49 protein-coding genes are annotated in these 47,036 nt (G+C 32.4%); 21 read left to right on the forward strand and 28 right to left on the reverse strand.

The features are described 5' to 3' along the window. Positions 1–561, forward strand: a 561-nt coding sequence (locus tag VGE71_RS13625) for an AsmA-like C-terminal region-containing protein (protein ID WP_331138826.1), incomplete at its 5' end; no start/stop codon positions are given. Between the two features lie 88 nt (positions 562–649). Here VGE71_RS13625 and VGE71_RS13630 read toward each other — a convergent pair. Beyond that, positions 650–1,696 (reverse strand): glycosyltransferase family 9 protein, encoded by a 1,047-nt coding sequence (locus VGE71_RS13630; protein ID WP_331138827.1) that lies wholly within the window; start codon positions 1,694–1,696, stop codon positions 650–652. A 165-nt stretch (positions 1,697–1,861) separates the two neighbouring features. Then, positions 1,862–2,656: a DUF2797 domain-containing protein gene (locus VGE71_RS13635; RefSeq protein ID WP_331138828.1), complete on the reverse strand. Its 795-nt coding sequence runs from the start codon at positions 2,654–2,656 to the stop codon at positions 1,862–1,864. A gap of 240 nt (positions 2,657–2,896) precedes the next feature. Here VGE71_RS13635 and VGE71_RS13640 point away from each other — a divergent pair, with 240 nt between their 5' ends. Both VGE71_RS13640 and VGE71_RS13645 read left to right on the forward strand, forming a co-directional pair. After that, positions 2,897–4,420, forward strand: a complete 1,524-nt coding sequence (locus VGE71_RS13640) for a GH3 auxin-responsive promoter family protein (RefSeq protein WP_331138829.1) — start codon at positions 2,897–2,899, stop codon at positions 4,418–4,420. Positions 4,421–4,446: 26 nt separating this feature from the next. Next, entirely contained in the window at positions 4,447–4,689 is a 243-nt protein-coding gene (locus VGE71_RS13645; protein ID WP_144215406.1) for a redox-active disulfide protein 2, read from the forward strand. 401 nt (positions 4,690–5,090) lie between these two features. Here VGE71_RS13645 and serB read toward each other — a convergent pair whose 3' ends face one another. From serB to VGE71_RS13675, 6 genes are all read right to left on the reverse strand, one after another. Next, positions 5,091–6,320: a phosphoserine phosphatase SerB gene (gene serB, locus VGE71_RS13650; RefSeq protein WP_331138830.1), complete on the reverse strand. Its 1,230-nt coding sequence runs from the start codon at positions 6,318–6,320 to the stop codon at positions 5,091–5,093. A gap of 156 nt (positions 6,321–6,476) precedes the next feature. Further along, positions 6,477–6,911, reverse strand: coding sequence for a VOC family protein (locus VGE71_RS13655; protein WP_144215409.1), 435 nt, complete (start codon positions 6,909–6,911; stop codon positions 6,477–6,479). Positions 6,912–7,006: 95 nt separating this feature from the next. Next, positions 7,007–7,444 carry an SRPBCC domain-containing protein gene (locus VGE71_RS13660; RefSeq protein WP_331138831.1) on the reverse strand — a complete coding sequence of 146 codons (438 nt, stop codon included), beginning with the start codon at positions 7,442–7,444 and terminating at the stop codon, positions 7,007–7,009. A 1-nt stretch (position 7,445) separates the two neighbouring features. After that, the gene (locus VGE71_RS13665) at positions 7,446–7,856 is read right to left on the reverse strand and encodes a VOC family protein (protein ID WP_331138832.1); all 411 of its coding nucleotides are present in this window, start codon (positions 7,854–7,856) and stop codon (positions 7,446–7,448) included. 227 nt (positions 7,857–8,083) lie between these two features. Beyond that, entirely contained in the window at positions 8,084–8,488 is a 405-nt protein-coding gene (locus tag VGE71_RS13670) for an SRPBCC family protein (RefSeq protein WP_331138833.1), read from the reverse strand. A gap of 33 nt (positions 8,489–8,521) precedes the next feature. Next, on the reverse strand, positions 8,522–8,944 hold the full coding sequence (locus VGE71_RS13675) for a VOC family protein (RefSeq protein ID WP_331138834.1): 423 nt from the start codon (positions 8,942–8,944) through the stop codon (positions 8,522–8,524). A 142-nt stretch (positions 8,945–9,086) separates the two neighbouring features. On the opposite strand from VGE71_RS13675, the gene VGE71_RS13680 reads away from it, so the two are divergent. Both VGE71_RS13680 and VGE71_RS13685 read left to right on the forward strand, forming a co-directional pair. Then, positions 9,087–10,052 (forward strand): GlxA family transcriptional regulator, encoded by a 966-nt coding sequence (locus VGE71_RS13680; protein ID WP_331138835.1) that lies wholly within the window; start codon positions 9,087–9,089, stop codon positions 10,050–10,052. Between the two features lie 57 nt (positions 10,053–10,109). After that, positions 10,110–10,583: a hypothetical protein gene (locus tag VGE71_RS13685; RefSeq protein ID WP_331138836.1), complete on the forward strand. Its 474-nt coding sequence runs from the start codon at positions 10,110–10,112 to the stop codon at positions 10,581–10,583. 26 nt (positions 10,584–10,609) lie between these two features. Here VGE71_RS13685 and VGE71_RS13690 read toward each other — a convergent pair whose 3' ends face one another. From VGE71_RS13690 to VGE71_RS13730, 9 genes are all read right to left on the reverse strand, one after another. After that, entirely contained in the window at positions 10,610–11,263 is a 654-nt protein-coding gene (locus VGE71_RS13690) for a murein L,D-transpeptidase catalytic domain-containing protein (protein WP_331138837.1), read from the reverse strand. Positions 11,264–11,841: 578 nt separating this feature from the next. Further along, positions 11,842–12,849, reverse strand: coding sequence for a hypothetical protein (locus tag VGE71_RS13695; protein WP_331138838.1), 1,008 nt, complete (start codon positions 12,847–12,849; stop codon positions 11,842–11,844). After that, entirely contained in the window at positions 12,821–13,099 is a 279-nt protein-coding gene (locus VGE71_RS13700) for a hypothetical protein (RefSeq protein WP_331138839.1), read from the reverse strand. Before VGE71_RS13700 ends, VGE71_RS13695 begins: the two co-directional genes overlap by 29 nt. 208 nt (positions 13,100–13,307) lie before the next feature. Next, the gene (gene clpX, locus VGE71_RS13705) at positions 13,308–14,540 is read right to left on the reverse strand and encodes an ATP-dependent Clp protease ATP-binding subunit ClpX (protein WP_331138840.1); all 1,233 of its coding nucleotides are present in this window, start codon (positions 14,538–14,540) and stop codon (positions 13,308–13,310) included. Between the two features lie 169 nt (positions 14,541–14,709). Beyond that, complete coding sequence (gene clpP / locus VGE71_RS13710; RefSeq protein ID WP_144215417.1) at positions 14,710–15,384, reverse strand: ATP-dependent Clp endopeptidase proteolytic subunit ClpP; 675 nt, start codon at positions 15,382–15,384, stop codon at positions 14,710–14,712. 319 nt (positions 15,385–15,703) lie between these two features. Beyond that, positions 15,704–17,026, reverse strand: a complete 1,323-nt coding sequence (locus VGE71_RS13715; protein ID WP_331138841.1) for a trigger factor — start codon at positions 17,024–17,026, stop codon at positions 15,704–15,706. Positions 17,027–17,139: 113 nt separating this feature from the next. Then, complete coding sequence (locus tag VGE71_RS13720) at positions 17,140–17,484, reverse strand: phage holin family protein (protein WP_144215419.1); 345 nt, start codon at positions 17,482–17,484, stop codon at positions 17,140–17,142. 129 nt (positions 17,485–17,613) lie between these two features. Next, positions 17,614–18,378 (reverse strand): alpha/beta fold hydrolase, encoded by a 765-nt coding sequence (locus VGE71_RS13725; protein ID WP_331138842.1) that lies wholly within the window; start codon positions 18,376–18,378, stop codon positions 17,614–17,616. A 25-nt stretch (positions 18,379–18,403) separates the two neighbouring features. Beyond that, on the reverse strand, positions 18,404–19,117 hold the full coding sequence (locus VGE71_RS13730) for a pyridoxine 5'-phosphate synthase (RefSeq protein WP_331138843.1): 714 nt from the start codon (positions 19,115–19,117) through the stop codon (positions 18,404–18,406). A 115-nt stretch (positions 19,118–19,232) separates the two neighbouring features. On the opposite strand from VGE71_RS13730, the gene VGE71_RS13735 reads away from it, so the two are divergent. The 8 genes from VGE71_RS13735 to murI all read left to right on the forward strand — a co-directional run bounded on the left by VGE71_RS13735 (position 19,233) and on the right by murI (position 27,654). After that, positions 19,233–19,892 (forward strand): CBS domain-containing protein, encoded by a 660-nt coding sequence (locus tag VGE71_RS13735; RefSeq protein ID WP_331138844.1) that lies wholly within the window; start codon positions 19,233–19,235, stop codon positions 19,890–19,892. A 99-nt stretch (positions 19,893–19,991) separates the two neighbouring features. Continuing rightward, entirely contained in the window at positions 19,992–20,876 is an 885-nt protein-coding gene (locus VGE71_RS13740; RefSeq protein WP_331138845.1) for an NAD kinase, read from the forward strand. A gap of 173 nt (positions 20,877–21,049) precedes the next feature. Continuing rightward, positions 21,050–21,739: a DUF6089 family protein gene (locus VGE71_RS13745; RefSeq protein WP_331138846.1), complete on the forward strand. Its 690-nt coding sequence runs from the start codon at positions 21,050–21,052 to the stop codon at positions 21,737–21,739. Between the two features lies 1 nt (position 21,740). Then, positions 21,741–22,481 (forward strand): isoprenyl transferase, encoded by a 741-nt coding sequence (locus tag VGE71_RS13750; protein WP_331138847.1) that lies wholly within the window; start codon positions 21,741–21,743, stop codon positions 22,479–22,481. Next, positions 22,414–25,134: an outer membrane protein assembly factor BamA gene (gene bamA / locus VGE71_RS13755; RefSeq protein ID WP_331138848.1), complete on the forward strand. Its 2,721-nt coding sequence runs from the start codon at positions 22,414–22,416 to the stop codon at positions 25,132–25,134. The genes VGE71_RS13750 and bamA overlap by 68 nt, the downstream gene beginning before the upstream one ends. A gap of 42 nt (positions 25,135–25,176) precedes the next feature. Further along, complete coding sequence (locus VGE71_RS13760; RefSeq protein WP_331138849.1) at positions 25,177–26,208, forward strand: OmpH family outer membrane protein; 1,032 nt, start codon at positions 25,177–25,179, stop codon at positions 26,206–26,208. A gap of 15 nt (positions 26,209–26,223) precedes the next feature. After that, on the forward strand, positions 26,224–26,727 hold the full coding sequence (locus VGE71_RS13765) for an OmpH family outer membrane protein (protein ID WP_331138850.1): 504 nt from the start codon (positions 26,224–26,226) through the stop codon (positions 26,725–26,727). A 150-nt stretch (positions 26,728–26,877) separates the two neighbouring features. Then, on the forward strand, positions 26,878–27,654 hold the full coding sequence (gene murI / locus VGE71_RS13770; RefSeq protein WP_331138851.1) for a glutamate racemase: 777 nt from the start codon (positions 26,878–26,880) through the stop codon (positions 27,652–27,654). 4 nt (positions 27,655–27,658) lie between these two features. On the opposite strand, the gene VGE71_RS13775 is transcribed toward murI, so the two are convergent. Together VGE71_RS13775 and VGE71_RS13780 are read right to left on the reverse strand one after the other, a co-directional pair. Next, on the reverse strand, positions 27,659–28,894 hold the full coding sequence (locus VGE71_RS13775; RefSeq protein WP_331138852.1) for an aromatic hydrocarbon degradation protein: 1,236 nt from the start codon (positions 28,892–28,894) through the stop codon (positions 27,659–27,661). Beyond that, positions 28,894–30,222 (reverse strand): DUF4270 family protein, encoded by a 1,329-nt coding sequence (locus VGE71_RS13780; protein WP_331138853.1) that lies wholly within the window; start codon positions 30,220–30,222, stop codon positions 28,894–28,896. Before VGE71_RS13780 ends, VGE71_RS13775 begins: the two co-directional genes overlap by 1 nt. Positions 30,223–30,454: 232 nt before the next feature. On the opposite strand from VGE71_RS13780, the gene VGE71_RS13785 reads away from it, so the two are divergent. From VGE71_RS13785 to VGE71_RS13805, 5 genes are all read left to right on the forward strand, one after another. Next, positions 30,455–31,285 carry a DUF6268 family outer membrane beta-barrel protein gene (locus tag VGE71_RS13785; RefSeq protein ID WP_331138854.1) on the forward strand — a complete coding sequence of 277 codons (831 nt, stop codon included), beginning with the start codon at positions 30,455–30,457 and terminating at the stop codon, positions 31,283–31,285. Positions 31,286–31,301: 16 nt separating this feature from the next. Beyond that, positions 31,302–32,306 (forward strand): Kelch repeat-containing protein, encoded by a 1,005-nt coding sequence (locus VGE71_RS13790; protein ID WP_331138855.1) that lies wholly within the window; start codon positions 31,302–31,304, stop codon positions 32,304–32,306. 91 nt (positions 32,307–32,397) lie between these two features. Beyond that, positions 32,398–32,625: a DUF4907 domain-containing protein gene (locus VGE71_RS13795; RefSeq protein ID WP_331138856.1), complete on the forward strand. Its 228-nt coding sequence runs from the start codon at positions 32,398–32,400 to the stop codon at positions 32,623–32,625. Then, entirely contained in the window at positions 32,626–33,744 is a 1,119-nt protein-coding gene (locus tag VGE71_RS13800; RefSeq protein ID WP_331138857.1) for a sensor histidine kinase, read from the forward strand. It begins immediately after the preceding gene. Positions 33,745–33,875: 131 nt separating this feature from the next. After that, on the forward strand, positions 33,876–34,592 hold the full coding sequence (locus VGE71_RS13805) for a LytTR family DNA-binding domain-containing protein (protein ID WP_331138858.1): 717 nt from the start codon (positions 33,876–33,878) through the stop codon (positions 34,590–34,592). A gap of 94 nt (positions 34,593–34,686) precedes the next feature. Here the strand turns inward: VGE71_RS13805 and VGE71_RS13810 are convergent, their stop codons facing one another. Together VGE71_RS13810 and VGE71_RS13815 are read right to left on the reverse strand one after the other, a co-directional pair. Further along, positions 34,687–35,205: a gamma carbonic anhydrase family protein gene (locus VGE71_RS13810; protein ID WP_331138859.1), complete on the reverse strand. Its 519-nt coding sequence runs from the start codon at positions 35,203–35,205 to the stop codon at positions 34,687–34,689. Between the two features lie 11 nt (positions 35,206–35,216). Further along, positions 35,217–36,206 (reverse strand): type IX secretion system membrane protein PorP/SprF, encoded by a 990-nt coding sequence (locus VGE71_RS13815; RefSeq protein ID WP_331138860.1) that lies wholly within the window; start codon positions 36,204–36,206, stop codon positions 35,217–35,219. 143 nt (positions 36,207–36,349) lie between these two features. Here VGE71_RS13815 and VGE71_RS13820 point away from each other — a divergent pair, with 143 nt between their 5' ends. The 3 genes from VGE71_RS13820 (at position 36,350) to VGE71_RS13830 (ending at position 38,662) form a co-directional block, all read left to right on the forward strand. Further along, positions 36,350–37,249 carry a NifU family protein gene (locus VGE71_RS13820; RefSeq protein ID WP_331138861.1) on the forward strand — a complete coding sequence of 300 codons (900 nt, stop codon included), beginning with the start codon at positions 36,350–36,352 and terminating at the stop codon, positions 37,247–37,249. A 145-nt stretch (positions 37,250–37,394) separates the two neighbouring features. Then, on the forward strand, positions 37,395–37,757 hold the full coding sequence (locus VGE71_RS13825) for a YtxH domain-containing protein (protein WP_331138862.1): 363 nt from the start codon (positions 37,395–37,397) through the stop codon (positions 37,755–37,757). Between the two features lie 98 nt (positions 37,758–37,855). Continuing rightward, complete coding sequence (locus VGE71_RS13830) at positions 37,856–38,662, forward strand: mechanosensitive ion channel family protein (RefSeq protein WP_331138863.1); 807 nt, start codon at positions 37,856–37,858, stop codon at positions 38,660–38,662. A 1-nt stretch (position 38,663) separates the two neighbouring features. Here the strand turns inward: VGE71_RS13830 and tsaB are convergent, their stop codons facing one another. From tsaB to VGE71_RS13865, 7 genes are all read right to left on the reverse strand, one after another. Beyond that, positions 38,664–39,338: a tRNA (adenosine(37)-N6)-threonylcarbamoyltransferase complex dimerization subunit type 1 TsaB gene (gene tsaB / locus VGE71_RS13835; protein WP_331138864.1), complete on the reverse strand. Its 675-nt coding sequence runs from the start codon at positions 39,336–39,338 to the stop codon at positions 38,664–38,666. A gap of 296 nt (positions 39,339–39,634) precedes the next feature. Continuing rightward, positions 39,635–40,927, reverse strand: coding sequence for an efflux RND transporter periplasmic adaptor subunit (locus VGE71_RS13840; RefSeq protein ID WP_331138865.1), 1,293 nt, complete (start codon positions 40,925–40,927; stop codon positions 39,635–39,637). 6 nt (positions 40,928–40,933) lie between these two features. Then, entirely contained in the window at positions 40,934–42,385 is a 1,452-nt protein-coding gene (locus tag VGE71_RS13845) for a TolC family protein (RefSeq protein WP_331138866.1), read from the reverse strand. An 86-nt stretch (positions 42,386–42,471) separates the two neighbouring features. Further along, positions 42,472–43,587 (reverse strand): efflux RND transporter periplasmic adaptor subunit, encoded by a 1,116-nt coding sequence (locus VGE71_RS13850; protein WP_331138867.1) that lies wholly within the window; start codon positions 43,585–43,587, stop codon positions 42,472–42,474. Between the two features lie 37 nt (positions 43,588–43,624). Further along, on the reverse strand, positions 43,625–44,890 hold the full coding sequence (locus tag VGE71_RS13855; protein WP_331138868.1) for an ABC transporter permease: 1,266 nt from the start codon (positions 44,888–44,890) through the stop codon (positions 43,625–43,627). 2 nt (positions 44,891–44,892) lie between these two features. Beyond that, positions 44,893–46,137, reverse strand: a complete 1,245-nt coding sequence (locus tag VGE71_RS13860; RefSeq protein ID WP_331138869.1) for an ABC transporter permease — start codon at positions 46,135–46,137, stop codon at positions 44,893–44,895. Beyond that, positions 46,130–46,831 (reverse strand): ABC transporter ATP-binding protein, encoded by a 702-nt coding sequence (locus VGE71_RS13865; RefSeq protein WP_095953361.1) that lies wholly within the window; start codon positions 46,829–46,831, stop codon positions 46,130–46,132. The genes VGE71_RS13860 and VGE71_RS13865 overlap by 8 nt, the downstream gene beginning before the upstream one ends. Positions 46,832–47,036: the final 205 nt, after the last annotated feature.

The following is a 47,036-nucleotide window of genomic DNA, read 5'->3' on the forward strand; positions in this document are numbered from 1 at the left end:
ACTTTGCTTAGCGCTTTGAGTTCAAATGTGAAATTTATCGATTTGAATAAAGTAAACCTGAACGATATTAAAGCAGCCTTAACTTTTGATAATGGAAAAGTAAACATTAAACCTTTTGATATTAAATACCAAGATATTAAAGTGACAGTTGGCGGAACTCATGGTTTTGATCAGACTATGAATTACAACTTGAAATTTGATGTTCCTGCTAAATATTTAGGAACTGAAGCCAACAATTTAATTGCGAAATTGTCTCCTGCTGATGCTGCAAAACTGGATAATATTCCGATTAACGCTGTGTTGACTGGTAATTTTTCGAATCCAAAAATCAGTACTGATATGAAGACTGCTGTAACGAATCTGACTACGCAATTGGTAAATCAGCAGAAAGAAAAATTGACACAAAAAGGAACTGCTGCGTTAACAGATTTAATCAATAAAAACACAAAAGCTAAAGACACAACGCAGGCTGCAAAAACAGAAAAAGAACAAAAAACACAAGAAGTTACTAAAAAAGCAAGTGACTTATTGAATGGGCTTTTCAAAAAGAAGAATCCGTAATAAAAGATGCTTAGATGCTAAGGCTCTAAGATTTTTATAAAAAAACCTGTTCTTTCGAACAGGTTTTTTTTATATCTCTTTTTAAATTTTATTTGTTTAGAATCTTATTGATTGCTTTTATAAAATCTGGAACACCTAAAACATTGGTATCCAAACCAACGCTTCCGTTTCCGTATGGTTCGTATTTTTTTAAGTTAGAAACCGAAAACAGACCAACTGTTGGCGCTTTTGAAGCACTTGACAAATGCATAATTCCACTGTCTGCACCGACAAAAACATCTACATTTGCCAGAACAGAACCAATTTCACGAACATCTTTACTGTAAAAAGTCGGAGCTTCAAAATTGATCTGAGAAACATTTTCTACTGGCAATACTTCAAAAATATTCTCGTTCGGATATTCTTTTTTCAATGCAGTATAAAATTCTTCCCACCAAGTAGGACTGTAACATTTCTCACCAGTTGCATAGGTGAAAATCGCAATAGATCTTTTGTTTGGATCAATAATTTTATTTAAAATCTCTTTACCGTTTGCAATTTCGGTTTCGGATAATTTTAAATCTATAAGTGCTACAGGTTCGTTTTTATCTTTTGTTCCAACTTGATTTAAAAAATATCTGAAATTATATACCGGATATTTTGCAATATGATCGTAATCTGTATGTTCAAGGGTAACATTTTCTGGAAGATTCCCAAAAAATTTATATTTAGCATTTGAAAATTTGACACCAAGTCTTCCTGAAGAAGAATTTTGATCGACGTTTATCGCAACGTCATAATTTTGTTTTTTAATTAGAGTCCAAACTTTAAAGTATTTTACTAATTCTTTAAAAGGCTTTTTGGGTAGGTGAATTATTTTATCGATATTATCATAATTCTCAAACACAATTGGTGCAAGCATTCCTTTCACAAATAAATCGATTTTACAATTTGGGAAAGTTTTAGTTACTTCTTCAACCAAAGGTGTGATTAAAAGCATGTTTCCTAATCGGCCGTTTGGTCTACAAATTAATACTTTCTTGATTTTCGTCACATCAATTGTTTCGGTATTACTGACATCTGAATTGCCGATATTCTTAGTCAGATTACGCATTAATGAACGCCTAAAAGTATTAACTTTTTTTAAGTTACTCATGTGGTATTTGTTTGAGGTATTTGTTTTTGAAATATTAAATTTGCTTCAACACGTCAAAGCTATAATTATTCATCAACTAATTAACACAAAACCACAAAATAAATTGTAAATTTTAAATTAAAATAACTTAATCATAAAAAAAGATAACAATTTGCTAATAAAACCCTACACGTTTATTGTCACAACATATCCTTCAGAACCACGTACATTAAATACAGTTCCGTTTTCAAACAGCAAATATTGTCCTTTAATTCCAGTTAATTTGCCGGTAAATGAAGGAGTTTTATCCAAATTTAAACTATTCACTTTAGCTGGATAACTCAAAACCGGATATTGCAAATCAAACAAATCATTTTTTTGCGAATAAAAGAATTCTTTAACCTCATCTGGAATTAAACTTTCAATTTTCACTTTTTCTGCAACCAAATCAAAAACCTCAACAGAATTTTGCAGCATTTTTCGCCAATTGGTTTTATCAGTGTAATGATCTTTTAAAGCAACTTCGGTAATTCCCGCCAAATATCTATTTGGCACTTCAACAACAGCAATGGCCTGAGAAGCCCCTTGATCTATCCAACGAGTTGGAACTTGTGTTTTACGGGTTACCCCTACTTTTATTTCGCAAGCTGCTGCTAAATAAACAATATGAGGCTGCAACTGAACTTTCGATTCATAATCTAAATCTCTGTCTGCAATTCCTAAATGCGCTGTACTCAATTCAGGTCTCATAATCCAGTCACCAACAGCAGGACTCGAATAAAAACAGTCGTAACAAAAACCCTGACGGTATATTTTTTTCTTTTTACCGCAATTCAAACACTGAAATCCAACAAAATTAATTTCGATTTCTTTATCCAATAACTGATTTACATTCAGAAAACTATCTTCAAAAACCAAATAATATTGAATTGGACTTCCTAATTCGGTTTGCATTTTTGTCAGGACACCTTGATATTGCATTCGTTGTTTATTTATATTGCTGATTTAGATTAATCAAAAAGAATTACACTTTTTAGTGTTAAAATTCGACTTATAAAAGAGAATCTTTACTTCAAATCGAATTGTTTTTTACAAAAAAATACTATTTTTGATATGACGGCAAAGTTACTATTTGTCGGCCGATATTCAAATTTTATGTTTTTAGTTTTACATGGATTGTGAGATTTAAAACCTAAAATCCGTAATCTAAAAAACAAATTCATGCCTTTATCCATTATCAATTCGTTTGCCTCTTGGGTTCTTAAACAAAGGATTCATCAAATAGAACTTTTTTTAAAATATCCAAATGAAGTTCAGGAAGAATTATTGCACAACTTATTGACGGCATCAGAAAATACGGTTATTGGAAAACAATATGAATTTTCGTCTATTAACTCTTATCAAACTTTTGCAGAAAGAGTTCCTATTGCTACTTATGAAGAATTACAACCTCTAATTGAGCGTACGCGTTTAGGAGAACAAAATGTTTTCTGGGAAACTCCAATTAAATGGTTTGCCAAATCGAGCGGTACTACAAATGCAAAAAGTAAATTTATTCCGGTTAGTAATGAAGCTCTGGAAGATTGTCATTACAAAGGCAGTAAAGATTTACTTTGTCTTTATTTAAATAATAATGAAGACTCTGAATTATTTTTAGGAAAAAGTCTTCGTTTAGGTGGAAGTTCTCAGATTTACGAAAACAACAATACTTTCTTCGGAGATTTGTCGGCAATTTTGATTGAAAACATGCCAATTTGGGCCGAATTTAGCAGTACACCAAGCAGTAAAACTTCGTTGATGAGCGAATGGGAAACCAAAATTGCAGCCATTATCAACGAAACCAAAAACGAAAACGTAACCAGTTTTGCCGGAGTTCCATCCTGGATGCTGGTTTTGATGAATAAGGTTTTGGAAAATACAGGAAAACAAAACTTATTGGAACTTTGGCCTAATTTGGAAGTTTACTTTCATGGTGGCGTGAGTTTTTCTCCATATAAAGACCAATATAAAAATATACTCCCAAGTAAAGATTTCAGATATTACGAAATTTACAATGCTTCTGAAGGTTTCTTTGCTATTCAGGATTTAAATAATTCTAGCGATTTGCTTTTAATGCTGGATTATGGAATTTTTTACGAATTTATTCCGATGGACACTTTTGGAACTCCAAACCAAAAAGTTATTCGTTTGGCAGATGTTGAATTGAATAAAAATTATGCGATTGTAATTACAACCAATTCTGGTTTATGGCGCTATTTAATTGGCGATACGGTTCGTTTTACATCATTAAATCCGTATAGAATTAGAGTAACGGGAAGAACCAAACATCATATTAATGTTTTTGGCGAAGAATTAATGGTTGAAAATACCGATCAGGCCATCGCAAAAGCTTGTAAGATTACACAAACAGAAGTTATTGATTATACGGTTGCTCCTATTTTTATGCAAGACAAAGAAAAAGGTGCACACGAATGGATGATCGAATTCAAGAAAAACCCAGCTGATGTTGGTCTTTTTCAGAAAGTTTTGGATGAAACACTTCAAACTCTAAATTCAGATTACGAAGCGAAACGTTATAACAATATGACTTTAAATCCGCTGGTGATTAATGTTGCTCGTGAGAATTTATTTTATGATTGGTTGAAAGAAAGAGACAAACTGGGCGGTCAGCATAAGATTCCGAGACTTTCGAATCAGAGGGATTATTTGGAGCAATTGAAGGAAATGCAAGCCATTAAAATATAAATTAACCCAACATAAAAACAACCAAAATGAAAAAGAAGAAATTCAGCGAAATGACTGTTGAAGAATTAATCAAAACCCAAAAATCATTCAAAACAGTTACCTATTTGTTTGGAGTGGTTTTACTTCTTTTGTTTGGTCTTAATATTTTTCTTGTTGCCAATAAAGGGTTTAGCGCTTCAAATGTCATTCCGATTGCTTTGCTTCCTATTTTTATTTTGAATATGAATACTTTAAAGGAGATTAAGAGGGAATTGGAATCTCGCGAATAAAAAACCAATACAATTTTATTGATACAATTTTAGTTGCCACTAGCTTTAGCTAGTGGTTATAAAAAGCTATTTAAGGCTTTAGCCAAATACACAAGAAATTTGGCTAAAGCCTTTTTCTAATTTTACCAAACCTCCAGCTTTAGCTGGAGGCAATGCATTTCTCAATTTTAAACTATTCTTAAGAGACATGCCCATATAAAAAACCTCAGCTCTTTATTGAAAAGGACTGAGGTTTTCTATTTTATTCCATCTAGTGTGTCATTTCGACGAAGGAGAAATCTCTGCGAGAAACTCTACAAAGATTGGTTTACGTTGCGGAGCTACTTGAGGAGATTTCTCCTTCGTCGAAATTACAAAAATGAGCTGAAAAATCTTCGCTTTTGCTCAGAGCAAGACGTATTTTACATCATATCGATATATCTATCATGATATCCTAAAAGATATAAAACACCATCAAGACCTAAACTTGATATTGATGTTGAAGCACTTTCTTTCACCTTTGGCTTGGCGTGGAAAGCAATTCCAAGACCTGCTAAGTTTAGCATTGGTAAATCGTTTGCCCCGTCTCCAACGGCGATAGTTTGGTTGATGTGGATTCCTTCTTTTTCGGCAATTGCTTTTAAGAATTCGGCTTTTTTCTGACCATCTACAATATCACCAATATATTTACCAGTTAATTTTCCGTCTTTAATTTCTAACTGATTCGCATGAACATAATCTATTCCGAGTTCTTTTTGAAGGTATTCTCCAAAATAAGTAAATCCTCCAGATAGAATTGCAGTTTTGTATCCGTAATATTTTAAGGCTTTCATTAAGCGGTGCGCTCCTTGTGTAATTGGCAAATTAATGGCAACATTTTGTAAAACTTCTTCGCTTAAGCCTTCAAGCAAAGCCATACGCTTTTTGAAACTTTCGTTAAAATCGATTTCACCATTCATCGCAGATTCTGTAATGGCACGAACCTGATCTCCCACTCCATTTAATTCTGCCAATTCGTCGATTACTTCGGTTTGAATTAAAGTTGAATCCATATCGAAGCAAACCAAACGGCGGTTTCTTCTATAAATATTATCTTCTTGGAAAGAAATATCAACGTTAAGTGTTCTGGAAATTTCCATAAAACTTGCTGTCATGATAATCTTGTTTACAATTTCACCAGTTACAGACAATTGGATACAAGAACGCGGATATTCTTCTTTTTCAACGATAGAAGTTCTTCCTGTTAATCTAATAATAGAATCAATATTTAAATTTTGATCTGACATTATTTGGGTAACAGCAGACAATTGAGATGCTGCCAGTTTCTCTCCCAAAATATTAATAATGTAACGTTGCTTAGATTGTGATTTTACCCATTTTTCGTAATCTTCAATAGAAATTGGGATAAATTTTACTTTGATTTCCAGTTCGTACGCTTTAAATAACAAGTCTTTTAAAACTGGTGCTGATGAAGAACCTGCAGCAATTTCGAACAAAATTCCCAAAGAAAGTGTATCATGAATATCGGCCTGACCAATATCTAAAATATTAGCATCATATGCTGCCAAAACAGCTGTTAAACCTGCTGTAACTCCAATTTTATCGTGTCCTGAAACTTTTAATAAAATTATTTCTTTATCTTCTGCTGCCATTTTTCTTTCTTGATTTTGAAGCGACAAAAATCGGCAATCTCTCGTTGATAAAAAAGAATAATCCTTGTTTTTTTGAAAAGAAAAAGCACATATACATGTGCTTTTTCGAGTAATTTAACATTTCTGTTTTATTATTAAAATAACGTAACTTTTTGGTTATGGGTTTGGTATATTTTTATCAAAACTTACCATCCAGTTTATACCAAACTTATCTTTGAACATTCCAAAGTAAGACCCCCAGAAAGTATTATTCATTGGCATTTCAACTTTTCCTCCTGCTGAAAGTCCGTTAAAAATTCTATCAGCTTCTTCTGTGCTTTCTGTATTCACAGAAACAGAAAAATTATCTCCAAAACTTACATCGCCATATCTCGGATGACTGTCACTTCCCATTAAAATGGAATTTCCAATTGGAAGCGAAACGTGCATGATACGATTTAATGCTTCTTCAGAAAGCACTTCTCCTTCTTCTGCCGGAGCATCTTTAAATTTTCCGATATAAGGAAAATCTCCCCCAAAAACGGATTTGTAAAATAGGAACGCTTCTTCGCAAGTTCCGTTAAACATTAAATATGGATTTATTGCTGCCATTTTTTCTAATTATTAATTGTTAGTTATAAATTGTTAATTCCTCTAAAGCAGAGTATTAAATCTTCCTCTTGCTTCTTTCCTCTATATTCTAATCTCTACTTCTCAGACAATTCTTTAATTACTTCCATTCCCTTCGGAAAAGCTTCTTTAAAATACTCTATATGTTTTTCTATTACATCAACTTCTACATGAAGATCGACTACGTCTCCTTTCTGATCTAAACGATAGGTTTCCATTGCTCCGACCCATTTTTCTGTTTCTTCATTTGGTGGAACTTCTTTAAAATCTTTGATTTCGCCCATATGTCTAAAAGCCATGTATTCGTTCGGAATTTTAGCTTCAATCAAACTATTCATTCCTTCTCCGCCTGGTCCTAAAAAATAAATTTTATCACCTTCGTTCCAATTCGTTTCAACGTAACTTCCTTCACAAAAAGCACTCGTCCACTTTCTGTAAGTTTCGTCATCCCACAAAACCTTCCAAATCTTTTCTTTAGAAGCTTTTATATCAATATTAAAAATTAGTTTTTCCATCTTAATTAGGTAATTTACTAAAGTCCATATATAAAACATTCCAACGATGACCATCCAAATCGGCAAAACCACAGCCATACATCCATCCCTGACTTTCGGCTGGAGGAGCAAAAACAGTTCCGCCCGCTTCTTTGACTTTTTCAGCCAATTCGTCCACTTCTTCTTTACTTTCAGCATCAATCGAAATCAAAACTTCAGAGCTAGATTTCGTATCTGTAATACTATTTTGAGAAAAACTCGAAAACAGCATCTCTTCAAAAAGCATTACCACAAAATGTCCTTCACCTACAACCATGCACGTCGAGCTTGGCGTATCATGCTGTTCATTAAACGAAAAACCTATTTTCCAGAAAAAATCTTTCGCTTTTGCTACATCCTTTACAGGAAGATTCAACCATATTTGTTTTGTCATTTTTTGTTTTTTTGTTGGGTTAGATATTTAGTTTTTCTTTTTTTTTAAACCATATAAGTGATATAAGTTAATTAAGATACACCTTTGTTACTTTGTTACTTTGTTACTTTGTTACTTTGTTACTTTGTTACTTTGTTACTTTGTTACTTTGTTACTTTGTTACTTTGTTACTTTGTTACTTTGTTACTTTGTTACTTTGTTACTTTGTTACTTTGTTACTTTGAACCTTAATTAGACTCAACATAACTTTTAAAATTATCCAAAATAGCCTGCCAGCCTGCTTTTTGCATTTCTTCTGGATTTTGAGTTTCAGGATCAAAACTTTCAACAATTTCAACTCCGTCTGCGGTTTCTGTAAAAGTAATTTCAACCTTTCTTCCGTCTCCTAAAACATACGAAAGCGCTTCGTTTGGTTTTACTAAAGTAAATTCGCCTCCAAAATCAAAACTCATGCTTCCGTCTTTTGCCGCCATAGTAGATTTGAATTTTCCTCCTTCTCTTAAATCGGCTTCTGCATAAGGTGTATGCCAGTCTGGCGAAGCAAAACTCCATTTTGTAATATGTTCTGGAGTGTTCCAAAAATTCCAAACTTTGTCTAAAGATGCATTTACTGTGTTCTTTATTGTTATCATTTTATATATTTTAATACATTATCATTTGTTTAATTACATTTCTATTGGCATTTCACTCGGAATCTGACTTTCATCCATATAAAACACCTCCCAATGATGTCCATCTAAATCTAAAAATGTTCTTTGGTACATCCATCCATAATCTTTAGCTTCCTGATAATCTGTTCCACCAGCTTTTACCGCTGTCTCAATTATTTCGTCTACTTTCTCACGCGATTCCATAGAAAGAGAAATAAGAACTTCACTTGTCGTTTTAGAATCACAAATCTGTTTTGGAGTAAAGGTTTGATAAAACGCTTCAACCAAAATCATTACATAAATATTTTTGTCGATAACGATACAAGCTCCTTGTTCATTTGTAAATTTCGGGTTTGTCGGAAAACCCAATTCATTAAAAAAGGATATTGCTCGCTTTAAATCTTTTACTGCAAGATTTAAGAAAATTTTTGTTTCCATAATATATAAAGTTACAATTATTTAGAAACAAATTTAAAATTTCACAATTTGCTTTTAGATACATTAAAAGTCAATTTTAGGGGCATTTGAGACAAATTATGTATTTTTGTTTAGAACTGATTTTCTAAAAACCACAAACCTCATGAGCACGAAACTAGCTTTAATTGTACCTCACGACTTTAAATTACTAAGTATTGCAGCCATTCTGGAGGTATTTGAAACAACAAATAAACTTTCTCCTTCAACAGAAAAACCATTCGAAATCATGATTTTTCAATCGAAAGAGCAAACCGATCAGGGTAGTTTATTCGGTTATAAAAGTCATTCTATAGAAACCTCCGATATAAATCCAGACCTTATTTTGATTCCAGCGTTTACGACTGACAATATGAGCGAAATGATAAAGAAGAACAAAAACTTTATTCCTTGGCTTCAAAAACAACATAAAGCGGGAGCCGAATTAGCAAGTTTTTGCACTGGAGCTTTCTTGTTTGCCGCTTCTGGTTTATTAAACGAAAAATTAGCTACCACACATGTCGACGCTTGTAGTGCTTTTACCAAAGCTTTTCCGATGGTAAAATTGAAAGCCGAAGAAACCCTAACTGCCGATGGAAGTTTATACACCAGTGGAGGTTCTACCTCAACTTTTCATTTACTGATTCTTTTGGTTCAGAAATTCTGTGGTAATGAGATGGCAGTCAAAATTGCTAAAATCTTTTCTATTGACCTAAATCGTTACAAGCAAAGTTACTTCAGTACTTTCAGACCGAACCATTTACACAATGATTCTTTGGTTGCCCTATTACAGCAAAAAATTGAAAATCAGTATCATTCCATCGAAAAACTGGAAGAAATCACCAAAGATATTCCAACAAGCGCCAGAAATATGACACGTCGTTTTAAACAAGTAACCGGAATTCCGCCAATCGAATATCTTCAGAATATAAGAGTCGAAAGTTCAAAGAAATACTTAGAACAAACTCAACTTTCTATTTCAGAGATTATTGAAAAAACAGGTTATAATGACCCAAAAGCTTTTAGAAAAGTATTTTATAAAATGGTTGGCATGAAACCAATTGAATATCGAGAGAAATTTAGAGTACAGTAAATGTTTTTTTTATTAATTATTTTCTTATTTTTAGCATGAATTTCTAAATACTTAAACATGAAAAGATTTTTTTGGATTTTATTAATTGTTTTATTTTCAACGAGCTGCGATTCAAATCCTTTTAAAGAAGAGGCACTTGAAGGATATGTTCTTGATGCTTCTATAGACTTTAGCGTTGTTAATTCTAAAAATGAAGATTTATTAAACCCAAACAATCCGAACAGTTATGACCAAAATAAAATAAAAATACTCTTCTTATTGAACGGTAAATTGGTTCCGCAATATCAAGGGAATTTAGATTCTCCTAATTTCTTTATGATTTACCAAAATAAAGATCGATACGCAATAAGAGTATTTTTAAACCATGATAAAGGAGAAAAATTCCCTGAAACTTATATTCAATGGAATGAAAACGACAAAGACATTGTAAAAGTTGAATATTCGCGAACAAAAAATTCTACTGTCAAAAAAAATGTTTGGCTTAATGATCAAGTAATTACCAATCCCACTTATCTGACTATTACAAAATAATCTATTCTAGCAGCTGGTAATACTGCTTAAGTTTTTATAATCCACATCAGAACTTTTTTATTTGTTTTCAAAAGTTCGTCGATTTCTTTCATGCTTTCGTTTGAAACTGCGGGACAACCCCAGCCTTCTGGTGTTCCTTCAGGGTAAACTTCATTATCTGAAATAGCTTCCCAAGAATGCAGCACAATGGCACGGCTTCTTGCATTCGAATTGGTTTTATCTTTTCCTTGCAAGATGTAATTTACTTTTATTCCCCACTGACTTACACCTCGATCTAAAATTACGTATTTACCTATCGAAGAACAATGTGAATCAAATTCGTTACTAATTTGTGGTTTCTCTCTAGAAGAAGTCCTTCCCCATTGATTATCACCACAGCCGTGACTTACCATATAGGCTTTTGAGATTTCTTTCTTTTTGAAATCGTAAATAAAAAATCTTTTATAACCAGAATGAACACCAAGATCAATCAACATAAATTTGTTTTGATTGAGTTTATTTGCTTTGCAGTATTCTTCGGCTTCTTTATAATAATCGTTATAATTGATTTCAACTCGAGGTTTTTCTGTTGAAACTACTTCACTTTTAGGTTTGTTTTCAGAAACAGTCGTTGGTTTGTTTTCTTTATTACAAGAAAATCCAAAAACACAAAGTAGAATTAAATAGTTCTTAATTACCATGCCCGTCTCGATGAATTATTTGATTACGAAAAAAGATGAAGCATCAAATATATTCTTTTAAAAACAAGAAAGAAAAATATTACTTAACTATTTCTGACATAAAAAAAACCTGTTCAAAAATGAACAGGTTTATAATGAACATTGTCAAAGTTGTTTTAGATATCCAAAAAGCAATCTCCATGCTTTTGAATAACCATAAAAATTAAAATTTCACCTCTGTTTCTTTTTTACTAATACAATCACACAAATTGAAGATATTATAAAAGTCAAAAAAAGAAATAAAAACAAAAAATCGATTCCTTTATAATTAATTATTAAACTAGGTATCTGTGTTATAAACAAAACTAAAAAGCAAAAAAACAAAATTCTATAGCTTTTGCTAATAAGAAAAACAATTAAAGTTGCCAATATAGGCAAAACAAGAAATCCCTGCCAAAATATCGAATCTGAATTACCAGATAGACTAGTAATAAATTGACGCAAACAGTATAATAAAAAGGCAAAATATGGAATTCCAACTTCACTAAGCCCAGGTAGCATTAAAAATGAAATTATTGCTACTATTTTTAGAATTTTTATTAAAGACATGTTCTTTTCGTTTTAGGTGCATAACTTGGACTAGAAGTGTGATTTGGTATTTTTTCTAATGTTTTTGCAACTGTACCAGGTGTCTCAAACGAATTATTACTCGCAACTCCCACAATATTCAATACATCAGCTGCGAAATCAGAACAATTATTAGCATCTAAATCGTACCAACTACTTTGATATTTTACTGACAAAGAAATAATTTGCTGTAATTGCTTTGGTGTAATTTGTCCTATATTTCCTGACACATCATAGATATGACCTCCATTTTCTCCCATTATTCCTTGTCCAACAAATGCTTTATCATATCCGTTTTCTGGATAAAATCCATATGTCATTACATTATTACCTTGCGAAATAGATATAAATGCATGACCTACATTTACACTAGATAAATTAGTTTTTTCTGCATAAACAGTTAAATTTGCACTTGCTGCTGTATTTAAGCAACTTAAGAATTTTTTAATATCACTTATGGGTAATTTTGGAGGAGGAGGAGGCATGATCGAATTTCCACTTCCACCACTACTTCCACCACCATAACTAGATGTATAATCCACAATACTAAAACCAGAATTATCGCTACCTGAAGGGAAGTAGACAGAAACAAAAGGATCCTTATAGGAGTTATTAATAATGACTTCTTTTAATTGAGTTGGTGCGGGACTACTACCGTTCATCGTACCATCTTCACTATCCAGAGCTCTAGCATCCGATTTGTTAGTGGCAGTTCTTAGCTTTAATTGCTCCTCACTTAAGACCTTTACTACACCATTTTCTACTATACTATTATTTACAAATTTTGCTGACTTAACAAAGCCTGTTTTTAAATCCCATGCAGCAATATATCCACTAAACTTTTTGGAATCGACACTATCATTTTCCAAATTTTCAGGATAAAATTCATACAAAAGTGCTTTATAATCTTTATTACTTACTTGATAAATATAAAGTTTTTGCTCCCAGTTTTCATCTTGATCTTTTTTTTTTCTCGTCAATTGGAACAACAATTAATTGTGTGCCATCTTTATTAATTTTAAGCTCGGCATTGACCCAATCATAATTAAGATTTTGAAACAAAGTGTAATTATCGGTTGTTGATTCATATTTTTTGAACCATTCTTTTGCACTTGAAACTTTCGCAACTTCGGGATTTACTAAATCATCATCTTTTTGACACCTCAAAAAAACAGTAGAAATCAAAGTAATTACACTTAAAACAATGATTTTTTTAATTTTTTGTTTCATAATTTTATTTTTTAATTAATAATTATTACAAAACAAACCTAACAAATAAAATCTTACAAATAACAAAATAGGTAAGATTTTACTTAAAAAATATCGTTTTAGCACTAAACTTAAAAAAAGACCATAAAAAAACCTGCTCAAATAAATGAACAGGTTTATAATTGAACTTTGTCAAAGTTTGAAGCTTTGACAAAGTTATCTTATTACTTTAAGAAGCAATTTCCATACGCTTCAATAAGTTTTTACTCAAAGTATGTTCTGCATATTCTTTGTCAATTGTCAAACTAGTATCGTCTGAAGTTGGCAGTTCGTACATCGCATCTGTCAAGATCGCTTCGCATAACGAACGTAATCCACGAGCACCTAATTTGTATTCTAAAGCTTTATCTACAATAAAATCTAAAGCTTCGTCTGTAATTGAAAATTCAACATCATCCATTAAGAATAATTTCTGATATTGTTTAATCAATGCATTTTTAGGCTGTGTTAAAATCGCGCGAAGTGTTTCTTTATCTAAAGGATCCATGTGCGTTAAAACCGGTAAACGACCAATAATCTCTGGAATTAATCCAAAATCTTTAATGTCTTTTGGAATAATATATTGCAACAAATTGTCTTTGTCGATATTGTCTACATTTTTAGATGTTGAGTAACCAACTGCCTGGCGGTTTAAACGTTTAGAAATAATACGCTCTACTCCATCAAAGGCTCCTCCTGCAATAAACAAGATGTTTTGAGTATTTACCTCAACAAATTTTTGGTCTGGATGTTTACGTCCTCCTTTTGGTGGTACGTTTACAACCGTTCCTTCTAATAATTTCAATAATGCCTGTTGAACACCTTCTCCAGAAACATCACGTGTAATTGAAGGGTTATCGCTCTTACGAGCAATTTTATCAATTTCGTCAATAAATACGATTCCTCTTTCTGCTTTTGCTACATCGTAATCTGCAGCTTGAAGCAAACGAGTTAAAATACTTTCAACGTCTTCTCCTACGTAACCTGCTTCTGTTAAAACTGTTGCATCAACAATTGCCAATGGAACGTCTAACATTTTAGCAATCGTTTTTGCTACTAATGTTTTTCCTGTTCCGGTTTGACCAACCATGATGATGTTACTTTTCTCAATCTCAACTTCATCATCCAATTGCTGTTGCATTAAACGCTTGTAGTGATTGTAAACCGCAACCGACATTACTTTTTTAGTCTGATCCTGACCAATAACATATTGATCTAAGAAAGCTCTGATTTCTTTTGGTTTCTTTAAAATTAAGTCCCCAACTAGTTTTGCGCTTCCGCTAGATTTTAATTCTTCTAATACAATTCCGTGTGCCTGCTCAATACATTTATCACAAATGTGCGCATTGATTCCAGCAATCAATAAATTAGTTTCTGGCTTTTTTCTTCCACAAAACGAACATTCTAATACTACTTTTGCCATTCTTTATTTAAGTTACTAAGCTGCAAAGATACTAAGTTTCTAAGCTTTTTAACCTAAAACTTAAAAACTTAACTTCTTTACAGCTTAATATTTTGTTTTATTTATGAATTTTAAATTACAAAGAATACTTAGAAACTTAGTATCTCTGTAACTTAGAAGCTTAAGAAAATTATCCTCTTCTTAATACCTCGTCGATCATTCCGTACTCTTTTGCTTCGTCAGCTTTCATCCAGTAATCGCGCTCACTGTCTTTGTGAACTCTTTCGAAAGATTGACCAGAGTGGTGTGAAATGATGTTGTATAATTCATCTTTTAATTTCAACATCTCACGTAAGTTGATTTCCATATCTGTTGCAACACCTTGTGCTCCTCCAGATGGCTGGTGAATCATTACTCTTGAGTGAGGTAATGCAGAACGTTTCCCTGCTGCACCTGCGCATAATAAAACTGCTCCCATAGAAGCTGCCATTCCGGTACAGATTGTTGCTACGTCTGGTTTAATGTACTGCATCGTGTCATAAATTCCTAAACCTGCATAAACACTTCCTCCAGGAGAGTTTAAGTAAATTTGAATATCTTTTGAAGCATCAGCGCTTTCTAAAAACAATAACTGAGCTTGAACAATATTTGCGATTTGATCATCGATACCTGTTCCTAAAAAGATAATTCTGTCCATCATTAATCTAGAGAAAACATCTAATTGAGAAATATTCAACTGACGTTCTTCGATAATATATGGAGTCATGTTTGTTGGTGTCATCGCAGCAACGATTTTATCGTAATACATTGCGTTTACTCCTTGGTGCTTTGTAGCAAATTTTTTGAATTCTTTACCGTAGTTCATATGTATCTGTTCTAAGTTTACTTTATTTAATGTATATATTCTCCATCAAAGGTTGTACCTCTTTCTAAAGAATGTCAATTTGTCTTATTTCTAGCCCAGATAGCAGTGAAAAGCTTTTTGAAATGACAACTATTTTTTGTTGGTAGAAAAAAGCGACCAACGGAAGCTCTTTTTATACCTTACAAAAAAAGGCAGGAATGAAAAAACTTGTAACGAATAGCTGGATTAGCTCCTGAAAAGTAGTCAAAAAATAAATTAAAACAAAAGAGCGTCAGGAAAAAAATCCTGACGCTCCAATATAGTTTGTTTCTGTAGAAATTTATTCTCCGTAAGATGCAGCGATAAATTCTTCGTAAGTAACCTCTTTAGTTGTTGGGTTAGCTTTTTCTTTGAAGATATCTAACATTTTAGCTGCTACAACTTGCTCAGAAAGTCTTTTTACTTCTTCTTGGTTAGATAAAACTCTAGCCACGATTCCTTGAACTTCTTCGTCAGTTGGGTTTGTTTGACCAAATTGAGCCATTTGTTGTCTGATAGCGTTTGATGTAAACTCTTTTAAGTCTTCAAATGTGATTTGGATATTGCTTTGAGCTAATGCTTTTCCTTCGATTAATTGGAAACGTAAACCTTTTTCAGATCTTGCGTATTCAACTTCAGCTTCTTCAGCAGTTAATTTTTTCTCTCCAACAGTTTGCAACCATTTTTTCAAGAATTCAGCTGGTAAATCAAATTTTGTGTTTTCGATCAAGAAATCTTGAACATCTAATAATAATTTTTGGTCAGCTTGTTGAGCGAATTGAGCTTCAGCATCTTCTTTAATTTTTGATTTTAAATCTTCTAAAGAAGCAACTTTTCCTTCACCAAAAAGTTTGTCGAATAATTCTTGGTTTAATTCAGCTGGCTCAGAACCGTTGATAGCTTCGATTGTGAAGTTTACTTCAACATCTAAACCGTGAACACCTTCGTGACCTACTTTTAAGTAATCCATTAATTGGTGATCGTCATCAAATAAACCTTTTGTGCTTACTGTAACAACATCTCCAACTTTTTTACCTACGAATTGTTTTCCAGCTTTTTTGCTGAATGCACTAACTGCAATTGTAGTTGTATTGTTGATTCCGTTTGCTTCGCTTTCAAAAGTTCCAGTTAAATCTGAATCAGCTTCAACTTTATCTTGAGGGATAGCTTTTCCAAATTGTTTTTGGATACGCTCTACTTGTCCGTCAATTAATTTATCGTCAGCAGTTACAATATATTTTACGATATTATTTTTAGCTTCTAAATCAATTTCGAAGTTTGGTACTAAACCAATTTCATATTCGAAAGTCAATTCTTCTGCATCCCAGTTAAAGTTTTCGTTTACTTTAGCTAGAGGAGTTCCTAAAAGATTTAATCTTTCAGATTGAATATAACGCTCCAAAGCCAAATCAACTACTTTTTTGATCTCTTCTTGCTTAATAGCTTTTCCGTATTGTTTTTCAACAAGATCTTTAGGCACAGCCCCTTTTCTAAATCCTTTTACTTGCGCTAAAGGCATTTTTTCGTTAATTCTTTTTGCTACTTGACCTTTATAATCCATATGAACAACGTTCATAACAATTGTCTCGTTTACAGCGTCTATTGCTACTCTTTTAATATCCATCTTCTTCTTTAATTTACATAATAAAATTGGGTTGCAAAATTATAAAATTTTTGCAACCCAACCAAGTTTTTAATCTATTGTATTTGAAGCAGTTTTAATCTGCTCAATTTGTTTTATTTATCGTCTCCCAGTATTTTATAAGTGATTGATTGTAGAACAGACAAAATAACACTAAAAATTAATGCCGTCAAGAAAGAGTCGACTGCAAAACCACCAACAATTTTAGTACAAGCTAAAATCATTAAAGCATTTATAACTAACAAAAATAAGCCTAGAGTAACAATGGTTACTGGTAGGGTCAACAATACCAGAATTGGTTTTATAAAAATATTCAACAATCCTAAAACTATTGCAACAATAACAGCTGTACCAAAACTAGCAACATGAACCCCAGTTAAAAGATTAGACAATAATAAAACTAAGGCAGCTGTAACAAGAAGTCTAAGTAATAATTTCATGGTTTTTCAGGTTTTAAATTTATTTAAAAGTACTGTTTTTTGCCACAGATTAAAAGATTAACACTAATTAAAATTTAAAAATTCAAAAAAAACTAACAATCCTTTAATCTGTTACTACTAAAACGTGCATTACTCTTTTAAAAACGTAGTGGTTATTTCAAAAAACATTTTCGGATTTTCTGCATGAAGCCAATGTCCTGCATTTGGAATGGTTTCTAACTGTAAATTTGGAAAATGTTTTCGAATTTCATCCATATCAGCATCTTGAATATATCCTGAATTTCCTCCGCGAATAAATAAGGTTGATTTATCAAAAACCAAACCTTCTGCCAAAGGTTTTCCAATCGCATCAAGATTATTATTAAAAGCTTGCAAATTAAATCGGAATGCCAATTGTCCTGGTTCCTTCCAATATAAATTCTTTAATAAAAATTGGCGTGTTCCAAAATCAGAAACATATTGCGAAACTATTTCTTCAACATCATTTCGGCTTGGTTTTACTGAAAAATCAACAGCATTTAATCCTGCCAAAATATCTTGATGGTGTTGTTTATAGAATTTCGGACCAATATCTGCCACAATTAATTTGTCTACAATTTCTGGATATGTCGTAGCAAAAAGCATCGCCACTTTTCCTCCCATTGAATGTCCGAGAATATCAATTCTGGTCAAATTATTAGCTTGGCAATATTCGTACACATCTTGAACCATCGCTTCATAACTCCATTCGTCTGAATGGAAACTGCGTCCGTGGTTTCTTAAATCTAAAATATGAACCTGAAATCCGGCTTCTACATATTGTCCAGCTAAAGTTTTCCAGTTATCAGACATTCCGAGAAATCCATGCATGATGACAAATGGTTTTCCTTCGCCTTCTATTTTTGAATAAAGCATATTTTTATTTTTTTCTTTTAAAGAATTATTTCAATTTATTCAGATACATATTCACAGTATTATCTAAACCAAGATAAAGTGCTTCTGAAATTAAAGCGTGCCCAATAGAGACTTCTAATAAGCCTGGAATATTTTCTTTAAAAAATTTAATATTATCTAAGCTCAAATCATGACCAGCATTGATTCCTAAACCTAATTCGTTTGCTAAAATAGCCGCTTTAGTGTAAGGCTCAATTCCTTTTTCATTACCCAATTCATATTGATGTGCAAAAGCTTCAGTATACAATTCAATTCTGTCAGTTCCTGTCTTTTTTGCCCCTTCAATCATTTCTAGAATCGGATCAACAAAAATTGACGTTCTAATTCCGTTTCTTTGAAATTCCTGAATGACTTCTGTCAAATATTCCTGATTTTTAATCGTATCCCAGCCAGCAGACGAAGTTATCGCCCCAATTGCATCTGGAACCAATGTTACCTGATCTGGTTTACATTCTAAAACCAAATCAATAAAATTATGCTGCGGATTTCCTTCAATATTATATTCTGTAGTAACAATTGCTTTTAAATCACGTGCGTCCTGATAACGAATATGGCGTTCATCTGGACGCGGATGAATTGTAATTCCTTGTCCACCAAAACGCTGAATATCTACAGCTACTTTTAATAAATCGGGAACATTTCCGCCTCGAGCATTTCGAAGCGTTGCTATTTTATTGATATTTACACTTAACTTTGTCATATAAATAGATAATTAATTCTAGTAACACTATATTTGTAATGACAAAAATACAAAGTAAAACGCAGCAGTTTTCGGTATTTTTTGATTATTTTGCATCAAATATCTTCAATGATTTATGACAGAAATTACAAACTATATCACAAATGATTTCAGAGCGATTGATAGTCAGGAAACGATAGCATCGATTCAGGACTTTTTTATCGATGTAAATTTTTCTCATTTCCCGATTCTTGAAGACGGGATTTTTATTGGAAGCATTTCTTCTGATGATGTAGAAACATTTGACACTGATAAAAAAGCAATTGACTACAAATATACTTTAGAACGCTTTTTTGCCAGAAAATCGATGATCTGGCTAGATGTTCTAGAAGTCTTCGCTAAAAATCACACCAACATAATTCCAATTCTTGACGAAAATAACGCTTACATCGGTTATTACGAAATGGAAGATATCATGAAATTTTTTCAGGAAACTCCATTTTTGAAAGAGCCAGGAGCAATTATTATTGTTCAAAAAGGACTTTTAGATTACTCAATGAGCGAGGTGACTCAGATTGTAGAAAGTAATAATGGTAAAGTTTTAGGATGTTTTGTTTCTGAAGCCGATACAGAAAATGTTCAAATCACTGTGAAAATTGGTTTAGGAGCTATCAATGAAATTATTCAGACATATAGAAGATATGGTTATGAAATTATTTCAGAACATCAGGAAGATACTTACATCAACAGCTTAAAAGAACGATCAGATTACCTAGACAAATACCTTAATATATAAGTTATAAATGTGCCAATGAGAAAATTAGTTAATTAGACAATTTTCGCATTTTCCAATTATCTAATTGACACATTGACAAATTCTCTAATTAAAAAAAGAATGAAAATAGCCATTTACGGACAATATTATCAAAATAGTACTGAACCAATCATAAAAGACATTTTCAAGTTTTTCAATTCCAATAATATCGAAATGGTAATTGAAGAAAACTTTCTTAAAATGCTTTACGAAAAACAGTTGGTTAAGAAAGAATACAAAACTTTTCCTTCGAACAGTGCTTTGGATAATAGTTTTGAAATGCTAATAAGCATTGGCGGCGACGGAACCATTTTGAGGGCAGCCGCTTTTGTTCGTAATTCTGGTGTTCCATTATTAGGTATAAATGCAGGAAGATTAGGTTTTCTTGCCAAAGTGCAAAAAGAGAATATTGAAAGTTTGTTACAATATGTTATTGACCAAAATTACACTACTTCTGAACGTACTTTATTAGGATTAACCGCAGATCCTAAAAATGATGCTTTTGAAGAACTTAATTTTGCCATGAACGAAGTAACTGTCAGCAGAAAAGACACTACTTCGATGATTACGGTAGAAACTTACTTGAATAATGAATATTTGAACTCTTACTGGGCAGACGGATTAATCATTTCTACTCCAACTGGTTCTACAGGATATTCTTTAAGCTGCGGGGGACCAATATTAACCCCAGATGTAAAAAGCTTAGTAATTACACCTATAGCACCTCATAATTTAACAGCCAGACCACTTGTCATTCCAGACGACACCGAAATTACGTTACGCGTTACTGGTAGAGAAGATCAATATTTGGTTTCTTTAGACTCAAGGATTTCTTCAGTGAAAAATGAGTCTATTTTAAAAATTAAAAAAACAGACTATAAAATAAAAATGGTCGAAATTCCAGGCGAAACTTTCTTGAAAACCTTGAGAAACAAATTGCTTTGGGGAGAAGACAAAAGAAATTAAACTCTTTTATAATTCTTCTCTATACGATATTACCACATTTTCTCGTTCTGCATATAGTGAATCATCATTAAATGGCTCAAAATCATAACGTAAATTGAAAAAAAAGCACATTTAACCAAAGGAACTTTGATTCGTATTGATAATTATTATATTTGCACGCAATTTTGAATTAAATGAAGAAAATTTTTAATTTATTGTTATGTTTTTTCCCCTTTATTACGCTAAATGCTCAGATCAATGAGCTTGGTGTTTTTCTTGGTGGAAGCAACTTTGTTGGTGATGTTGGTAAAACAACTTATATCGCCCCAGAAAAACTAGCTTTTGGAGTTCTTTATAAATGGAACAGAAGCCCAAGACACTCCTGGAGATTCTCTTATACACAATCAGAAGTTTCTGGAAATGATTATAAATCGGACGAAACAGGAAGAAACCAAAGAGGATATCGTTTTGACAACAATATCAAAGAACTTTCTGCAGGATTAGAATTCAACTTTTTCGATTTCAATCTTCATGATTATCACACAAAAATTACTCCTTATGTATATTCGGGATTAAATTTCTTTATCTTCGACAATTTATATAGATATACTACAAGCCCAAACGTCATTTATTCTGAAAATTCAAGCTCTTTTGCTATACCTTTTATATTAGGTATAAAATCAAACATAACACCACGTTTTGTTTTAGGACTTGAAACAGGAGTACGTTATACCTTTTCAGATAATATTGACGGAAGTCACCCTAATACAAGCAATTCAAACATTTTAAAGTTTGGAAATTTAAATAATAATGACTGGTATGTTTTTTCAGGCGTGACCTTGACATACACATTTGGAAAAAAACCTTGCTATTGCGCAGAATAAAATGAATTTAATAGAATCAATAGATCACACAAACTTACCAAAACACCTTGCCATTATTATGGACGGTAATGGACGCTGGGCAAAACAACAAGGCTATTTGCGTGCATTTGGACATGAAAATGGAACAAAATCTGTAAAAGAAATAATCAAAACTTCGGCTAAGCTGGGTATTGAATATTTAACCTTATACGCCTTCTCAACAGAAAACTGGAACCGTCCAAAACTTGAGGTACAAGCTTTGATGAAAATATTGATCAATTCATTAAAAAAAGAACTCATTACGCTTCAGGAAAACAATATTCGTCTCAACGCAATTGGAAATCTTGACAAATTACCAAAAACAGCCCAAAAAGAGCTTTTGGATGTGATGGAAAAAACTAAAGACAATTCCAGATTAACACTAACTCTTGCTTTAAGTTATGGATCTAGAGAGGAGCTGGTAAATGCTGTAAAAGCAATTAGTGATAAAGTTAAAAATAATATAATTTCAATCGACACTATTGACGATTCAATTATAAATGAGCATCTTTACACGCAAAATTTACCAGACGTAGATTTATTAATACGAACCAGTGGAGAACATAGAATAAGTAATTTTTTGCTGTGGCAGATCGCTTATGCAGAATTATATTTTACTAATGTCTTGTGGCCAGACTTTAAAGACCAGGATTTATATGAGGCTATTATTAGTTATCAAAAAAGAGAACGTAGATTTGGAAAGACCAGTGAACAAATTAAATAATTTTTTAGTGTTGCAAAAAAAAATACAAATAGTCCTTACCCTTTTACTTTTGGGTAGTTTTTCACAAATTAAAGCACAAGAAAGAGTTCCTTTTGATCAGGGAAAAAAATATATTCTAGCCAAAGTTTCCGTAGTTGGTAAAATAAGCTTCAATGAGCAAACCGTTGTAACCTTTTCAGGACTTCAAAAAGGTCAGGAAATCACTGTTCCGGGAGAAGAAATTAGTAGTGCAATTAAAAAATTAGGTAAACTAGGTTTATTTGATGAGATTGCATTCTATGTTAATAAGGTAGAAAACGATAGTATTTATCTGGATTTAGATATTATTGAACTTCCTAAACTAAACGAAGTTAAATTCGTTGGTATTAAGAAAAGTAAAGTTGAGGGATTAATTAAGGACAACAATTTGACTAAAAACAAGATAGTCAACGAAAACTTAATTACGACTACTAAAAATTATATTGAAAACAAATATAAAAAAGACGGTTTTTATAACACCAAAGTTACTATTACGACTACTCCTGACACCATAGCAGGAAATCAGGTAAACATGCTTGTCAGGGTCGATAAAGGTGACAAAGTAAAAATCAGCAATATTGATTTCACAGGAAACAAACAACTTACAGACAGTCAGTTACGATCTGCAATGAAAGACACTAAACAGAAAAACTTTATTCGTGTTTTTAAAGCTTCTAAGTTTATTCCAGAGAAATATAAAACCGATTTAGAGAAAGTAATTGCGGCCTATAAAGAAAAAGGATATCGTGATGCTCGTATTATTTACGATTCTGTACAATACAACAAAAAGAAAAACACACTTGCTATTAAGATTAATGTAGAAGAAGGAAACAAATACTACTTTGGTAACATTAAATTCTTAGGTAACACTGTTTATTCTGATCGTCTTTTAAACAGTTATTTAGGAATTAAAAAAGGGGAAACTTATAATGGAGTTTTACTAGAAAAAAGAATTGCCGATAAGTCTAAACCAGATGCCGAAGACATCACCAATTTATATCAAAATAATGGTTATTTATTCTCAAACATTAATGCTGTAGAGGTAAAAACTGTAAACGATACAATTGATTTTGAAATTAGAGTTACAGAGGGGCCAATTGCATACTTCAACAAGATTACTGTAGTTGGAAATGACAAAACAAACGATCATGTTATTTATCGTGAATTAAGAACCAAACCAGGTGAAAAATATAGTAAAGAACAATTAGTAAGAACCATTCGTGAGATTGGACAATTAGGTTTCTTTGATCCTGAAGCAATTGATCCGAAATTTAAAAACGTTGATGCTGGAGCAGGAACTGTTGATATTGAATACAATGTTGTAGAAAAAGGATCTAGCCAGGTCGAACTTCAAGGAGGTTATGGCGGTGGAGGTTTCATCGGAACATTAGGACTTTCGTTTAACAATTTCTCTGCAAGGAAATTATTTGACAAAGAAGCTTACAAACCATTACCAATGGGAGACGGACAAAAAGTAGCACTTCGTTTACAAGGAAGTACCTATTTCCAAACGTATAGTGTATCTTTTTCAGAACCTTGGTTTGGAGGAAAAAAACCAGTCCAATTTAGTTCATCTATTTCATACAGTAAGCAATTTCTTAACAATTACATCACCAGAACTGTTGATAGAAGCAAAAGTTTTAATATTTTTACAGTCCAAGTTGGTCTAGCGAAAAGGTTAACTGTTCCTGATGATTACTTTGTATTATCACAGTCTGTAAGTTATCAGCATTATGACTTGAACAATTACAATACTGGTTTATTTACATTTGGTAATGGTGCATCAAGAAACTTAGCATATACTATCGGAATTTCAAGAAGTAATAAAGGGGTTAACCCAATATTCCCAACTTATGGTTCTGAATTTAGTATTTCGGCAAAAGTTACACCTCCATACTCATTATTTAATGGTATAAAATATGGTGATCTAGGAAATCAGGAGGAATATAAATTAAAAGCAACATCTAGTTATACAGACGGAAATCAGGTAGTTGTAAATGCGGGTGATTATTTAGATTCAAACGGAAACAAAGTGAGTACTTATCAGGAAGCTGCGGCGGATCCTGCAAAAGTCGATCAGAAAAAATACAATTGGTTAGAATATTATAAAGTTAAATTTAAAGGAGACTGGTACACTAAAGTTTATGGAAAACTAGTATTGAGAACCCTTACAGAATTTGGTTTCTTAGGAGCTTACAATCAGGAAAGAGGTGTAATTCCGTTTGAGCGTTTTTATTTAGGAGGAGATGGTATGGCTAACTACTCTATGGATGGTAGAGAGACTATTCAGTTAAGAGGTTATCCAAACAATTCATTAACTCCAGTAAATACAAATAACGATCCAATCGGAGCAACTATTTATAACAAATTCTCTATGGAATTACGTTATCCGATTACCTTAAAAGCATCAGCTTCTATTTATGCTTTAACATTCTTAGAGGCAGGATCATCATATCCAACGTTCAAAGATTACAATCCGTTTGATTTGAACCGTTCTGCTGGTGCTGGTTTACGTGTATTCATGCCTGCATTTGGATTGTTAGGTATTGACTTTGGTTACGGATTTGATGCTCTTCCAGGACAATCAAAACCTAATGGTTGGGAAACACACTTTATTATTGGACAACAATTTTAGAGAAATAACGTTTGGTTAAAAATCATCAAATAAAGTTATGTTATGAGAAAACAATTTTTATTTATATTTTTAGCCTTGATTGTAGCAAGTACAAGTCAGGCACAAGGTAAGACGACTAGAATTGGCTACATCGACATGGAATATATTTTAGAAAATGTTTCCGATTATAAAGAAGCTAAATCACAATTAGAGCAAAAAGCTCAAAAGTGGAAACAAGAAGTTGAGGCTAAAAAATTAAATATAAATGCGCTTAAGGAAAGCTTAAAAACAGAAAAAGCTTTACTTACGAAAGAATTAATTGAGGAAAGAGAAACTGAAATCAAGTTTCTTGAGCAGGAAATGATGGATTATCAGCAGAAACAATTTGGAGCTGATGGTAATTTAATGAGACAAAAAGCTGCTTTAGCAAAACCAATCCAAGATCAGGTTTTTACAGCGGTTCAGGATATTGCTCAAGCCAAAAATTATGATTTTATCTTTGACAAGTCATCAGATTTGACAATGCTTTTTAGTAACACAAGATTTGACATAAGCGATCAGGTTTTAAGAATCTTAAATCGTACTGAAAAACGCGAACAGTTGACAAAGAAACAACTGAAAGAACAAGAAGCTAAAGAAAATCTTGAAAATGCAATAGACGAAAATCCGGCTATGGCAGAGCGTCAAAAAGCGCTTGATGAGAAAAAAGCAGCCAGAGAAAAATTAATTGAAGACAGAAAACTGGAGCAGGAAGCCAAGAAAAAGGAATACGACGACAGAAGAAAAGCGCTTCAGGCTGAAAGAGAAGCCAAAAAAAATGGCACGGTTTCTGGAACAGCTAAGACAGCAACAGACACTCAGACGACGACCGAAGCTGCAAAAACAAGCACCACAACTGCTAAACCTGCGGCAACTAACACACAACAAACGTCGACTACTGAGCCTGCAATGACAAAAGCTGAAGAAAGACAATTGCTCTACGAACAGCGTAAAAAAGAATTAGAAGAAAAGAGAAAGAAAATTTTAGAAGAAAGAGAAGCGGCCAAAAAAGCAAAAGAGGCCGAAACACAAAAAGCAAATACGACCAATAATTAATTAATATTTTTAAAAATGATGAAACAAATCAAAACTTTACTAATTGCTGCAATTCTTATTTTGGGAGCAAGTAACACAATGAACGCGCAAGCGAAGGTAGCTCATGTTGATGTAAGCGAGATCATGTCGAAAATGCCTGCTATGCTAGATGCTCAAAATCAACTGCAAAAGTTAAGTGGTACATATGATGCTGAATACAAAAAAATGGTTGAAGAATACCAAGCTAAAATGAAAAAGTATGAAGCAGAAGTTACTTCAGTAACTGAAGCAGTTAACAATGACCGTTCTAAAGAAGCACAAGACATGCAAAAAAGAATTGTTGACTACAGAGACAATGCTCAAAAAGAATTACAACAAAAAGAAAATGATATCGTAAAACCATTAATGGAAAAAGTAAGAGCTTCTATCCAAAAAGTTGGAAAAGCTAAAGGTTTCCAATACATCTTAGATGGTTCTACATTATTATTAGCTGATGGTCCAAACATCACAGCTGACGTTAAAAAAGATTTAGGATTCTAAGAATTTCAAAACTTAAAAAAACTAACTGTTCAATTCTATAAATTGAGCAGTTTTTTTTTACAAAAAATTAAACCCAATCTGTAACATAATTTTAGGAATTGAATTAACTTAGAGTTACAGATTTTATACAAAAAATAGTAATTTTGCTTTATGACAAACAATAATCCTATAGGCGTTTTTGATTCTGGTATTGGCGGAACATCCATCTGGAGCGCCATTCATGATCTTCTTCCGAATGAAAAAACCATTTATCTGGCTGACAGTAAAAATGCTCCATACGGTCAAAAAACGAAGGATGAAATTGTTGCTTTAAGTAAAAAAAATGTAGAGTTTTTACTTGAAAATAATTGCAAACTTATTGTGGTGGCCTGCAATACTGCCACAACAAATGCAATACGCGAACTACGTGCAGATTATGATATTCCATTTGTTGGAATCGAACCTGCAATTAAGCCTGCAGCAAATAATTCACAGACACAGGTAATCGGAATTCTTGCTACAAAAGGAACTTTAAATAGTGAATTGTTTAACAAAACTGCAGAGATGTTTCAAAACACCAAAATAGTAGAACAAGTTGGTTATGGACTTGTACAACTTATTGAAGATGGAAATCTTTATTCACCAGAAATGACACAGTTATTGGAATCTTATCTAAAACCAATGATTGAAGCCAATATTGATTATCTTGTTTTAGGATGTAGTCATTATCCTTATTTGATTCCTCAAATAAAAAAAATTCTCCCGGATCATATAAAAATTATAGATTCAGGAGAAGCTGTTGCACGACAAACTAAAAACTTACTACAGGACAAAGTGGGCTTTTCAGATGCTACACAAAATGATCCTGTTTTTTATGTCAATTCAGATCCAAAAGTATTGGAGGCTATTTTAGAATATAAATATCCCGTAATTAAAAAAGACTTCTAAAAGTTTATTCAAATTTTCGTTTGACAAACCAAATTCCATCCAATGATAAATTGAGAGATATCTTATGATAATTTTCTTTTATCAGATCGTTTGCAATTCTTCCTTTTTGTCCATAAGAATATGAAATATTCAAAGACGAAAATGTATTGTCAACTGGGAGATTTAATCCAATTGAAAATGATGCATTATTAACACGATGCGAATCAACTTCAAGATATCCGGTATCATAACTGATTCCCGCAGCATAACCTACTCTATCCCAATATTTTCGCGGATTTTTTTTGGAGCTGTACGTTAATCCAAATGCAACCCGATCCTGATTTACAAAATTACCATACAGATCTGATTGCTTGGTATCATTCCACAAACTTCTTTCATAATCCAAAGTCAAATTCAGGTTATTCTTAAATCGTTTACTTACTCCAACTCCAAATTCAAGAGGCATATAATAATCGTCTGTATCCGAAGAGGCCTCAGATTCAATAGAAGTTTGAACCTCATCAGCAATTGCTGTTACCGATTGTACTTTTGATGCATTAATTCTTGAAGGAACCTTAAATGTTGTTCCAATAGTAAAAGTAGAATCTATTTTGTATTGTGCCCCCAAAGTAGCTCGTATTCCGTTGTAATCTGTTTTTTTATGAATTGTTGTAATAGAATTTCCAATTAAAAAAGAACGATCATCAACTGTATTTCCAAAAAGCACCGTTCCAGTAGCTCCCACTGTCAGTTTTTTTCCTATTAGGTAACCGTATGAAAAATCCAGACTATTTAACCCTCCCGATCCTTCAGCTGTAAGATAATAATATTCTTGTCCGTCTTGTATCGGCAGTTTTAAATTTGAAATTTTAAATGTTGAACTGGAATATGGACGAAGAGAAAGGCTAAAACCTGATTTTTTTGTGACTGGAAATGCAAATGCTAAATGCGAGAATTGAAAATTATTTCGACTCTCTTTACGTGTACCACTCTGATAGGTTGTAGATAATGCTTTTCCTCCTATATCAAACAAAAAGTGGTTTTGATACATAAATCCCAATGATGCCGGATTTAAATTATTTATAAATGTATCCGAAGGCAAAGCAATTCCAGAAGAACTTATTGATGGCAAATATCCAAAATCTGAATCATACAAACTCCCAACTCCATACAATGAATACGGAGAACTTGAAATACTTTGAGAAAAGGAAGTCAACGACATCAAAATGAAGCAGCTCCACAAAACAATTTTATTTTTCATTAATATGAGATGTAATAAATTTTAAGCTGAATTTTATTGTTTAAATGCTTTTGATCACCTAAAACCAGTCTGTTTACAGATTGAGCAATTCCTGGTAAAGTCAATATAAGCGCTGACCTAGAATCAGATTGTTTGAGCATTTCTTTTTGAAGAAAATTGCCAATTGAAATAGAATAGCCAACATTTTCATTAAACTCATCACTTTTCTGACTCAGTTTTCCATAAACCGATGTTCCTGCTGAGTTTACCAATGTTCCGCTTATTCTGTTTAAATTATCTCCAACATAAACCGTTAAGGAATCTGCTAAAGGATATTTTTCTGAATATGAATTATTGACAGGTTTCAGAATTAATTCTGCGTCTACAATGGCTCCATTTGTTGAAATATTTTTAAACTGTTTTATATTAGGAAAATCTATTCGACAGGCAACTCCAGTTCCAGACTGAATAAATCCTTGATTATTGGTCTGCAAGCTGGACAATCTGCCAGTCGAAGCCGGAAGATTTTGTATAATAGTTCCCGTTTTATCTAGAGAAATAGAATTAAATTGCTTAGTAGCATCTAAAATCGAAAAATCTACAATGAGCGATGCTGCTTCATTATCTGACTGATATTTCGAATAATATAAGCGGACTTTACTTGTTGAAACACTAAAACCAATAATATTGGAAGAATTGGAATTTTCAGGAACTAAAACAAGACCTTTTAAATATTCTGTAAAGCTGTCAAAATCTGTAACCTCCCTTTTTTTGATTTTTTGAAAAAGAGCTTCGCCAAACTCCTTACTCATTTTAATGTTTATAGAATCTTTTTCTTTCGGTCTTGGTTTATACGATATAGTTCCAAGACTTTCCGAACTATAGGCCAAAGTAGAATTGTTGTAGAAATTACTATCATTTGTGTTAGGCTTAACTTTTTGAGTTAATCTATGAATATTAAACGTCTGAACTTTTGTAGTATCTCCGTAATAATATCTATCATATTTAAGAATCATAGAGATTGAATCAAAAACATAATTGGTAGATTCTGTATCTGAACCAACACTATTTAAAGCATAAGTATCGGCAGAAAGCTGAAAATAACTATCCGATTTAACTTTCCCGAAAACAGGATCATCATAATTCCCGATTAGAATTCTTCCACGGTTTGACGTTGCAAGTGAGTCAAAATTAATGGTTGACATGTTAACAGTAACCGTATCAATCAAAACAACCTTATTACTTAAAGCCAGATAATCTGAGCCTACAGTAAACTCTCCTGTATCGGTATCTGTACCACATGAAAACAAGCTTAGTACAAAAAGCAAGATCAATATAAACTTGTGCATAATTTATTTTTTGAACAAATATAAAATGCAAGCTTTCGCGCTACACTATAACATATACTATCAAGCTTTTTTAAGCTACAAATCAATCGAAATGATCTATAACAGCAATTATCTCATTAAAACTTAATTCAACCTTAAAAATGACAATTTAGTCTATCAAAACAGGTCATACATATATCTTCTTTTTTTTAAGAGAGCCTTCCGTTTAATTTTGAAACCAATAAAATAAATAATGATAGTACGGTTTTTAATTTGTTCTCTTTTTTCGATTTCGTTTTTAAGCATAAAAGCACAGGGAAATTTTGCTGCTTACGCGAATATTAAAACAGAGTCAACAAATAAGATAAATTTCAATCAAACTGATATTGCTGTTTCCTATGAAAAGGATTTGGGAGTTAATTACAAAATAAAAAACACATTAGAATATTCGAATTTGAAAGTGAATTACGAATTGAATCCCTTAGATTTTTATCAGGATCAGGATAAATTCAATCAGATTCAAAACAAATTTGAATTTTCACACAAGATATCAGAAAAAACAAATTGGGCGTTTTCGGTTGTTCCAACAGTCAATTTCCAACAAAATTTAGATATATCAGATTTGACTGTTTTAGGAAATATAACGATTAATCAACAACTGAATCCAAAATTAAATATTGTGATTGGAGCTGGAAGAACATCGATTTTTGGTGCACCAAAATTTACTCCGATTGCGGCTTTGGATTATAAATTCAATGAAAAAACTAATTTAAGAATTGGATTCCCTGATTCTAAAATTACCTATTCGAATAACGAAAGAAATGAATTTAAATTAACAAACAGCTTTAACGGAAGTTTTTATCATCTCGACGCATCGAATGATAAAGAAAAAGCAGTTTTATCACAAATTACATCTGCATTTGAATACGAACGTAATGTGAGCAGCAATTGGTTCTTAAATTTTAAAGCAGGTTATGATTTTGACAAAAAATACAAATTATTAGATAATAGTGACCATCAACTATATGATTACAATACAGGAAATGGTTACGTTTTAGGAATAGGGATCAAATACAAACAATAAATAAATTAAATACACTATGATTAATCTAAAAAAAGGAATTTTATTCACAGCGCTTTTTTCGAGCCTTTTTTTTCTAAGCTGCAGTAATGATGAAGATGAAGAATTAATGGGTAACTGGATTAAAAAATCAGCCTTTGACGGCCCAGCAAGATCTAGTGCTACAAGTTTTGTTATTGGAGATTTCGCTTATGTAGTGGGCGGTTATACTGGTGACGAATATTTGAAAGATTTATGGATTTACAATTCAAACGGAGATTACTGGGAACAAAAAGCAGATTTTATTGGTGTAGGCAGAAGCTCGGCTTCTAGTTTTTCATTAAATGAAAAAGGATATGTTGGTCTGGGGTATGACGGAACTAACAAATTGAAAGATTTTTATCAGTACGATCCTTCCAGCAATAGTTGGACTCAAAAAACAGATTTTGCGGGAACAGCGCGTTATGCAGCAGTAGGATTTCAGGCAGGTGGAAAAGCTTATTTTGGTACAGGTTACGATGGAAATTACCTAAAAGATTTTTATCAATACGACGATCAGGCTAATTCATGGACACTTGTAAATGGTTTCAGCGGAAACAAAAGACGTAATGCGACAGTTTTTGTAATTGCAGACAAAGCTTATCTCGTAACTGGTGTTAATAATGGTACTTATCAGGAAGATTTCTGGGAGTTTGACCCTTCAACAGATACTTGGACAAGAAAAAGAGATATCGATAAAGATACTGATGATGATTATTCATATAACGATGATTATGCTCTTGTACGCTCTAACGCTTCTAGCTTTTCTATGAATGGATTAGGATATCTTGTAGGTGGTGAAAACATCAAAACGATTTGGGAATATAACCCAACAACTGATTTATGGGTAGAAAGAACAGCAATGGAAGGTGCTACAAGAACTGATGCAGTTGCTTTTGCAATCAACAATAGAGGTTATTATATGTTAGGAAGAATTGGTTCTACTTATTTTGACGATGCTTGGGAATTTAGACCTTTAGAAGAACAAAATGATAATGATAACTAATATAACAAAACACTTTCAGAATACAATCTGGAAGTGTTTCCTAGTTTTTGTATTTCTTTTATTTTTTATTTCCTGCGTTAAAAAAGAAGTATTGACATCTACTACTTTCAAAACAAATTCAGGATGGGGATATACAATAGCTTACAAAGAAAAAATTTTAATTAAACAAACTATTATTCCGGTAATAAGCGAAAGCAAAAGCTTTGCAACAGAAAGCGATGCTCTAAAAGTAGCCGACCTTGTAAAAGAGAAACTCAAAAATAACTTATCTCCGACGGTAACCAAAAATGAATTAATTTTATTAAAAATAAAATTATAAATGCAGTTAGACACCTTAAAAAATACCGGATACAACAAAATTCTATTTCATTGTGCAATATGGGTTTTCTTTATTTTAACTTCTTTAATTCAGTTTTACGAAAGTCCTTTTAAGATGGGAAATGACTTTTATGCACAGTGGATTACAGGAATAGTCTTGTTTTATCTGAATTATTTTTATTTGGTTCCATCCTATCTTTTACAAAAGAAATATTGGTTGTATTTTTTATTTGCTTTTGGTCTTATTGCCATTTTTATGGTTATCAGAATAAACTTTTTTATTCCTGAATTCAGACACTTAAGACCCGAAAACATAATGCCGCCGCGAATGATACCTCAAGGTCCGCATTTTTTTCCAAGAGAAGGAATGCATATGCCTCAAAGAATTGAAATGAGACAGCCGATTTTCTTTAAACTCGGACCTTCATTTTTCTATATTCTGATTATAACCATAAGCGCGATTATTAGAACATTAACCGAATTCTATAATAACCAACAAAACAAATTAATTGCCGAAACGCACAGAACAAATACCGAATTAATATATCTGCGTAAACAAACCAACCCGCATTTTTTATTCAATTCGCTAAACAGTATTTATTCTTTGGCACACAAAAAATCTGATTTGGTCCCTGATGCCATCGTGACGTTATCTGAGCTCATGCGCTATATGCTATATGAGACCGATAACAAAACGGTGGCTTTAGAAAAAGAAGTAAACTATATTCAGAATTACATTGAACTCCAAAAACTGAGATTAAACAACATCGAGGACATTGTAATTAACGTTCATGGCGATACCAGAAACAAATTTATTGAGCCTTTATTATTGATTTCTTTTGTTGAAAACGCCTTTAAGTATGGAACTGATTATAAAGGTGCAGCTCACGTAAAAATTAAAATACTTATTACAGATCATAATCTTGATTTCTGGATTGAAAACACTATCGAAAATTATGTGAAAGATCCTGAAAATTCAGGAATCGGACTTGTAAATATTCAAAACCGCCTTGATTTGCTTTATCCGAATGCGCATGAATTAGTTATTACTCAGGATAATGACTATTATAGAGTTCATTTAAATTTAAAATTAGACGAAATCAAAACCGGAATACATTAATAGAAATTAGTATTGTTTGGGTATAATTTTGATTATTAATCAGTATTTTATGAAAATTTTAAAACTTAATTTACTGGTTTAAAATTACTTTTGAATGCCAAAACAAATTATTAAAACTTAATTCTGAAAAAATGAAATGTGTAATTATAGATGACGAACCTTTAGCAGTAGAATTATTGCAGGATTTTGTCAAGAAAGTAGATTCGCTAGAATTAGTCAATTCTTTTAACAATGCGATTGATGCTGTTTCGTTTATTAATCAGAATAATGTTGATTTGATTTTTTTGGATATTGAAATGCCTCATTTTTCCGGAATTGATTTTATTAATACAATCGAGAAAAAACCTTTAGTTATTTTTACCACAGCGTATTCCGATTATGCTGTAGAAGGTTTTAATCTTGGAGCTGTCGATTATTTGGTAAAACCAATCCCTTTTCACCGTTTTTTAAAAGCAGTTGTAAGAGCTCAACAGGTTTTACAGCCAGTAACAAACAATCAGGCTGTTTCTGAAAACACAAATGCTCCTGAAATTGAACAGGATTTTATGTTTGTAAGAGCCGAATATGAAAATGTAAAACTGAATTTTGCTGATATTCTTTTCATTGAAGGCCTAAAAGATTATGTCAAAATTTACACTACAGATAACAAATTTACTTTGACATTGATTAGTTTAATTAAATTAGAAAATCTGCTTTCAAGTAAAGGTTTTGCACGAATTCACAGATCGTATATTATCAACATCAAACATGTAAAATCTATTCAGAAAAATAAGGTTTTAATAAGTGATAAAAGAATTCCAATCAGTGAAAGCTATAAAAATACTTTCTTCGAAAAAATCAACCTATAGTTTTTTAAATTTTCAATAAAAAAATTCCAAATTCCAATGCTTTTAGAACAACACATTGGAATTTGGAATTTCTTTTTTATTGGAATTATTAAATCTATTTTTCTTCTTTAAACCAACTGGAATACATGACATAATTATTTGAAATGCGTTCTATTTCACCTGCAAAATCAGATTGATCGATATCTTTTACTTTTTTCGCAGGAACACCCGCATAAATAGTTCCTGATTTCACAATTGTATTTTGAGTTACAACAGCTCCGGCGGCTACTATAGCGTTGCTTTCTACAACACAATTATCCATTACAATGGCTCCCATTCCGATTAATACATTATCCTGAATAGTACAACCGTGTACAATAGCATTATGACCTATTGAAACGTTGTTTCCAATTATAGTGGGATGTTTTTGATAAGTGCAGTGAATAATTGCTCCATCCTGGATATTTACTTTATTTCCAATTTTAATGTAATGCACATCTCCTCTCACAACAGCATTAAACCATACGCTGCAGGAATCGCCAAAAGTAACATCTCCTACAATTGTAGCGTTTTCAGCAACATAACAATCCTCTGGAATCAAAGGTGATTTTCCGTTTACAGATTTAATCAGCATAAAAATAAAATTTAGTTAATCGCAGGACAGTTACAGTCGTAACGTTCTTTTCTACAGAACAAATTAATTCCTAAAGTAATTTGATGATAACCTCCTGTATCAAATTTTACATCTCCCATTACTTGAGAATACGTATAAGCAAACATAAAGTTCTTAAAATTAACCCCAACTATAGGTGTAAAAAATTGTAATTTTTGAGAAGCAACTCCGCTTCCTGCAAGATACTGTGCGCCATCAAAACCTCTTCTATAAGATAGGGCCGCCCAAAGACTTCCGAAATCCATATTTTTGTAGGCTTTTATATTCAGATCGATCGTTTTTTCTTTTGTCTTATCAAAGTACTGGAAAAGTATAGAAGGTTCCCAGGTAACATTATTTCTTTTACCAAAAACATATCCGACGCTCAATAAAAATTTTCTCAAATTATCGCTTTCGTATTCGGTATATAATTCTCGTCTTGTTTCTAACAATCCTTGAACTGTTGCATGTGCATAAAAATCCAGAAAGTTGTAAGAAGCTCCAATATCCATATTAAAATAAGAGTCTTTCTGAATAGAACCGAATACAATAGGATCAAAAGTTCCTCCAAATTTCGTTTCATCCAATTGACTTTGTATCAAACCACCACTAATACCAAAAGAAAGCTGATTTAAATCAATCTCATCTCTTGAAAACATGATATGATGTGCATAAGTAAGTTTCACACCTTTTTGAGAATGGTAACCGTTTTTATCATTAAAAATAATAATACCAGCTCCAGAACGCTCTCCTACTCTTCCATTAAAGCTTAATGTTTGTAATGATGGTGCATCTTCTTGTCCAAACCATTGTTTTCTTGCCGTTAATCTAATCTTTGCACAGTTGGCTGCACCAGCCATTGAAGGGTGAATCAGGTAATAATTATCCGACAAATAGTCAGAATATACAGGTATTCCTTCCTGTGAATAAGAGAAAAAGGAAGAAATAAGAAAAATTAATAAAACCCTGATTTTAAATTCCATAAAGACAATTTTGTATCTATATAATTTTTACTCCTGCAATTTAATACGATTTCTTTGAAAAGAGTCTTAATTATTTCATTAAAAAATCAAATATAGCTATTAGTAGAAAATAACTTTAGTAAATTTGCAAAAAATATACTACCATGACAAAAATCACTATAAAAGAAACTCAAAACCCAACGATTTTGAAGTTCGAGTTTGAAGATTTCATTACTCAAAATCAAAACTTTGAGTTCAAAAATATAGACGAAGCACAAGCTTCTCCGCTGGCTCAGCAATTGTTTTATTTACCGTTTGTTAAGACTGTTTATATCTCCGGAAATTTTATCGCTATTGAAAGATATAGTATTGTAGACTGGGATGATGTTAAGGATGCTGTTGCAGAACAAATCAGCGCTTTTGTTGATAAAGGAGGCGTTATTATTAAAGTTGACGAAACTAAGGCAAAAAAACAACCTATTACAGTTTATGGAGAAACAACTCCAAATCCTTCTGCCCTGAAATTTGTAGTAAGCAGAATGCTGACTCGTAATGCTGTAGAATACAAAAACATTGATCAGACTGCTTCTTCTCCATTAGCGCAGGAATTATTTAAATTTCCTTATGTAAAAGAAATCTTTATTGATGAAAATTATATTTCTGTAACAAAATATGAAATTAATGATTGGTCTGAAATCACTTTAGAATTAAGAACTTTCATCAAACAATTTATCGAAAATGGAGGAACTGTTTTGGACGAAAGTTTAATTCAGACAGCTACAAAAAATGAAGCTACAAAAGACGAAGCTTTTGACAAATTAGATGTTACTTCACAACAAATCATCAACATCTTGGAAGAATATGTAAAACCAGCTGTAGCTGCAGATGGTGGAAATATTGCTTTTGAATCTTATAATGAAGATGATAAAACAGTAAAAGTACTTTTACAAGGAGCTTGCAGCGGTTGCCCTTCTTCAACATTTACATTAAAAAGTGGTATCGAAAATATGCTTAAAAGTATGTTGAATGATGAAGCCATAAAAGTGGAAGCTGTAAATGCTTAATTCATAAATAAAATAAGCAAAAGCGTCTCAATCGAGGCGCTTTTTTTTATTATTAATCACTCGTTGTCAATTATTTATCATTAAAAAAAAGACTAATTCTATAAAAATAATTAATATTGTACTTATAACCAATTAATTAAAAACCATGGGATTAACTACATTTTTTAAGAGTTTATTTGGCTCGACCAAAGAATCGGTTACTGAACCGGCAAATAATACCGAAACTACTCTTGAACACGCAACAGAAACCGCTGAAACTTACATTGAAAAAGCAGAAACTTTTGCCGAAGAAGCTATTGACAAAGTAATAGAAGTTTCGGAACCCATTATTGAAAAAGTAAAAGAAACGGCAAGCGAATATGCAGAAAAAGCTACTGAAGCAATAAACGACGTTATTGAAAGTATAAAAGAAGCTACTGCTGAAACTACAGACGAAACAAAAAAACTGGTTTATGAAACTGTTGTTGACACAAGCGAACCAGCAATTGAAGAAGCTGACAAGGAATAAACAGCTTTCTTTTCTTATAAAAACAAATATTATTTATATTTGCAAAATAATACACCTTCTCGCTTTGAGAAGGTTTTTTTTATTCTTAAAATACAAACATGAGCCCAGAACAAATAGCAAGTTACACTTCTACATTTATTACAATATTAGCTGATTATTCACTAACATTAATCTCTGCATTGATAATCCTTTTCGTTGGTTTATATGCCATTCGACTAATAAACAGACTGATTAGAAAAATAATGGTGAAACGAAATTTAGATCCTACTTTGACTAAGTTTCTTGCCGATATTTTACTTTGGGCACTCCGAATTTTATTATTCATAACTGTCATTTCAAAATTAGGAATTCCAACTACTTCATTTGTTGCCATTTTAGGAGCTATGGGACTTGCAGTTGGTTTGTCACTTCAAGGTTCTCTTTCTAATTTTGCTGGCGGAATGTTGATTATTGTTTTCAAACCTTTCAAAGTAGGCGATACAATTGAAGCCCAAGGAGTTATTGCAACCGTAGAAGAGATTCAGATTTTTGTTACCAAGATGGTAACTGGAAATAATCAGACTGTTTTTGTTCCAAATGGCACTTTATCAAACGGAACAATCATCAATTATTCGATGCTCGGAGAAAGAAGAGCCGATTTGACTTTTTCAATTTCTTATGATTCTGATATTAAAAAAGCAAAAGATGTTTTATTAGATGTTTTAAATAAAAACCCAAAAGTTTTACAAACGCCAGCACCAGAAGTTTTTGTAAAAAATCTATCAGCGAGTTCTGTAGATTTTGCTGTTCGCCCATGGGCAAAAAATGCCAATTACGGAGCTGTTTTTACTGAAACCTTAGAAGATTGTAAAGCTGCACTTGATGAAGCAGGAATTGCCGTGCAGCCGTATACTATACAAAAATAATTTACTCTTTTTTAGAAGGAGCAGTAATCATAAAATCTTTTAAATAATAAGGTTCAAAATAAGCGACATCTACAGTGTCGCTTATTTGATACTTATCAAAACTGATTTTACTCATCGCTTGTGCTGAAGGATATTTTATGTTTTCTAAAAACACGAAATTATCTTTAGTCAAAACAGCTTTACATTTATCAGCGCAATCGCCTACAAAATAAAGCTTGTCTGTATATTGCTGAAATGAATTCTCGTCAATTATTTCCGCTTTTATTCCTCTTTCTATTGTCAGGTCAGCATTAAAGATTTCGCTGTACACTTCCATACGGCGAGCGTCCAGCATCGGAATAATCTTTCCGTCTGTAACTCCTGCCTGAGAAGCTAATGATTGAAGTGTATCAACCGCTATTAACGGAATATTCAAAGCATAACACAACCCTTTTGCTGCCGATACACCAATTCTTAAACCCGTATAAGATCCTGGCCCCTGACTTACTGCAATTGCATTTAAATCCTGAACAGAAATACCAGCCTTAGCAATTACTTCTTCAATAAAAACATGAAGTTTTTCGGCATGTGAATACCCTTCATCTGCAAGTTCACTGCAAACAATGGTTTTTCCATCTTTTGCGACAGATACTGAACAATTTTTAGTAGCCGTTTCGATATTGAGAATAAGAGACAATGTTGTTTAATTTTAATTATTAAATATTTTACTTAAGAATTCCTTTGTAAAGAAAAATCGCCATTACAAGCAATAAAGGCAACACACATATATTTATAGCTAAAAACAATAAATAAAGGACAAACTTCTTACTTGCAGAAAAATAGACATATTCTTCATTATAATAGTCCGTTTTGTAAACCTTATAATGGGTAAAACTAAGAAATACTACTGTTAGAATTAAGCTTAACCCAATAAATTGAAAAAATCCTTCTGGCGGGCTTCCACATAATGAAATCATAATTATAACAATTAAATTATTTCTTAGGGGTTTCCGCTTTTTTAAGCTTTACTTTATCTCCAGAATTAAGTTCTTTAGAAACTGTTGTATAAGGCCCTGTAATAACAACATCACCTGGCTTTAGACCTTCCATCACTTCGATATTGGTATCGTCCTGAATTCCAGTTTTTATGATTCTAATTTTAGCCTTATCTCCTACTTTTACAAAAACACATTCGAATTTTTTATCACTTTTCGGAGCTGCTTTTTTATCTTCATTAGGATCTTCAACTTTAAAATCTTTTACAGCCGTAGTATCCGATTTTACTACAACAGAACTAATTGGCACTGCCAAAACATTTGTTTTAGTAGTGGTAATAATATCAACCGTAGCTGTCATTCCTGGTCTAAAAGGAGAATATGTACTTGGTTTTCCTTCCAATAAATCCTGATAAGAATCTTTTAAAATTCGAACTTTAACTTTAAAATTTGTTACCTGATCTGATGTTAAAGTTGTACTGGCAGAGTTTGAAATACTGGTTACAATTCCTTTGAATTTCTTTTTTAAATAAGCATCAACTTCAACGTTTGCTTCGTCACCAATTTTAATTTTAACAATATCATTTTCGTTTACATCAACTTCAACTTCCATATTGTTTAAATTGGCAACACGCAAAAGCTCAGTACCTGCCATTTGCTGTGTTCCTAGAACTCTTTCTCCTAATTCTACATTCAGAACAGAAATGGTTCCGTCTGCAGGAGAATAAATCGTTGTACGTCCTAAATTATCTCTGGCTTCTGTAACGGATGCAGAAGCACTTTGAACATTGTAATAAGCGCTTTGTTTTGTCGCTTTTGCAACTTCGTATGTCGAAATAGCTTTATCCCAATCCGATTTTGAGATAACTCCTTTATCGTATAAGGTTTTATTACGCTCATAATTTGCTTTTGCTTCTTTAAAACTAGCATCAGATTGTGTTAAACTTGCTTTTGTTCCAGCCAGATTGGCAACAGATCTTTCTAAACCAGAAGTATATAAATCGGGGTTTATTTTTACTAATAAATCTCCTTTTTTAACAACCTGACCTTCTTTTACATTCAATGAAATAATCTCGCCTGAAACCATTGAAGCAATTTTAACTTCGATTTCTGGCTGAATTTTTCCTGTTGCCGAAACTGTTTCAACAATTGTTGAAGCCGTAACTTTTGCGATTTCTACTTCTTTTCCTTCATCCTTATTCCCTATTACTCCAGCCTTTGAAAGACCAACTAAAGCTGCAATAAGAACTATTGCGCCTCCTACTAAGAAATAAATTGTTTTTTTTGACATAATAAATTATTTTGTAATAACTGGAACGATTGGAATTCCGAAATAAAATTCAAGTATTTTAATTTTAAACATGTAATCGTATTTTGTTCTGATAACATCAGACTGTGCATTAGTCAATAAGGTTTGAGCTTGTGTAAAATCAAATGAATTCATTAAACCCACATCATATTTTTCTTTTGCGTAGTTGTAAGCCTGTTGTCTTGCTTCTAAAGTTACTGTAGATGCTTCATATGTATTTAAAGCGGCTTTAGCATCTGTAAAAGCAGTATAAACGTTACGTTGCAAATCTAAACTTTTTTGTTCTAAATCTATTTTTGATTTTTCTAAATTTACTTTGCTTCTTTCAACATTGTTTCTAGTAGCGAAACCATTGAAAATTGGAACATTTAGTGACAATCCAAATGATTGTCCTTTATTATCATTAAACTGATCAAAAATAGGTTGTGCATTTCCTAAAACCGACATTGAATTATCACGCAAAACAGCCTGATTTGTTCCTTGAACATAACCAATTTGAGATGTCGGGTTTAATGTGTTTGGAACTGATCCGACAATAATATCAGAATAACTTGCTCTTGTATTAAAATTGTAAAAAGCACTCAAAGTTGGCTGATAAGCTCCTTTTGCTATTGCAACATTTTTCTCTGCAATTTCAAGATTAGTCTGTGCTAATTTTAAGTCGGTTCTTATATCCTTTGCTTTGTTGTAAATTTCAACTGGCGTCTGCGCAAGAATATTATTGGTATCTTCAAGATTATTGTTATCTACAACATCAAAATCTGCAAATTCTTTTAATTGTAAAAGTTGTGCTAAACTTAATTTTGAGATCAATAAATTATTTTCAGAAACTGCAATGTTTTGTTTATCTGTTGCAACGGTTGCTTTTAAATCGTACAAATCACCACGAGGAATTGTTCCCGCATTGACCATTTCCTGAGAACGTGCAAAACGTTTTTCATCAATTGTCAATTGTTCTTTTTTGACTTTTAAATCTTCTTTATTAGATAAAATTTGCAAAAAAGCACTGGCAACATTTAAAGAAATATCTTCCTGCATTTTTAACAATTGATATTTTGATGCAATAATAGAAAGATTGGCTTTTCTTAAATTATGCTGATTTTGAAGTCCTTTGTAAATATCAACTCCTACAGAAGCTCCAACAGAAGAATATTGTGTGGTTTGGTTTTCAAGTAAACCTGTTGTAATATTTTGGTTCAAACCAATATTCCAAGAGTGTGATGCATTTGCATTTACAGTTGGCAGGTAATTACCAATAGCTCCTTTTTTATCAATTGCAGCAGATTTTAAATCTAATTCTGTGAGCTTTATTGTAATATTATTTTCTAATGCGTATCTCACACATTCTTCCAGCGTCCATTGTTTTGATTGTGCTTGTCCAGTTATCCCAAAACCGAATAACATTGCAAAAACCAGACTATTATATTTATTTATTTTCATATATTTTTGATGAAAGCGCAGTAAACCGAACTACGCAAATTTAACATTTTTTAAACCCAAAAAAATCCCTTAAACCTTCAAATTAATTATTTTTTTACTCCTTCATTAATCAAGCCCTGATTCCAGATTTTGATCTTATCTGTAGCCGTAATTCCGCTTTTAATTTGAACGTAGATTCCGTCACTCACTCCAAGAACTAAATCTCTTCTTTGGAATTTCTGTGGAGCCGTTTCTATCTCAACATAAGGTTTTTGTGTTTTTTTGTCAAATTGCACTAATGACTCTTTTATAGCCAAAACTTTTTCTGCTTTTTCTAAAATAATCGAAGCATTTGCGCTTAATCCTGCCCTAATAAAAGTGTCGTCTCTGTTTACCATTTGAGCTTTAATTTCAAACTGAATCGCTCCATTTTCTGTAACTCCTTTTGGCGCAATATAATTTAAAACAGCATCAAATTTTTTATTTTCGATTGCTCCAATTGTAATCTCAATAGGCATTTTTTCTTTGATTTTCCCTACTTCTGATTCATCAATTTTTCCAATAAAAATCATTCTTCCAACATCTGCAACACTTGCAATTGTAGTTCCTTCATTAAAATTATTACTTTCAATAACCTGGTTTCCAACTTTAACTGGAACGTCTAAAACCATTCCGTTAACTGTAGAACGAATTAAAGTATTGGCATAACTTCCTAAAGAAGATGTTGTTCCAGTTTTAACGATATCTAAACTTTGTTTCGCAGCCAAATAAGTTTGTTTTGCCTGATTATACGCTACTTGAGCTGCATCAAAATCATTTGCAGAAATAACTTCTTTTTCAAATAATGTTTTTTGTCTTTTATACAATCTCTCCTGATTATCTAAAGCAATTTTAGCTGACTGAACCTGGTTCTGTGTACTACTCACATTTGAAACGTTTGCTACCACACGAATTTTAGCAATCATATCTCCTGCTTTGATTTTTTCACCTGCTTTGATATATACTTCTTCAATAATACCCGAAATATTTGGTTTGATTAAAACCTCTTCATCAGGCTGAATATTACCTGTCGCAATCGTATTTTTTACAATTGTTTTCGTTTCTGCTTTTTCCGTTTTAAATACAACTGGTGATTCCTGATTCTTAGCATACAAATAATATAGTGCGCCAAAAAAAACGATTGCAATAAATATTAAAATGGTAACGGTTACTCCTTTTTTCATTTGTTTTTGGTTTAATCGATTTATTTTGATTGATAATTTATTCTGTTCTTAAAGCATCTACCGGTTTTACATTGATTGCTGTTTGCGCTGGAATAAATCCTGCCAGCAAACCAGACCCAACTAGTATTAATAATGCTACAAATACAACACGTAAATCTACACTTGGATTAGCAAACATAGTATTACCTCCAGGCGGCATCGAATCGAGCGCCATGTTTAAGAGCGCTATAATTCCGGTCGCTACGGCAATTCCAAGCATTCCTGAAATAATAGTTAAAAATATAGATTCTGATAATATTTGGCCTCTAATCGCACCTGGTGTTGCACCTAAAGCTCTTCTAATTCCGATTTCTTTTGTGCGTTCTTTAACCACAATTAGCATGATATTTGAAATTCCGATTACACCAGAAATTAAAACCAGTGTTCCTACGAAATACGCAATTACTTTTAGAATATTAAAAAGACTTTGCACTTTGTTAAACTGCTCATACAAGTCAAAATTCCCTACTGCACGTTCATCTGTAGGATGAACAGAATGTAGCGCTTTTATAATCTCTAAAATTTTTGGTTTTAATTCGGTTATCGAAGATTCATCTTTCGCTGTTAATGCCATCCAACCTACTTTATCGCCATAATTAAATGCTTGCTGAAAAGTGGTAAACGGAATAAAAATATTCTTCTGTTCTTGCTCAGCATTTCCTCCCTGCTGTTTTGAAGCATAAACTCCAACAACCATAAAATTTATACCATTTATTTTTATGTATGTTCCAACAGATTCTTCTTCTTTACCATAAAGCTCGCTGATAACTCCTTTACCAATCACCGCTACTTTTCTTCTTTCATTAATATCCTGCTGATTTACAAAACGGCCTTTAATAATATCCATTGGCTGTTGTTTTATCAATTCTGGATAATCACCATAAATTGTAAAAGCCGAAGTTTTTGTTCCTCTTACCACATTATTTGTTCCGTTAAAATCTCCCAACTGATTTCTTGGAGAAACATATAGTAAATCTGGTATTGCTTGTTTTAATGCTGCAACATCGCTATTTCTAAAATCATAACGACGTATTTTTGGTAACCCTTTATATGCTTTAGAAGTGCTTTGACTCCACATAAACATAGTATTTGTTGCGATTCCATCAAAACCTTTTTTAACACCGTTTTCAAGTCCGTTACCTGCTGCCAGTAATATTACCAAAATAAATATTCCCCAAAACACACCAAAAGCAGTCAGAACAGTTCTGAATACATTTGCCGTTAAAGCCTGTAAAATTTCGTCCCAATTATCTTTACTAAACATGATTATTCGTCTCTAAGTGCTACAATAGGTTTAATTTTGGCTGCTCTGTAGGCTGGAAAAAAACCTGCCATTGCACCAGCAAATACAAGTAAAATCAAGGTTGTTAACGCCACGCTAAAATCTACTTCTGGATTTCTAAAAAATTCGCTCTGCACCATTGGCCCAACAAACTCCAATAAAAGTAAACTTCCAAGCAAACCGACAAAACCAGCAATCGTTGTAATAAATATGGATTCATGAAGAATCATAGAAATAATTGAAAACGGAGAGGCTCCAAGGGCTTTTCTAATTCCAATTTCTTTTGTTCTTTCTTTCACTATGATAAGCATGATATTACTTACTCCAACCACTCCTGCGATAATTGTACAAATACCAACCCACCAGAAGAAAAGTCGTATATACAGATTTAAATCATAAAACTGTTTAGCATCTTTTACTGAATTATATACTCCTACACCACTATCATCTTCAGGTGCAACCATGTTTTTGCTTTTAAGCAAGTTTTTCAAATCTTGTGTAAATTGCTCTGACTGCGCTAAAGCCTCATCATAATTATCTGTTTTTTTTAATGTAAAAAACAAATTACTAATCTTATCACCACCGCCAAATGTTTTCTGAACAGTCGTTAATGGTATATAAGCACGAGTTTCTTCTCTTTCTCCTCCTGGATCTGTAAAAATCCCAACTACTTTAAAACTAATGTTATTAATTAAGATTTCTTCCCCAATAGCCTCTTTATCTTTTAGCAAATCTTGCTTTAATTTCATTCCGATAACAGCTACTTTGGCATTATTTTGTAAATCTTTTGCATTTACATAACGACCTTGAACTATGGTTAAATTTTCTATCCCGCCATAATCAGGATCAACACCTCTAAATTGGTAGGTTCCTGATTCTTTTCCATATGCAAAAGATTGCCCCCAGTAATTATTTGTTGAAGCACGCAAATCTAATTTATCTTCAAATTTCTGTACCGATTGATTGTAATCACTATTACGAAACTGAATGTGTCTTCCTGGATTTAAGCCTTTGTATTCTTTAGTTGTAGTTCCAGACCAAACTTCTATAATCCCTGCAGCATCACGTTCAAACTGTTTTTCGATTCCATTTTGAAGACCTTTACCTGCACCAAGCAGAATCACCAAAATAAAAATTCCCGAAGCTACCGAAATACCTGTTAGAAATGTTCTCAAACGGTTTTTGGATATCGCTTCAAATATTTCCTGCCAACGTTCTATATTAAACATAAGACGAAGCTCTAACTTGTTCTACTTTTTTATCATCGATAATTAGTCCATCTTTTAGGACTACGTTTCTTTTGCACATAGCGGCAATATCCGGTTCGTGTGTAACGATTAAGATTGTTTTACCTTCATCATTAATTCCCTGAATAAGTTCCATCACTTCATAAGAAGTTTTGGTATCAAGCGCTCCTGTAGGCTCATCTGCCAATAAAACTTTTGGATTTGAAGCTAATGCTCTTGCAATTGCCACACGCTGTTTCTGACCTCCTGAAAGCTCATTTGGTAAGTGATGTGAATGAGATCCTAAACCTACTTTTTCCAGATATTTCATCGCAATTTCATAACGCTCTTTTCTCTTAACTCCCTGATAATACAATGGCATTGCCACATTATCAAGAGCCGATTTATAGTTGATTAAATTGAAAGACTGAAAAACAAATCCCAAGAATTTATTTCGGTATTTAGAAGCAATAGTTTCGTTTAATTTCTTTATTGGAGTTTTATCTAAAATATAACTTCCAGAATCAGCTTCGTCCAAAATTCCTAAAATATTAAGAAGTGTTGATTTACCAGATCCGGATGATCCCATGATCGCAACTAGTTCACCTTCTTCAATATTAAAATTAATACCTTTTAGTACGTGTAATTCTGAACTTCCCATCTTATAGGATTTGTGCAAATCTTTAATTTCAATCATGGTATTGTTAAATTTTTAGACAATAATAACATTTTTATTAAGTAAATTATGATAATAAAAAGTTAATAATTCTGTTACCTATTTCTTATAAGACTTCGTTCTTTATGAATTGTTACACTTTTTTAATAAAATATGATTGTTTTCGTAATTTTACCTCGTTTTTAAAACTTACTTTAATGAAGCTTACTTCCATTATTTCAATGTT

The organism is Flavobacterium sp., assembly GCF_036405015.1.
In the GTDB taxonomy this organism is placed as follows: Bacteria; Bacteroidota; Bacteroidia; order Flavobacteriales; family Flavobacteriaceae; genus Flavobacterium.

Coding starts and splice junctions, on each gene's coding strand:
- VGE71_RS13740 (WP_331138845.1), top strand. CDS start 19,992: ATGAAAATAGCCATTTACGGACAATATTATCAAAATAGTACTGAACCA.
- VGE71_RS13860 (WP_331138869.1), bottom strand. CDS start 46,137: ATGTTTAATATAGAACGTTGGCAGGAAATATTTGAAGCGATATCCAAA.
- VGE71_RS13780 (WP_331138853.1), bottom strand. CDS start 30,222: ATGCACAAGTTTATATTGATCTTGCTTTTTGTACTAAGCTTGTTTTCA.
- VGE71_RS13665 (WP_331138832.1), bottom strand. CDS start 7,856: ATGACAAAACAAATATGGTTGAATCTTCCTGTAAAGGATGTAGCAAAA.
- VGE71_RS13850 (WP_331138867.1), bottom strand. CDS start 43,587: ATGAAAAAAGGAGTAACCGTTACCATTTTAATATTTATTGCAATCGTT.
- VGE71_RS13840 (WP_331138865.1), bottom strand. CDS start 40,927: ATGTCAAAAAAAACAATTTATTTCTTAGTAGGAGGCGCAATAGTTCTT.
- VGE71_RS13675 (WP_331138834.1), bottom strand. CDS start 8,944: ATGGAAACAAAAATTTTCTTAAATCTTGCAGTAAAAGATTTAAAGCGA.
- VGE71_RS13685 (WP_331138836.1), top strand. CDS start 10,110: ATGAAAAGATTTTTTTGGATTTTATTAATTGTTTTATTTTCAACGAGC.
- VGE71_RS13775 (WP_331138852.1), bottom strand. CDS start 28,894: ATGAAAAATAAAATTGTTTTGTGGAGCTGCTTCATTTTGATGTCGTTG.
- VGE71_RS13725 (WP_331138842.1), bottom strand. CDS start 18,378: ATGCTTTATTCAAAAATAGAAGGCGAAGGAAAACCATTTGTCATCATG.
- bamA (WP_331138848.1), top strand. CDS start 22,414: ATGAGGCTATTATTAGTTATCAAAAAAGAGAACGTAGATTTGGAAAGA.
- VGE71_RS13865 (WP_095953361.1), bottom strand. CDS start 46,831: ATGATTGAAATTAAAGATTTGCACAAATCCTATAAGATGGGAAGTTCA.
- clpP (WP_144215417.1), bottom strand. CDS start 15,384: ATGAACTACGGTAAAGAATTCAAAAAATTTGCTACAAAGCACCAAGGA.
- VGE71_RS13815 (WP_331138860.1), bottom strand. CDS start 36,206: ATGGAATTTAAAATCAGGGTTTTATTAATTTTTCTTATTTCTTCCTTT.
- VGE71_RS13745 (WP_331138846.1), top strand. CDS start 21,050: ATGAAGAAAATTTTTAATTTATTGTTATGTTTTTTCCCCTTTATTACG.
- VGE71_RS13830 (WP_331138863.1), top strand. CDS start 37,856: ATGAGCCCAGAACAAATAGCAAGTTACACTTCTACATTTATTACAATA.
- VGE71_RS13645 (WP_144215406.1), top strand. CDS start 4,447: ATGAAAAAGAAGAAATTCAGCGAAATGACTGTTGAAGAATTAATCAAA.
- VGE71_RS13635 (WP_331138828.1), bottom strand. CDS start 2,656: ATGCAATATCAAGGTGTCCTGACAAAAATGCAAACCGAATTAGGAAGT.
- VGE71_RS13810 (WP_331138859.1), bottom strand. CDS start 35,205: ATGCTGATTAAATCTGTAAACGGAAAATCACCTTTGATTCCAGAGGAT.
- VGE71_RS13655 (WP_144215409.1), bottom strand. CDS start 6,911: ATGGCAGCAATAAATCCATATTTAATGTTTAACGGAACTTGCGAAGAA.
- VGE71_RS13690 (WP_331138837.1), bottom strand. CDS start 11,263: ATGGTAATTAAGAACTATTTAATTCTACTTTGTGTTTTTGGATTTTCT.
- VGE71_RS13735 (WP_331138844.1), top strand. CDS start 19,233: ATGACAGAAATTACAAACTATATCACAAATGATTTCAGAGCGATTGAT.
- VGE71_RS13730 (WP_331138843.1), bottom strand. CDS start 19,117: ATGACAAAGTTAAGTGTAAATATCAATAAAATAGCAACGCTTCGAAAT.
- VGE71_RS13800 (WP_331138857.1), top strand. CDS start 32,626: ATGCAGTTAGACACCTTAAAAAATACCGGATACAACAAAATTCTATTT.
- VGE71_RS13790 (WP_331138855.1), top strand. CDS start 31,302: ATGATTAATCTAAAAAAAGGAATTTTATTCACAGCGCTTTTTTCGAGC.
- murI (WP_331138851.1), top strand. CDS start 26,878: ATGACAAACAATAATCCTATAGGCGTTTTTGATTCTGGTATTGGCGGA.
- VGE71_RS13825 (WP_331138862.1), top strand. CDS start 37,395: ATGGGATTAACTACATTTTTTAAGAGTTTATTTGGCTCGACCAAAGAA.
- VGE71_RS13670 (WP_331138833.1), bottom strand. CDS start 8,488: ATGATAACAATAAAGAACACAGTAAATGCATCTTTAGACAAAGTTTGG.
- VGE71_RS13750 (WP_331138847.1), top strand. CDS start 21,741: ATGAATTTAATAGAATCAATAGATCACACAAACTTACCAAAACACCTT.
- VGE71_RS13805 (WP_331138858.1), top strand. CDS start 33,876: ATGAAATGTGTAATTATAGATGACGAACCTTTAGCAGTAGAATTATTG.
- VGE71_RS13715 (WP_331138841.1), bottom strand. CDS start 17,026: ATGGATATTAAAAGAGTAGCAATAGACGCTGTAAACGAGACAATTGTT.
- clpX (WP_331138840.1), bottom strand. CDS start 14,540: ATGGCAAAAGTAGTATTAGAATGTTCGTTTTGTGGAAGAAAAAAGCCA.
- VGE71_RS13680 (WP_331138835.1), top strand. CDS start 9,087: ATGAGCACGAAACTAGCTTTAATTGTACCTCACGACTTTAAATTACTA.
- VGE71_RS13640 (WP_331138829.1), top strand. CDS start 2,897: ATGCCTTTATCCATTATCAATTCGTTTGCCTCTTGGGTTCTTAAACAA.
- VGE71_RS13720 (WP_144215419.1), bottom strand. CDS start 17,484: ATGAAATTATTACTTAGACTTCTTGTTACAGCTGCCTTAGTTTTATTA.
- VGE71_RS13660 (WP_331138831.1), bottom strand. CDS start 7,444: ATGGAAAAACTAATTTTTAATATTGATATAAAAGCTTCTAAAGAAAAG.
- VGE71_RS13845 (WP_331138866.1), bottom strand. CDS start 42,385: ATGAAAATAAATAAATATAATAGTCTGGTTTTTGCAATGTTATTCGGT.
- VGE71_RS13765 (WP_331138850.1), top strand. CDS start 26,224: ATGATGAAACAAATCAAAACTTTACTAATTGCTGCAATTCTTATTTTG.
- VGE71_RS13630 (WP_331138827.1), bottom strand. CDS start 1,696: ATGAGTAACTTAAAAAAAGTTAATACTTTTAGGCGTTCATTAATGCGT.
- VGE71_RS13700 (WP_331138839.1), bottom strand. CDS start 13,099: ATGAAACAAAAAATTAAAAAAATCATTGTTTTAAGTGTAATTACTTTG.
- VGE71_RS13785 (WP_331138854.1), top strand. CDS start 30,455: ATGATAGTACGGTTTTTAATTTGTTCTCTTTTTTCGATTTCGTTTTTA.
- VGE71_RS13855 (WP_331138868.1), bottom strand. CDS start 44,890: ATGTTTAGTAAAGATAATTGGGACGAAATTTTACAGGCTTTAACGGCA.
- VGE71_RS13760 (WP_331138849.1), top strand. CDS start 25,177: ATGAGAAAACAATTTTTATTTATATTTTTAGCCTTGATTGTAGCAAGT.
- serB (WP_331138830.1), bottom strand. CDS start 6,320: ATGGCAGCAGAAGATAAAGAAATAATTTTATTAAAAGTTTCAGGACAC.
- VGE71_RS13820 (WP_331138861.1), top strand. CDS start 36,350: ATGACAAAAATCACTATAAAAGAAACTCAAAACCCAACGATTTTGAAG.